We start from the raw sequence: 57,671 nt of genomic DNA, 5'->3' as shown, positions 1-57,671 counted from the left end.
TATGTTGTCTCGGTATTGTCCACGTATGGCAGATTGCCTACACGGAAGAATCCGCTCTCGTCGGTAGTGGCCTTCCAAGAGTTGTTGTCTGCCGAGGTGATGAGGATATCAATGCCTGGAATGCCAGTGCCGTCAGAAAAACGCAGGTAACCCTCGACGGTACCGGTCTGTGAGCAATGGGCTGTTACGGTCTTTGTGTCATCGTGCTTCAGACCCTCACAACTGTTTACACCCCTTACGAAGTACTCGTATTGCTGTGTGGGACTGGTGCTCTTGTCCTCAAACTGCATCTCGTTCAAATCTGAAATCAGACACTCGAAGTCTTTATCGTTGACATTGCGTCGCCAAACCTCGTAGTAGTCAACAGGCTCTTCGTCTACGTTTGCCCACATCAGTAGTACGGAGCTTTGTAGCTCGCGGACTGTCAGCGAATTTTGGTCGATGCGGCCCATGCTCTCGTGATAGAACTGGTCCTTAGGCAGCGCGGCGGCATAGGCAACTGTGTCGTGGCCCAATGGCGACTTGCTGCCGTCTATCAGCAGTTCTATCTGGTATTTGACGCATGAGCGGCTGACGGGTATCTCGATCTCGCCTGCCAGTAACTGGCTGGCACTGATGCTGGTTGTTGTGCTGTCGACTGCAGATTCGTCACGCTTGAAGGTCTTCACCTTCAGTGTCATGCTGGCACGGTTGTCCCACACATAACGATGCTGATCGTCGTTAGCCTTATAGCTCCACGTCACCTTGGCCTTGTATTCTTCCTTGTCGCTCCAGTCAGCCTTCACATCGGTAGGCTCTAGCAGAGTGAGCTTGTCCAGTTGTGGCTGTATGGTGACAAGGGTGGGGTTCTTGTCGGCTGCCATGCCCCACAGTTGCTGAGCCACACCGCGCACCACCCAGTAGGAGACTTGTGCGGTGCCTGTTGAGACGTCGATCTGTTGGGCCGTGAGAGTGCTCATCAGCGTGGAGTCTTTGAATTCGTAGTTGGAAACATCGCTTTCCAACGGTACCGAACCGATTGACGTCATATCTTCGGGCTTGCCTGTCAGTGAGCGCATCACCACGAACATGTCGCCATCCATAATATCGGTGTAGTCGGCATCTTTGATATCCCACTGTAGTCGCACGGCACCGGCGTCTGTCATGCTGGCTGTCGTAGAGCTCAGTACGTCGCATTTCAGATTGCGAGGATTGTGCATCACGGCATCGCTCTTAGGATCATAGGTGTAGTCGATGCTGTCAATCATGAGACGAACTTTCATTTTTAGGTCACGGTGTGCCTCAGTGGCTGGCAATAGCAAGAAGCCTGAATAGCCGTTGTCAGGCGGGGTCAGACGAGCTAAGTCTTTCCTGTTGCCGTTTTCATCGGTGTACCAAGCGTCAATCCACTTGATGGCCTGGTCGCAAGAGAATGGTATCTTTACCATGCCTTCTTCTCCACTGTCCGTGCCAGGAACTATGTCGTAGGCTTCGAAGGTGGGTTCGAGGCTATAGCTCTTGAGGACTGGACGAGCCTTACCGTCAACGAGTACCCAAGAATCGTGCTTTTCGCTATTCATCGCATTGACTACAGCCTGCTGGTCGGTGTAGTTAGCGTGGTCGCCACATTCTCCCCAGTTGTGCGAAGTGTAAACGGCAATATGGTCTCTACCACCCCAAGCATTGCCACCTCCCTTTTTGGCAATATAACCGATGCTGTAACGAGCGCCTTCGCAAGAACCATTCTCGTACAGACGTTTGGCATCCCATATGACACCATCTTCACCCCATCCGAAGAAGGCACCTGCAAAATTGTCGTATTTATCGTTGGCTATAGTGATCAGCTTGCCGTCGAACAAACAGTCGGTGATGGTGATATGACTTTGGCGGGTGTGGCCGGTGAAACCACCAACGAAATGACCATCGGAGTCTTCGGACTTGACAGTGACCGAAACCCAACACCGTTCAATGGTAACATCATCGCAGAAGCCACAAAGGCCACCGTTGTGCTTCGTACCATAAACATGGCCAGTGACGTGAAGGTCGGTAATCGTCGCATTCCTGACATAACGGAATGGAGCCACGTAGTAGTAAGGGGCTTCGATGGCAACGTTCAGCGTGTGGCCGTTACCGTTGAATATGCCACGGAAGGGTTTATTGTCAGGGATGCCAACGCTGCTGGTCACGGTGAAATCGGCATCCATGATGGCATTCACATCATACTCGGCCATAGATTCTTCCACCAACATTCGGAAGTGGTTCCAGTCGTTCTCGTTACGCAATACGTGGTAGCTGACTCCGTCAACGATAACTACATCGTCGTTAGGATCGGCTGCCCATGTCGATGACGGTGACACCCACATGATGGCGGACAACAAGGCTGCCAACAGGAAAGACAGGCGTCTTCCCTTCATGGTTTGGCGCAACTTGTTGCACATTTGTTCTTTTTGAAATTGTTTCATACTGATTGTTATTTATTAGGTTTTCTTTTCTCGTTTTAGCCAGCCAATCGTTGACCGGAGTGTTAATAGTTCTCTAGAAAGGTGTATTTTTTCTTTTTATAAGATTGCTTTTAATTTGCAAAGTTATATAAATAATGTGAATGTCGTAAATTGTTGTATAGGCATTTTTGCACATACGCGGTGTCTGTTTTGTCAACTTCCTGTGATGCGAAGAAATGCAGAACTTGCTCTGTTTCAGTAAAAAAAAGTGATGAGTTTGCTTGTTCGTATGGTATTTTTTTGTAATTTTGCGACGGAAAGTTATAGTGACAACTTCGCAGAAGTAAATAGAATGGAAATTTTGTTTTATACTTGGCTTTCTGTGTCTTTACCGTTAAAAGAAATTTGAAATGAAACAACGCTACCAACAGATATTAACTGCCGCCACCATTTTACTGACGACTACGGCTTGCAAGAATCAAATTGCCGATGGACAGATTGTCGTACGGCACAGTCATTTCGTCTTGCAATGGTTCGTACTGGTGTTGATTCTGTGTGTTATGGCATCCCTGTTCTTTTATTTTTCTCGCATACAAAGGAAAAACCGTCAACTGCACCATATCATCAAATCGTTGGAGCAGTTGCCGCCACTGTCAGATACAACGACTGCTTCGACAACACCATCACAGCAGAATACTGACGATGAGGAAATGAAGGAATACTTGAAGATGGAACGCTTGATCAACGAACAGAAGGTGTTCCTCAATCCGTCGGCAAACATCGATATGGTGATGGAGAAAGCGGGGTATAGCCGCAGGACGTCAACGAAACTGATTCAGCGGTATGCCAGTTCCAACACGCGTCTGGACTACCTGAACCAGAAACGCGTGGTTTATGCCGCTCAGCTACTGTTGAAGGATCCGTCGGTATCAACAAAGGATGTGGGTGCGCAATCGGGCTTCTATGACGACAGCACTTTCCGTCGTAACTTTAAGAAATACTATGGGGTGACGCCTGCCGCCTTTCGTGCTGTGCATGGCGCTGGCGGCATGGAAACTTCTCGCTGAAGAAAAAAAAAAGCTATCACCGTTGAGATGATAGCTTTTTTATGTTGTATCGAAACAATACTTATTTCTTGATTCTGTAGAGGCGGAACGACATGGCGGGCAGCTGGTCGTTCAGCACTACGGCCTTCTTGGCTGTCTGGCACTGCACAGTGCCTGCCACCGGAGTAATCTTGGTGGGGTTGTCCAGTGTGTTCTCATCGTCCATCGAACCATTGTAGCTCAGCGTCAGCGTGGTGGCTACGGGGGCGCCCGTCATGCCCTGCAGGTTGAGGGTGATGTCCTGCGCCTGCTTGGCGGTGTTGATGACCTTCACGATGACTTCGCCAGTGGTCTTGTCGAAGACAGATGAAGCAAACAGACCGTCCTGACCGTCAAGACCTGCCACGGGCTGTGACTTCTTGCCTTTGGTGTCGGCGGGATCTTTCATAGTGAGCTTCAGCACGTTGGTGCCTTTGTTCATGGCATACATCTGCTGCACGTAGTAGCTCACAGACTTGAACGAACGCAGGTTGTCGTACCAGATCATGTCGGGACGCCACTGCCAACCGTCAACGTGGGCGAAGAGGGGAGCGTAGGTGGCCATCTCTACGATGTCGGCATTGCGCTCGATGCCCGTCATGAAGGCTGCCTCGTAGAGCGATGTCTCGTAGTGGTTCCACTTCTTTCCCTTGCCGTGGCAGGCATATTCGCCAGCAAACACCTTGGGACCCTTGCGGTCGTAGCTGTCGTAGCGCATAGCACCACAGTTGCCGTAGCGCTTCTTGGCTTCGGGGGTGGCCAGGAACCACTCCTCGGGACGATAGAAGTGCTCATCGACCAGGTCGGCCTTCTGGGCTTTCATAGCCTCCCAGCCCTTCTCGAACATCTTGCCTTCGGAGTCGGGACCACTGGTGCCGATGATCTTGATATTGGGATATTTGGCTCGGATGGCCTCTACGAAGGGCTTCAGACGCTCGAAGTAGGGCGTGTCCCACTGTTCATTGCCCACACCAATATATTTCATATTGAAGGGAGCGGGGTGGCCCATCTCGGCGCGAATCTTTGCCCACTTAGAAGTGGCGGGGTCGCCATTGGCAAACTCGATGAGATCCAGACAGTCATCAATGAAAGGCTGCAGCTCGTCCATCTTGGCATGAGCCTCCATGCGATTCTGGAACTGACAAGCCAGACCTACGCTGAGCACGGGCAGTGGCTCAGCACCAATGTCCTCGCACAACTGGAAGAACTCGAAGAAGCCCAGGCCGTAGCTCTGGTAGTAGTCGGCATAATAACGGTAGTCGAAGGTGTCCTCCCAGCGGTTGCGGTTCAGCGGACGGTTCTCTACAGGGCCGATGGTGTTCTTCCACTGATAGCGACTATCCAGCGTGGTGCCCTCGACGATACAACCGCCAGGGAAGCGGAATACGCCGGGATGCATGTCCTGAAGTGCCTCGGCCAGGTCGCGGCGCATGCCGTTCGTACGACCTTTATAGGTGTCAACGGGGAAGAGCGAGATGTGCTCCAGCGCTACGGGGTTGCTGTTGCTCAGGAAGATGCGCAGCTGTGCCTTGGCATTGGTGCGCGTTGACTTTAAAACGATTTCGTATTTCTGCCACTCGGATGAGGTGATGTCCAGCTTCTGTTCAACAAACTGCTGGCGTTCCTCCATGGTGTTCTGGTCTATCAGCTGTACGCGAATCTGCGACTTGCCCTTGGGTGCCTTGGCCCACACGCTGAAACGGTATTCCTTGTCCTTCTCCACGCCGATGCCAAAGAAGCCTTCGTTCTGCAGACCGGTGCGGCGCTCGCGGTGACCAGGGTCAGAGAGTACGACGTAGTGTGGACAACGCTCGAAGGGACCATCGTCCTTCAGAGCCACATTGCCAAACACGCGCCAGCCCATGAACGACTGTGGAAATTCGAACGAACGGTTTTTCACCAGTTCGCCATACAGGCCACCATCGGCAGCAAAGTTGATGTCTTCAAAGAAGATGCCGTACATGGTCGGCGACACAGAAGCACCCATTTTCTTGGTGTTTACGTCCATCACATGGCCCGCATGGGCAGCCAGCGATGCAGCAAGCAGCATGGTGCAGGAGATTAGTTTTAGTTTCATATAAATAGTTAGTTGTATGAATAGTTCGATTGTCTTTTGGCCGTTTTAGGCCCTTTATCATGCAAAATTAGTTAAAAAAAGACAAAGAAACAAATCATTTACGGAAAAATGACTACTTTTGTAACACTTTAACGAACACACTAACGAATATGAAAACAATTCTCGTAGCTGAAGACAACGACAGTAACTACCTTCTGATGACTTATATCCTGAAAAGAGACTATCAAGTTGTACGTGCGGCCAACGGACTGGAGGCCGTAGAGAAGGTGAATGCTGGTGGCATCGATCTGGTGCTGATGGACATTAAGATGCCTGTGATGGATGGATTGGAGGCTACCAAGAAAATTAAGGAAACGCATCCAGAACTTCCTGTTATTGCACTGACGGCAAATGCTTTCGAAACCGATAAGCAGCTGGCACTTGACGCGGGAAGCAATGATTTCCTGACGAAGCCTGTCAACAGCAGGAAGTGTCTGGATACGATCGCAAAGTTTATTTAATCAGAAGAAGCACTCTTGACAAAGAATGCGCAGTAGGTGAGATAGAGCACGCAGCACAGTGTGACCATGATGCCACCTACGATACCTACTGTACCTATAGCAAAGCCTATGACTGGGGTGACAACGCCACCGCCTGCTACGGCTGTAATCATAAGGCCAGAGATCTGATTGGCCTTATCGGGCTTTGCTTGTAATGCCATGGAATAAATAATCGAGAAAACGGATGAGGCAAAGAAGCCTACTGCACCGATGCACACCATGTTGACCATGGCATTGTGCCAGATAATCATGACTAGTAGTGAGGCGATGCAGCAAAGGATGTTGACTCTGAAATAGCGGATGCTGGACATGCGCGCCAGGGCGAACACGCCAATGAAGGCACCAACGGTGCGACAGAAGAAGTAGATCTGGGGCGCAAACTTCACCTGACTCTCGCTCCAACCGAAACGCATGGCCATCAGTTTGGAACTGATGAAATTGGTGGCCACATCGACACCCACAATAAAGAAGATGCCAAGGAAGAGCAACAGGATGGTGTTGTCCTTTAGCAGCGCAAACGAGCTGGACAGTGAGACCTGCTGCTCGGTGCTTGGTGTCTCGCGCTGAATGGGCGTGAGCACCAGCCACAGGGCCGACAACAGTGTGATGAGTCCCAACAGGGGGAAACAGTAGTACCACTTGTCTTCGCCGCCATAGTTGACTGCAAGCAAAACAATCTCTGGACCTACCAACGACGAGAGGGCCTTGATAACCTGGCCAGCAGTCAGACTGCTGGTCAGGAGTCTGCCATCGCTCACCACATTGTTCAATAATGGATTTAAAGACACTTGAAGGATGGCATTACCAATGCCCAGCAGGGCGTAGGCCAGCATACAGGTGATGCTATTGTAGGTGAGCAGTGGCAACAGCATGCCTACCACGGTGATGCCCATACTGAGCAGTACGGTGTTCTTGCGGCCCCATTTGTTCATCTGATTGCCCACGGGAATGCCGAGGAACAGAAACCAGATGAATACCAGCGAGGGCACAAAGCCTGTCATGACGGGCGACCAGCCGAAGCTGCGCTGCACGTAGTCGGACGAGATGCCGACAATATCGCAGAAACCCATCACGAAGAAGGCAAATAATACGGGGAGGGATTTTTTCATCTTTTATTCTACTGAAAGTTAAAATGGGAGTTCTTGGACAAGCCAAGCAACTCCCAATTCTTTTTTTTGTTCTGTTATTTTAACTGAGGACAGGGCACGGGTGCTGCAGTGCCCCATGTCTGATTGGGCTTTGATCCCATTTGGAACTTCAGGGTGCCTCCCTTGTAGAGTTCGTCGCGGAACAGCCAGCACTGGTTCAGGGGCTTGCCGTTTAGTTGAGCCGACTGTACATAGTAGGCATCGCTGCCGTTGCCCTCGGTCTCGATGACGAAGGTCTTGCCCGAGGCATAGCGGTCGCTGAGCTGTATCTCGATGCGGTCGAACAGTGGACTGCCCAACTGATAGGTGGGACGCTGACAGGCACCGCCTTGCACGTCGAACAGGCCCATGGATGACATGACGAACCATGCACCCAACTGTCCCTGGTCTTCGTCCTGACCATAGCCATAGCCATGTTCGCCGGTGGTGCCGTAGAACTCCTCGCAGATGAGGCGCGTCCACTTCTGGGTGAGATAGGGCTTACCCGAGAAGTTGAACAACCAGGGGATGTGTAGGCTGGGCTGGTTGCCATGGTTGTAGGGACTCGATACGCCCGAGAAGGCGTTGGTCACCTTACCGCCACCAAAGACGGTCTTGCGGGCCACGGTGAAAATAGAGTCAAGACGATGGTTGAACATGTCCTTACCTACACGGGCTACGAGGCCTTCGGGATTCTGGGGTACAAAGAAGGTGTACTGGAAGGCGTTGCCCTCCTGGAAACCGCGCCATGACTCCAGCGGATTGAAGTTGTCGATAAAGTCGCCATTTGCCACGCGTGGACGAACCATCTTCAGTGTGTCGTCGAACACCTTGGCCCAACCGTCAGATAGTGACATCAGCTTCTGGTAGTCGGCCTCCTTGCCTAGTGCCTTGGCCAGTTGTGCCACGGCATAGGCGCTGAAACTATATTCAAGGGTATGAGATACGGAGAACTGTGAGCCACCGGTGTGGGTGCCATAGAAGACACTATCGTCGAAGGGCACATAGCCCTTGGCAACAAACTGACCTACGTCCATCTTGCCAGCACCCTCGATACGGTGGTCGGCACCCAACTCGTTTTTCAAGGCTGCCTCATAGGCTGTGGCAATGTCGAAGTCGCGGATGCCACTATTATAGGCACCAGCAATGGCAATGCTGGTCATGTTGGTTCCTACGCCAGAGACGTACTTGCTGTTGGCAACGCCGTCGCCCAACCAGCCGGCATCCTGATAGATGCGCAACTGACTGTTCACCCAGTCGTTGTAGTACTCGGGGAAGACCATCGCCCACAGTGGTGTGAGGTTCCAGTAGCCACCCCAGATGGCATCGGTATTATAAAAGTTGAAGGCAGGTTTGCCGTTCTTGTCCTTGGGAAGGCTGCCCACGGTGCCGTCGTTCTTGGGATAGGCACCATTGACGTCGTTGGCCAGACCGCGACCCAGCAATACGTGGTAGAGACCGGTATAGAACTTAACCTTGTTCTCCTCGCTGCCACCCGACACTTTGATGCGGTTCAGAGCCTGATGCCACTTCTTGGTGGTGGCGGCCAGCGCTTGGTCGAAGGTCAGCTGCTTTGCCTCGGTCTGCAGGTTCAGTTTGGCATTAGCGATAGAAGTATAGGAAAGACCTATCTTCACGGTCACCTGCTCGTTCTGCTTGGTGGCGTAGTTCAGGCTCATGATGGCACCTGGACCGTGTATTTCGGTGCCACTCTGAAGCTGACCTCCCTGGTGGAACACATCTACCGATGCGGGGGCTTTGTCGAGCACGGCATAGAAATACATCGATACGGTGGCACCAGCCTGATACTTCTTAACATATTCGGGCTCGGTGATGACAAAGCCCTCGATGGTCTTGTCGTCCACCTGACGGATATAGGCATCCTTGACGGCTCCACTCTCGCCTTGACGATTGCCGATGTTGAACAGGATGTGCGACTGCTCGGAAGCTGGGAACGTGTAGCGCTGGAAGCCCACACGGGCGGTGGCAGTGAGCTCTGCACGTACCTGATAGTCTTTCAGCACAACAGAGTAGTAGCCGGGATGGGCGCTCTCGTCAACCTTGTCGAAACGTGAACGGAAACCTTCGTCGGGCGTTTCCATCTTGCCTGGAATGGTCTTGACCGTACCCGTGACGGGCATCAGTGCGATGCCGCCCACCTGAAACTCGTGCAGACAGGGAAAACCGTCGATAGAGGTGTGCCCGTCCTCATAGCCCACGGCCTCCCAGCCCTGGTTGTTGCCGTAGGTGCCATTGGTTGAGGCACTCAGCTTGGCCAAGCCGAAGGGTTCGGCAGCGGGGGTGTAGAAGAACCAACGGCTGTGGACGGTGCCCAGGTTGGGTTTGACGTAGCCTAACAAGGTGGTGTCGAGTTGCGACTTCTGCTGTGTAGAACAGCCCGTCAGACAGGCAATCGACAGAATGCCAAAGATGAATCTGATTTTTCTCATTATTACTATACTATATATACTTATATCGGTTTTTCGATGTCTTTATTGTCCTACCACCTCACCTTTGTAGAGTGCGATGAGGCTCAGACCGTCGAGCGCAGCAGCCTGCATGAGCAGACTCTCAATGCGCTTGGGCGAACCGCCGGTCCAGTCTTCGTAGAAGAAGCCTGTCTGGTTGCGTGCCTTCTCGTAGGCATGGTCGGTGAAGTTGATAAAGGTGTCGATATAGTTCTGAGCGGTCTTGTAATAGGGACGGATATCGACGAATGCGTTGATGAGCTTGATGGTGAACCAAGGGTCGTTGGCAGGATAGGCCAGTGCCATACCATTGGCTGGACGTACGAAGTAATTATAGGCCCCCTCGGCCGATGCTTTGGCATGGTTGAGGTACTTCTCGTCGCCAGTGATCTGGTAGAGGCGCACGCCATTAGAGATCATGGCACCGGTGTTGTAGGTCCACTTGGTCTTGTTGATAGCCCCCGTGGCCTGTTTGTCGTTCCAGTAGTTGTTGTCCTCGGGGTCGCGCAGATTTGTGTAGAGCCAATTGTAGAGTCGTTTGGCAAAGCTCAAAACGTCGGCTTTCTCTTCTGACGTGCAAACACTGTAGTATTCCAACAAGAACAGTGTGCCGAAGCCATTGGCACAGGCCGGCTTGTTGGAGTCGCCCACACCAGCCTGGTTCTTCTGTGATTCGTTCCACCACATGGCACCTCCATGGACATTGTCCTCGCCCGACTTCAGGAAACTGACGATGCGCTTGGCGCGCTCCAGATAGATCTTGTCGCCCGTCAACTTGTAGGCATGTACCAAGTCGATACCCACAATAGAGTTGTCGTCGTAGTAGCGCGTGCCGCCACCGCTCACGCCATTGGTCTGAGAGCCGTAGCCGCCGATGTTGACATCGCCAGAGGTGCGCCAGTAGCATTCAAACTTGTCAACCATGCTCTTGTAGTCGATGTCGTAGCCCAAAGCATAGAGGTTGGCTGCAGCCGAAACCAGTCCGTCGTAGGGCCAGAGGAACGAGGCCGACAGGTCGCCAGCGGCCTTGGGATAGTTCTCGTTGTAGAGTCCACTGGTGGGACCGTTCTTCACCTGATAATACTGGTTGATGAGGTCGAACAGCTCTTTGGCACGTTCGTGATAGACAATCTTCTCTGCGGGCTCGTCGGGAACGGATGGAGAGGCGGGAGGAGTGAACTCCTCCACGCCTGATCCACCGCAGGAAACTAATACCATTGTTAAAGTCACTAACAGGACCTTGATTCTCAACATATTGCTGCGTGTTTAGATAGATGTGATGTTTGTAAATGTGTGCATAAACAGGTTATCCTTGTTGGTCTCGATGGTGATGGTGGCATGCTTGTAGTCCAGGCTGCCAGACATCTTCCACAGGTGATCCCACTGACTCCAGCCGAACTCATAGAGTGAGTAGAACGAGGGATCCTCGCCACCAACGGGACGCTCGGGGCTGACGCTGTCATGACGCCCCCAGCACATGTCGCCGCCATTGACGTTGGCAATGAAATAGTAGCGCTCTTCGGTCCAGCTCAACCAGCTTGGTGGGTTGGTGTCGGGGCGCGACTGGTCGATGAAGACAATGTCGCCCTCGCCCTGGAAACGACCGTTGCCGATGTAGTCGAGCACGGCGATGTTGTTGTACGTAGCACCCCAGATGCAGCGCACCTGCGAACCGATGGCGTCCACCTTCATGCTCATGGTGTTGAAGTCCACGGTGATGCGCGAAACCCCGGTAGAGGCATTGGCTGCGGTGGTAGAGGAACCTTCTTTCAGTTTGCCGGTGGTGTCGATGTAGTAGGCAAAGGCATCATCCGTAGTGCCCGACTTGAAGTAGATGGCACCATCCTTCAGTTGGGTGAAGATCTGGTAAACACCCTCTTCGACGGTGCGGAAAGCCTGACCCTCAGCCTCGGCAGCAGAGCCATAGAGGTACAGTTTGGTGGGGATGTTGTCGATGCCTTCACCACGTGTCACGGTGAGATGTCCCACCTGCTGACAGGTCTTGACGTTGCCACCCTTAGACGCTCTGACGGTCCAGAGCAGGGTGCCGGTGGCTTCAGGCTTGATGCCGGCGTTGCGTGCCATCGTGTTGATGGCAGCCTGTGTCAGCGTGAGGGTGGGCAGGGCGCCTTGGTCGCTCTTCATGACGGCCAAAGGATTGGTGAAGTCGCCTCCCTGCTTGTCGAAAAGCACCTCGTAGAGCACGATGCCGCCATCGGCAGCGCCGCCACCCGTCCACGACAGTTCGACAGGGGTGGGTGAGGTGACATCTAGTACGAGGTCGGAAGGACCACTGAGTTCGGTGGGAACCGTGAAGTCGGTGTTCAGCTCGTAGGTTTCCTGACAGCTCACCAAGGCAAGCAGGAGAGCGCCAGCAAGAAATATCTTTTTCATAGACTTTTTATTTTATTCTTCCTTTTAAAAATTCCAGTTAATTAATCACTACCAATTAGGATTCTGATCCAGGTTTTTGTTCAGGTCTCTCTCTTTCTGTGGGATGGGCCATAGGTAGTGCTTCTTGGCGTCGAACTTACGCTGTTCTACGCGGATGAAACCATTGTCGGCACCCACAATGTCGCCTGTCTGAAGACCGTGGCACCAGCCGTTGAGCACGTTCTCGGCAATCTTCCAGCGGATAATGTCCTTATAGCGGAGACCCTCCATGGCCAATTCAGAGCGACGCTCTTGGCGCACGATGTTGATCAGCTCGTCCTTGGAGGCAGTGGGGAAAGCTGTACCATCAGCAGTGAAACCAGCACGGCTGCGGATTGCACCGATGGTGTTGTTCCATACGGTCTCGTTGAGTGTGCCAAGTTCTGCGTGAGCCTCGGCATTCATCAACAGGATGTCGGCATAGCGAATCAGGATGGTGTTGAGGCTTGATGTGCCTACTGAAGAGCGATACTGGTTGTCCCAATACTTCTTGACGTAGAAACCAGTGGCAGAGCAGTCGGAACTGAAGCCGTAGCCGTCTTTGTCGGCTCCTTTCTCGCAATTGATGGTGACCTCTGAGCCATCGGCCATCTTGTAGCTGTTGCCAGTGTACATGACCGTGGCAGCCAGGCGGGGATCACGGTTCTCATAGGGTTTGGCGGGATTAAAGCCCGAGCCAGCCTCGTCGGTGGCCTTACCGTTGTTCATGAGGTAGCTGTCAACCAGTTCCTGCAGGGGCGAAAGCTGTGAGTATCCACCGAGGGTGGGAGGCAGAAAACTGTACTGCGTGCCCTGTTCGCGGGTAGAAGGAGCATATTGCACGTCGAGGATCACCTCGCAGTTGCCTTCGTTGGCTACCTCAAACAGACCTGCATAGCTGGGGAACAACTGGTAGGTCTTCGTATTGATGATGTCCTGAGTGAGTTGTTCCACCTTGTCCCACTGACCTTCGAACAGATATACCTTGGCCAGGATGGCTTTGGCAGCGCCGCTGGTGATGCGACCTTTGTTGTCGGCATCGTAGCTGGCGGGCAGGCTGTTGCTCTCGATAACCTCCTTGAGGTCAGTCACGATGTTGTTGACAACGGTCTCGCGTGGAGTGCGCTTCATGGTCTGACTCTCAGCGATACTGATGACGTGCTCAGGGTAAGGAATAGCGCCAAAACGCGTGTAGAGCTCGTAGAAGTGATAGGCACGGATGGTCTTGGCCTCGGCAATATAGCGCTGCTTCAGTTCGGGTGTCAAGGATGACACCTTGTCGATGTTGTCCAACAGTTGGTTGCAACTGCGGATGGCAGAGTAGCGCCCGTCCCAGATGGCAGCCACATAGCGGTCGGCGGTAGAGAACGAGCCATTGCCGATGTTCTGCGTGTAGTCGTTGGGCTGCTTGGTATAGGCATTATCCGACATGCACTCGGCGTAAAGTTGCTCATCCATGCTGGAAAGCTGCGTGTAGCAGGTGTTGAGCGCGGCGATGGCAGCGTTTTTGTTGTCTTTCCAGAAAGTCAGGTCTGTCTCTCTGTCGTATGGTGCAGTGTCCAAGTCAATGCACGAGGCATTAACCATGGCTATGGACGCCATGAACACGAAATGTTTGATGGTGTATTTCATTGTTTTACGGATTTTAGAATTTAACATTAAGACCAAATGAGTAAACGCGCGCAACGGGGTAAGCACGACCACTGCCGTCGGCATTGTATTCGGGGTCCCAACCGCCCTTCATCTTGGTGAAGGTCAATGGGTTCTGAACGGTGGCAAACACTCTGAGGTGGTTGATGAAGGTGCGTTTCAGCAGTTTGTCAGAGAAGGTATAGCCGATCTGCACGTTCTTCAGACGCAGGTACTTGGTGTCCTGAATCCAGAAGTCAGACTTAGCGGCGTTGTTGGCCGACTCGGCACCCATGGTCAGACGGGGATAAGAGGCGTTGGTGTTGGTGGGCGTCCAGCGGTCCAGATGGAAGTTCATCACAGGACCCTCGTTGTTGTTGTGGAAAGCCTCTACCGACTCACCGCGCATCCAGTGGTTGCGCTTGCCCACACCCTGCCACATCATAGAGAAGTCAAAACCTTTATACGTGGCACCATAGGTGAAGCCGAAGGTGTAGCGGGGGAAGCTGTTGCCTACCACGAAACGGTCATCATCTGGCTTGATGATATTGTCGCCATTCTTATCGACATAGCGAATATCGCCGGGCTTGGGTGTGATACCCTCCAAATGGGGACCTTTGGCACACTCTTCTTCGGTCTGGAAGAAACCGTCCGACTTGTAGGCATAGTAAGAATACAGGGGATAGCCCTCCTTGATGATGGTGTTTACATCATATCCGCCGATGATCTCTTCGCCATGGGTGTTGACCACCTCATTGTAGCTGTCGGAGATGTTGCCGGCGATGTGATGTTGCACGGGACCGGTAGCGAAGTGATAGTCCAGCGAGAGTTCCCAACCACGGGTCTCTACCTCGCCGGCATTCTGGATAGGAGCACCATTGCCAAACAATCCGGGCACGGGCAGGTTAACCAGGATATCCTTCGTGCGGTTGTTGAAGACGTCGAAGGTGAACTTCAGTTTGTCGTTGAGAATGCCCATCTCAATACCAAGGTTCAGCATGCGGGTGGTCTCCCACTTGATGTCGGGGTTGGCAGATGCGAAATAGGCCGTCTGTGCCAGTTTGTTGCCAAAAGAGATGCCGTTGGTCACCGACACGGTCTGCATGTACTGGTAGGCACCGATGCGGTTGTTACCCACCAGACCCCATGAGCCACGCACCTTCATAGACTGCACGTAGGGCTTGATGGCGTCCCAGAACTTCTCTTCAGACACACGCCAGCCAGCAGAGAATGAAGGGAAGAGACCCGAGCGGTTGCCCTTGGCAAAATATGAAGAATAGTCGTTACGCATATTGAACTCGAAGAGGTACTTCTCATCGTAGTTGTAGGTGGCACGTCCGAAGACAGAATAGATAGACCAGTCGCCGGCACCACCGCTGTTGCTGACGTCGTTGCCGCTCTGACCGCCTACGAAGATGTCGTACTTGCTGTCGGGCGTGATGCGGGCCGTGTTGAAGCTATGATCCGAAAAACCTTCATAGGTATAACCCAGCAGGGCACCGATGGCGTGCTTGCCAATCTGGGTGTTGTAGGTGCTCATCACGTTGGTGGTGATGTTCTTCGAGCGGTAGAAGTTCTCGGTGAGCTTGTTCTCAGCATCACCAGTGCCCTCGAAGGCCTTGCGGTTCTCGTGCATGTGGTTGTTCCACACACGTCCGCCCACGCTACCGATGAGTTTCAAGCCTTTGATAATCTCCCATTCGGCCTGCAGGGTGCCCAACAACTCCTCGTTGGCGTTCTTGCGATAGCCTCCTTCTTCCAGGCGCTGCAGAGAGTTAGAGTTACTGCCCGAGGGATAGGTGTAGGTGCCATCCTCGTTCTTGATATTATAGATTGGTGGCATACGGTTGGCCTGCTCAATGATCCAGTCTGTCCAGTAGGCGTGCTCTTTGATATCGTTGCGGGCATACTGTGAGGTGAGGTTCAGGGTGAAGTTGTTGCTCAGCTTATGGCTCACGTTCAGACGGGCGTTGTAGCGCTGGTAACCATAGTCAGGGCCCTTGAACATGCTTTCCTGGTCGGTATATCCCAGTGAAGCCAGATAAGATAACTGCGCATTGCCGCCAGTGACCGACAGGTTGTGAGAGCTCTGAGGAGCAGACTCCTTATACAGCTCGTCCATCCAGTTGACATTGGGACCCTCACTTCTGAATCTGGCGATGTCCTCGGCGGTGAACTTAGTAGAGCGGCCCGAGTTGACAGCAGCTTCGTTGTACATCTCAGCATACTTCCACGAGTCGGCAATGTCGGCCAACTGTGTGGGCTGCTGAACACCCATCAGGAAGTCGTAGGCCACCTCTACACGACCGGCCTTACCCTTCTTAGTGGTGACCAGCACAACACCATTAGAAGCACGCGAACCATAGATGGCGGTAGAAGAGGCGTCCTTCAGGATGGAGATCTGCTCGATGTCGTTAGGGTTGAGGTTGGCCAGCGAACCCTCGATACCATCGATGATGACCAGAGGGTCGTTGTTGTTCATGGTGTTCAGACCACGGATGTTGATAGAAGGTGCACTACCAGGAGTGGAAGAACCCTGCTGGATGATAAGACCGGCGGCGGTACCCTGCATAGCCTCCAGAACATTGGATACGGGCTTACCGGCCAAGTCATCGGTAGATACGGAAGAAACAGCACCGGTGAGGTTGATTTTCTTCTGGACGCCATAGCCCACAACCACAACATCCTTCAGCAGGATGCCCGACTGCATGGTGACGTCGATCTGGCGCTGGTTGCTGATCTTTACTTCCTGTGTCTCGTAGCCTACATACGAGAAAACGAGAGTACTGCCCGTTGGGGCTTGCAGAGAGTAGTTGCCGTCAAGATCGGTGACGGTACCGTTGCTGGTGCCCTTCACCAATACGGTGACACCAATCACGGGTTCGCCTTCGGCTGTCACATGGCCAGTCACAGTTCTCGTCTGTGCAAATGCCGTCATGCCAACCAGATTCATTACTACAATCATGATGGCTGCTAATAGATGTGATGCAAACGGGTGTTTGCCTACAAGCAAGTTACATAATTGTTCTTTTGTTTGCTTGGTCCTTTTCATAAAATAAGGTTTTTAAGTTATTAATAAGTTAATATCAAAGAGGTTATGCTAAAGCTTAGGGGGCATCTTGGAAAAAGATGCTGTGCGCGGGTTCTTCACCTTGGATGCAGAAAGAAGCGATCGGCCTCTCCTGCATCCTGGGTTACTTATAATTAGCTGTAATGATGAAACTATTTTTTAGGTGGAGAACGACATCACTAACAACGCACGTAGGCCTTGATAGTGACACACTGCTGGTGCTCGGCTAGTCCGTAGGGGCGAATGGTGTATTCACCTACGCAGGCCGGGATGATAAAGGTCTCAGCATAGTGCACCACGAAGGGCTCAAAGGCGTTGGTGGGACTCTCGATGATGGCTTCCTCGCCTTCCAGCAGGTTGAACACGTTGACACCGTTGTCGGTGTGGTGGGTAACGGGTTTGGTGAAGGTGTGACGGCGCGTCTCAATAAACTCGTTGCGGTGAAGGCCGGTGCGCTCTTCTACCCAACCGTCGCCTTCGGCTACCACCTCAAACTGGTTGCGCAGGTGTTCATAGACATACTTGGTGTCTCGCCCCCAGTCGATGACGTCCTTGCCGCGCTCCACGTTGATGGGGCGGGGCTTGCCGTCGAGACCCAGGCGCTGCCAGTCCCACAACTTAAAGGTAAAGATGTTGGGCGTGGAGCTGATCTCGAGTACCATGCTCTCGGAACCGGAACAATGGACGGTACCGCCGGGTATCAGGAAGTGATCGTGCTTCTTGGCGGGAATCTTGTTGACATACTTCTCGGCATCGAACACAAAACCGCCCTTTTGGGCTTTGCGCAGGTCGGCAATCATGGCATCCTTGTCGATGCCCTCTTTCAGTCCCAGGTAAACAACGGCCTTTTCGCCTGCATCCAGCAGGTAGTAGCTCTCGTCCTGGGTGTAGTACATACCAAAGTTCTCGCGGATGAACTGTGTGGTGGGGTGTACCTGCAGACTGAGGTTGCCGCCGCCCATCGTGTCGAGGAAGTCGAAACGGATGGGGAAGTCCTTGCCAAAACGGGCTTCAACGGGTTCGCCCAGCAACTGGCGACTCTTCAGCAATACCAGGTCAACAGAGGGAAGTTCGAAGCGGATGCCGTTGACCTCGAACAACAGGCTGTTTTCCTCGGGCACACAGTCGAAACACCAACCGAAGTTGGCCTTGCTGCGGTCGAGGTCGCAGACTTCTTTCATCCACTGACCACCCCAGGGGGCTGGGTCGAAGAAAGGCACCACGCGGAAGGGTGTCTGCGATGTGCGCTCAATACCGTCGAAGAACGTGGCCTTGTCTATCATCTTCGGTTCGCCGGCCACGTTAGTGTCTATCCACCAGTCGATGCGGTCGAAGAGCTTGTCCTTGTACTTGTCGAGCACGCGCCAGTCGATAAACAGACCTCGCTTGTACTGGATAGAGACGGCATCATCGCGATTGTCAACACCCAGTGCCATCACTTCATGGCGACGGAAGCGCTGCTGTATCTCCCAGCGAGCCATATCTACATAGACCTTCAGGGCATCGGCAGTGGCCAACTGACATGCGCCAACACCTATTATTATAATGATATCGGTTGTTGTACTCAGTTGCTCGCTGACTGCCTGCAACTTCTCCTGACAGAAGAAGTCGGCCATCTTGAGGTTGGTGACATAGCCGAAGAGCACATCGTCGGTCATGAAAGAGTCGGTCATCTGTCTGATCTCCGACTCGGACTTCATCAGGTCACGCGTGTTGATGACGGTGCCCATGCCAGAAAAGGCATTGATAATCTCGGTTTCATAAACGCCGGTGTATGTGTCAATGCACAACACATGACCTTGCATCGAACGCTTTAGTTGGGCCAAAATGGCGTTCCACCCTTGTATGATAGTTCCGCTGAATTTGGTAGAGGGGAACTTATCATAATTTGCTTTTCTCATTATTACTACTATTAGTGTATATGTATGAACATATTGATTTATGTGCAAAAGTATGATGATGAGCTGAATTAACAAAATAAATTTGCATTTTTTAAAATAAAAGTGATGTTTATTTGTGTTTTTCGGAAAAATGGCTACCTTTGCAGTGTAAAAAGGACTGTAGAAAGATGAAATTAGATCCAAAAAGCACCAAGCCGCTTCATGTGCAGGCAGAGGAACTGCTTCGTGAACTGATAGAGGATGAGGCTTATCAGAATGGTAAGCTATTGCCCAGTGAGGTTGAATTGTCTGAACAATTGCATATCTCAAGGAATACGCTGCGTCAGGCCATCAATAAGCTTGTCTTTGAAGGAAGACTGGTGCGAAAGAAGGGCTTTGGCACACGTGTAGTGAAAAAGGCTATTGTGGGCGGCGTGAAAAACTGGTTGAGTTTTTCGCAGGAGATGAAGATGCTGGGCATTCAGATCCGCAACTTCGAACTTCATATTTCCTTGAAACTGCCCAATACTGAGATTGCCAACTTCTTCGAGTTGGAAGATGAGAATCCCCGTCGCTGCGTGGTATTGGAGCGCTTGAGGGGCAACAAGGAGTATCCCTTTGTCTATTTTGTGTCTTATTTCAATCCTGATATCCCGTTGACGGGCGAGGAGGACTTTACCAAACCGCTTTACGAACTGCTCGAGACGCAATTTGGTATCGAGGTGAAGACCAGTAAAGAGGAAATCTCTGCACGTCTGGCAGGCGATGCACTGGCTGAGAAACTTGAAATAGATGCCACGGATCCTATCCTGGTGCGCAAGCGTTTTGTGTATGATGTGGATGGGAAACCCGTAGAATATAATATAGGTTATTATAGGGCTGATAGCTTTACTTATAGGATAGAGGCAGAGAGATAATGTTCATACATAATGTGGGGACCCCCTCCTGACCTCCCCAAGGGGGAGGAAATAATGGGCGGAGTCGTGCGTTTCTTTTTGTGGTTTGGGCTGAATGGATGGGGTATTCTTTCTGTTTGGAAAGATAAGAGTATAGCTTTTGACTTCCAATAGTTACTGTTTTGGTCTGAATCTAGACTCTAGAATTGTGAGTTCTAGACTCTAGATTGCTCGTATCTAGACTCTAGAATGGTGGAATCTAGACTTTAGATTTTGTGTTTCTAGAGTCTAGTTCAGGTGCAATACTTACTGAATTGCTTGGTAAAACGGCCACTATTGTGGAGCGAAAGGGTTGCTTTTAGCTTGCAAAACCGTTACTTCAGGGTTGTAATACCACTGCTTTTTGTTTGTAAACCGTTCTTTTTTCAAAGCGTTGTCCCTAGTTTCTGTGCTCTATGTATAGATGACGTAAGCGATGATGAGGGCAATGGCAATGAGGGCGATGAAGACGATGATGGTGATGACTGCCGCTGCGAGAACTTTTGCGGTGGTGCGAGCGGCGGTGCAACCAGAGAACTGCTTGAGGGTGATGACGAACATCACGAGGGCAAAAAACTGGATGAGGGACTCGTGCGTGATGTCTCCGACAATAGAAAAGATGGTGTATGCATTTGCGGTATAAACAAGGGCAACGGCAAATTCGGCATATCTCAGGTCGGTCAGGCGTGGAGAATGGCGGAATAATAAATATAAAGGTATAGAGAAGAAGGCGAGCATCGTCAGCGCAAAGATGGCGGGGTTGGCTTCGCTGAGCCTGTAAAGAAAGTCTGATGCTTCCGCTGCTTTCTGTATTATGATCTCATTGACGTCGGAAGTGTTGGCGGAGACCTTGACGGGGGCTGACGGAGCAGAAGGGGTGGCGGTGAGGTGGATGCCGTGCTCTACGACGAAAGAGAGTGCTGTGAGCAGGAAGAACATCTTGAAAGGTGGGAAGTAGGCCGACTGCATGCCGTGCAGGTAGTCGTGGATCATGTGACCAGGGCGCAGTATCAGGTCGCGGATGGTGCGGAACATGCTGCGATTGCCGATGCCCCACACATCGAGAAACAGCAGGAAGGCGTTCTTGAAAGAGAAACGGCCGATGCTGGCCGACTGTCCACAGCGCGGACAGTAGTTGCCTTGATAGGAGGTGCCGCATGAGCAACACTGGTGGATGTCGGCTGTGATAGGTCTTACCTGGTGTGGACGACGCTGCCAGATGCGAAAGGTGCGAAGCAGGATGGGGCGCTTCTTGCTGTCAGATAAGTATGTCCACGTTCTCTTGATGTCAATCATGTTAGCTTGTTTTAGGGTTGTAAAAACAAAAACGAGACTGATAGGATGACCTATAGTCTCGTTGCTTGTAGCGGGAGCCGGGATTGAACCGGCGACCTCATGATTATGAATCATGCGCTCTAACCAGCTGAGCTATCCCGCCATCATCTTTCGTTAAGCGGGTGCAAAGGTACAAACTTTATTTCAAAATAATGAAAGGAATGTGAATATTTTCGCTCTGCTTAACATTTTTTATTAAAATAAGAAAAAAATGAGTGATATCTTCGTCGAAATCTAATCTTTTTAGTAACTTTGCGGCTGTAAAACGGAACCTGAAACCGATAGTAAACTAACCATAATTTATGCGTAAAAAGAAACTGGCTCTTGAATACCCTTTGCGTGCTGGCAAGCAAGAACTGCTCTGGCAATTATTGAGCACGGATCACGGCTTGGAGCGATGGCTGGCAGATAAGGTTGAAGAAGAAGATGGCGTGATGCACCTCACATGGGGTGATCCTTGGGGAGAGCATCACACAATGCATGCCAACATACTTGAGAAAAATAGAAATAACAATATACGTCTGAGGTGGAGCGACGAAGATGATCCCGATGCCTTTTGGGAAATGCGTATCGTGAGGAGCGAACTGACAAATGAGTTGTGTCTGTGTGTGGTTGATTATGCTTATGCCGACGATATAGACGACCTCCAAGAACTTTGGGACGGCAACTTGGAACGACTGCATCAGTCAAGCGGTTTTTAGCTGCTTTATAATATATAATGTGTAATTGAGAATTGATAATTTATGTAAAAAGTATAGGTAATTATTAATTCTCAATTACTTATTATCGATTTTTATCACTACCTTTGCAGCCAAATTTGTATGTTTCGGATTAGAAAATTAGATATATTCGTAGCAAAACAGTTTGGTGTGCTGTTCGCTGGCGCTTTCTTCATTTGCCTTTTTGTGCTGATGATGCAATTCTTGTGGCGCTATGTGGACGAGCTGATCGGAAAAGGTTTGTCGGTGGATATATTGGCACAGTTCTTCTGGTATATGGGACTGATGCTGATACCACAGGCATTGCCTCTGGCCATCCTGTTGTCTTCGCTGATCACCTACGGCAACTTGGGTGAGAGCAGCGAGCTGACTGCTATTAAGGCTGCGGGTATCTCTCTGATGCAATCGATGCGTTCTCTGATTGTTATTACGCTGATGATTGCAGGCATCTCATTCTATTTTCAAGATGTGATAGGCCCCTCTACGAACAGAGCTTTCGCACAACTGCTCGTCTCGATGAAGCAGAAAAGTCCGGAACTGGAGATTCCTGAAGGTGTTTTCTATGATGGTATTCCCAATGCGAATATTTATGTGCATAGGAAAAACCTGGATACGGGCAAGCTTTACGGTATCATGATCTACCGTCAGACGGGCTCTTACGAGGATCAGGCCATCATCCTGGCCGATTCGGGCATGATGCAGACCACCGCCGAGAAGAAACATCTGCTGCTCACGTTGTGGAGTGGCGAGTGGTTCGAGAACATGCGTTCGCAGGAGCTGGGCGGGTCGGCAGAGGTGCCTTATCGCCGCGAGACATTTGGTAACAAGCGCATTCTGCTGGATTTCGATAGTGGCTTTAACCTGGCCGATGCTGCCGAGATCGGTGGTCGTGCTGTAGAGAAGTCGGAGCGACAGATCCTGCACGACATTGACTCTATCCGTCAGTATAACGATTCTGTAGGTCGGCAGTTCTATGAAGAGGCCAAAACCTATATTCTCAATATTCCTCGTCTGGCCCCCAAAGACTCTGTTCGCTTAAAGAGACTGGCGGCTCAGCCGATGCCACAGCCTGACAGTATCTATGAGAAGTTGAGCGATGAGAAGAAGTTGGAGGTGGTGAAGCATGCCGCTCGAGCTGCTCAGAATGTGACCAGCGATCTGGCGATGAAAAGCGATTATGCCCGTTGGATGAACAGACAGGTGAGAAGTCACCAGATTGAAGCCATCAACAAGTTCACCTTGTCGCTGTCGTGCGTCATCTTCTTCTTTATTGGCGCTCCCTTGGGTGCTATCATCCGTAAGGGCGGCTTGGGTGTGCCGGTCATTATCTCGGTAGTCGTCTTCATCGTCTATTACATCTTTGAGAACTCTGGCATGCGTATGGCGCGCGATGGCAACTGGACCATCTGGTTTGGTAAGTTGATCTCCACAGCCGTGCTGTCGCCCCTGGCTGTGTTCTTTACGTATAAGGCCAACGGCGATTCTACGGTGTTCAACATGGATGCCTATCGCATGGTGGCCATGCGTATGTTGGGACTGCGCCTGAAACGAAACATCACGCGTAAGGAAGTGATTATCGAGGATCCTAACTATACCGAGGATGCTCAGATGTTGACACGCGTCTCGCAAGAGATTCAGCAATATACAGAGCAACATAAGCTGCTGCGCTGGCCTTCACCCATCCGGGTGTTCTTCAGACGTGGAGATGACCATGCTATTGCGCATATCAACGACGAACTCGAGGCAGTCATAGAAAACCTGTCTTATACGCGTGATAAAGTCATTCTGCACCAATTGAATAACTATCCCATCATGGCTACACATGCTCACACCCGACCCTTCGAACGTCGCTGGCTGAACATCGTAGTCGGTTTGTTCCTGCCGCTGGGCATCTTCTTCTATGTCAGAATGTTGCGCTTCAGAGTGCGCCTCTATCGCGACTTGAAGGCCGTGGAGCAGACCAATGTGAAAATTTTAAAACAGATTAAAACTAAGTATTATGGAATATAAGCTGTCAAGTATAGAAGAAGCCATTGCCGATTTTCGTGATGGTAAGTTTGTGATTGTGGTCGATGATGAAGACCGTGAGAACGAAGGTGACCTGATCTGCGCTGCCGAGAAGATAACGCCAGAGATGGTGAACTTCATGTTGAAGGAAGCCCGCGGCGTGCTTTGCGCACCTATCACCATCAGTCGCAGTGAAGAGCTGGATTTGCCTCGTCAGGTGAGTGATAATACCTCCATGCTTGGCACACCCTTTACGGTGACTGTTGATAAGTTGGAAGGTTGCACAACAGGTGTGAGTGCCCATGATCGTGCTGCCACTATTAATGCGCTGGCCGATCCCAACTCAAAGCCCGAGACCTTTGGTCGTCCCGGCCATATCAATCCTCTCTATGCGCAGGACAACGGTGTGCTGCGTCGTAGTGGTCATACCGAGGCCGCTGTCGATCTGTGTAAGTTGGCAGGACTCTATCCTGCAGGTGCACTGATGGAGATTATGAATGACGACGGTACGATGGCGCGTATGCCCGAGCTCCACGCGTTCTCAGTAAAGCATGGCCTGAAGATTATCACTATCAAGGATCTGATCAGCTATCGCTTGCGTCAGGAATCGCTTATTGAAGTTGGTGTCGAGGCCGATATGCCCACTGAATACGGTCATTTCCGTATCATTCCTTTCCGTCAGAAGAGCAATGGACAGGAGCATTTCGCGCTTATCAAGGGTGAGTGGAAGGAAGACGAGCCAATCCTCGTACGAGTACATTCCTCTTGCATGACGGGAGATATCCTCGGTTCGCGCCGTTGTGACTGTGGCGAACAGCTGCATCGCGCCATGCAGAAAATCGATGAAGAAGGAAAGGGCGTTATCGTCTATATGCAGCAAGAGGGTAGGGGTATCGGCTTGATGAACAAGCTGGCAGCCTATAAGTTGCAGGAAGAAGGCTACGACACCGTAGATGCCAACCTTTGTCTTGGTTTTAAAGCCGACGAGCGCGATTATGGTTGTGGCGCTCAGATGCTTCGCCATCTCGGTGTACACAAGATGCGCTTGATGACTAACAATCCCGTGAAGCGTGTTGGCCTCGAGGCTTACGGCCTTGAAATTGTCGAGAATGTACCTATCGAGATTACCCCCAACGAGTATAATCTTCGCTATCTCAGAACCAAGCAACAGCGTATGGGACACACCCTTCACCTTTGATGGTAATCCGCAACTATCAAAATAATGTGAAAATCCATGGATTTTATGAAAAAGTGAAGTGATTTTTTTCGCTGTCACGAAATAAATGATTAATTTTGCACGTTGATACAAACAAACTGACAAAATTTATGGCACAATTATCCAACCGTTTGCAACGCCTTGCTCCATCAGCAACTCTGGCTATGTCGCAGAAAAGCTCTGAGATGAAAGCGCAAGGCATTGACGTTATTAACTTGAGTGTGGGCGAACCAGACTTCAATACTCCCGACCACATCAAAGAAGCAGCTAAAAAGGCTATTGACGAGAATTTCTCTCGTTATTCACCTGTAGCAGGCTATGCAGACCTGCGTCAGGCTATTGTTGATAAACTCAAGCGCGAGAATCAACTCGATTATACCGTCAATGAAATCTGTGTTTCTAATGGTGCGAAACAGAGCGTTTGCAATACTGTGATGGCATTGGTCAACCCCGGTGAGGAGGTGATTATCCCCACGCCTTATTGGGTCAGCTATCCTCAAATGGCACTGTTGGCTGGTGGTGTGCCTGTCTTTGTGCAGGCTGGCTTCGAGCAGAACTTCAAAATGACGGCCGAGCAGTTGGAAGCTGCTATCACGCCCAAGACCCGTCTGCTGATCCTCTGTTCACCCAGCAACCCCACAGGTTCTGTCTATAGCAAGGAGGAACTCAAGGCGCTTGCCGAGGTGATTCTTCGTCACGAAGACCTCTATGTGCTGGCCGACGAGATCTACGAGCACATCAACTATACGGGTCGTCATGAGTCTATCGCTCAGTTCCCCGGCATGAAAGAGCGCGCCATCGTTGTCAATGGCGTTTCTAAGGCTTACGCCATGACCGGCTGGCGTATCGGTTATATCGCTGCTCCCGAGTGGATTGTCAAAGGTTGCAATAAGCTCCAGGGTCAGTACACCAGCGGTCCTTGCTCAGTGAGCCAAAAGGCTGCCGAGTTCGCTTACACCGAGAGTCAGGCTTGTGTAGAGGAAATGCGTCAGGCCTTCGAGCGTCGTCGCAATCTGATTGTTGACTTGGCTCGTCAGATTCCAGGCCTGGAGGTTAACGTGCCTGAGGGTGCTTTCTACCTCTTCCCCAAGTGCAGCTCGTTCTACGGCAAGAAGGTGGGCAACCGCGTGATCAACAACTCCACCGACCTGGCAATGTACCTGCTTGAGGAGGGTCATGTGGCTACTGTAGGCGGCGATGCATTCGGCGATCCAGAGTGTTTCCGCATGAGTTATGCCACCAGCGATGACAACATTCGCGAGTCGATGAAACGCATTGCTGAGGCGTTAGGAAAACTGAAATAAAAACGCATATAGTTACGTTAAAAGTAGTTAATCGATATTGAAATATACAATTATTTGCTACCTTTGCGAGTTGAACGGCCTGGCGAGTTCTGCTCGTTTTGCAGTGTTCTGTTCGCTAAGTAAGCATTAAATGGGAATAAAATCAACTTAATTTATAACTTAAAACTAAATTTTAAAATTATGGCAACAACAACAAATGCTGCTACAGCAGCTAAGAAAAATTCAGGCTTCAAAGGCGTAAAGGATGCATGGATCATTCTCGTACTCTGCTGCGCAATCGCTTATTGCTTCTACTTCTTTGTACTCGGTGATCCCAGTCACTTCCAGGGTGGCGACCGCACTGGTCATCCCGCTGACCTGATGGGTACCGTATATAAAGGTGGTTTCGTAGTAGGTTTGATCCTCACCCTGCTGCTCACCGTTATCGTACTCGGTGTAGAGCGTTTCTTCGCTATCAAGAGCGCTTCTGGTAAGATGAACCTGGCTAAGTTCACCGCTCAGGTTAAGGAGGCTATCAAGGCTCAGAAGTTCGACGAGGCTAAGGCTCTCTGCGACAAGATGCAGGGTTCTGTAGCTAACGTAGTATTGGCTTCTATCAATATGTATCAGACTGTTGAGAGCGACTCTACTCTGAAGAAGGCTCAGAAGATCTCTAAGATCCAGCAGGCTCACGAGGAGGCTACTCAGCTGGAGATGCCTACTCTGACCATGAACCTTCCTATGGTTGCAACTATCGTATCTCTGGGTACTCTGACCGCTCTGTTCGGTACTGTGCTCGGTATGATCGGATCATTCCAGGCTCTGTCTGCTGGTGGTGGTGCTGACTCTATGGCTCTGTCTGCAGGTATTTCTGAGGCCCTGGTTAACACCGCATCAGGTATCTTGACTTCTTGGGTTGCTACTGTTGTTTACAACTACTTCTCAAACAAGATCGATAAGCTGACTTTTGCTCTTGACGAGGTAGGTTACACAATCGCTGCTACATACGATTCTAATCACGTCGAGGCATAATTTGTTTTACCTTTTAATTCCTTAAACGATTATGGGTAAAATAAAAATTGAGAAAAAAGACATCTGGATTGACATGACACCAATGTCAGACGTGATGACTTTGTTGCTCTGCTTCTTTATGTTGACATCAACATTCTTGACGCCAGAGCCTATCAAAGTCAATACGCCTAGTTCGGTGTCCGAGGTCAAGATTCCCGAGAATGTCCTCAATATCCTTGTCAGCCCTGAAGGCAAGATATTTGTGGGCACCGAGAATAAGAACACCATGGTGGCCATGATGCAGGAAGTTACCTCTAAGTTTGACATCGCGCTTACTGCTAAGCAGATGAAGAACTTCAAGGAGGAAGCCATGATTGGCGCTGCATTGAGCCAGTTTGATGCTTATTACAATCTTGATCCCGAGAAAATGTCTGAAGCTATCCAGAAGCTCGGTATCCCCACCGATAGTATCGATGGCGGTATGAGCGAGTTCCAGGAGTGGATCAAGGCTGCACATCAGGTTGATCCCGATATGAAGCTGGCTATCAAATGTGATGCCACAACTCCATACCGTGTGATCAGAACCATGATGTCTGAGCTCCAGGATATGAACGAGAACCGTTACCAACTGATTACCAATCTTAAAACATCATCGGAGGATTAGTATATGGCTAAAAAGAAAGCTAGCAAGCAGAAAAAAATGGATACCCGCGTGAACTTCACGCCGATGGTAGATATGATGATGCTTCTGATCACCTTCTTCATGCTCTGTACTACACTGAGTAAGCCTCAGGCTATGCAGTTGACTATGCCTAGCAACGATGAGAACATGCAAGATCAGGATAAGTCGGTAACGAAAGCTGACCAGACTATCACCGTTTATCTGGCTGCCGACAACAAGCTTTATTATATTGAGGGCATGCCCAAATATGATGATCCTACTTGTCTGAAGGAGACCAACTACGGCCGTGATGGCTTCCGCAACGTGCTGATTCACCACACCACTGGTGCTGGTATCGCTCCTGTTGCTCGCGTCATGAAGGCTAAGCAGGCTCTTGACGAGAAGAAGACGGCTTATGGTAGCACGATGACGGAAGAAGAGTATCAGAAACAACTGAGCGAAATCCGTAATGGTGTGATTGACGGTGAGAAGATTCCTACTGTCACCGTTATTATCAAGCCACTTGACACTGCTACCTACGACAACATGGTAGGTGCTCTGGACGAGATGCAGATTTGTACTATTGGTAAGTATGTCATCGACAAGATTAATCCCGACGACGAGAAGCTTCTCGCTTTGAAGGGTGTTAAGTAATGATGACTAACAATTTAAAAACAGAAAAAGAACTATGTCAAAAGTAGATCTAATAGACAATAGCTGGGTCGACCTCGTCTTTGAAGGTAAAAACCAGTCTTACGGTGCCTACAAGCTCCGCAAACAAACTGGTGCACGAAATGTAAAGGCTCTGGTGACGGTGATCACCGTTATCGCCCTGATTTTTGTGATTGCCATTGCCAAGGTTGCTATCGAGAACGCCCTGCCTAAAGCCTCTGTCAACACTGCCGATGTAGAGCTCTCTAAGATCGAGCAGAAGAAGGAGACCAAGGTTGAGCGTAAGGAGCAAGTTAAGGTTGAGCAACAGCAGGTTGTTGAGAAAGTAAAAAGCTCTGTGAAGTTTACAGCTCCTGTCATTAAGGAGGAGGTTGAACCTGAGGAAGAGATGAAATCGCAAGAGGAACTCGCTCAGAATAACACCGCCATCGGTGTGTTCGACGTTCAAGGTAATGACGATGCAGATGGTGAGGTGCTGAAGGCTAACCAGCAGACTGTGGAAGAGGCCAAGGTTGAGGACACCAAGGTGTTCACCGTGGTTGAGCAGATGCCATCATTCCCTGGTGGTGATGCAGCTCTGATGGCTTACCTGAGCAAGAATATCCAGTATCCTCCTATTGCTGAGGAGAATGGTATTCAGGGTCGTGTAGTTGCTACCTTCGTAGTAGAGCGCGACGGTTCTATCACCGATGTACAGGTGATGCGTGGTGTTGACCCCTCACTGGACCGTGAGGCTATCCGCGTGCTGAAGGGAATGCCCCGTTGGATTCCTGGTAAGCAGAATGGTTCTGCCGTACGTGTGAAGTACACCGTACCTGTAACCTTCAAACTTCAGTAAGCTAAAACACTAAGTATGAACAGAACTCAATTCAATATAATTGGATTATCTCTTATTTTAGGCTTGTTCCTCGCTTGTGGGAACAAGCCTAAAACTGATTATAACTATGAATCGGCTGCCATGGTCTTTGCGGCCGACGAAAGCTTCTTCCCCATTCTGGATGAAGAACTGGAGATTTTCGAAGCCCTCCATTCACAAGGCGTGCTGAAACCCATCTACACCAATCAGGAGGAAGCGATCACAAAATTGATGAAGAACGAGACTTGGCTTGCTTTCACCACGCGTCGCCTGAGCGATCGTGAGATGGAGAACTTGAAAGCACGTAAGTTTGTTCCCCGCATCATCCCCATTGCTTACGATGGTCTGGCGATTATCGTCAACAACAGCAATCCTGACACATGTATCACCGTGAAGGACTTTGCACGTATTCTCACGGGCGAGGTCTCTCAGTGGAAAGACATCTATCCCACCTCTAAGTTGGGCGAGATTGATGTTGTGTTCGATCATGCCAAGTCGAGCACAGTGACTTGGTGTGTGGACTCTATCTTGGGTGGAAAACCCATTAACAGCAAGAACATCGGTGCCGTGAAGAAGAGCAGCGAGGTAATTGACTGGGTAGAGAAACACCAAAACGCTATTGGCATCATCGGGTCTAACTGGCTCAATGACAAACGCGACACTACCAATGTGACATTCAATAAGAACGTCACTGTCATGAAGGTATCACGTATGGACACTGCCACACCGCAAAACAGCTGGCGTCCTTATCAATACTACCTATATAACGGCAACTATCCCCTCATTCGTACAATCTATGCACTGCTCAACGAGCCACGCAATGGTGTGCCATCCGGCTTTGCTCATTTCTGCCGTTTGCCCAAGGGCCAGCTGGTCATTCTGAAGGCCGGTCTTCTGCCCATTCAGGCCAATATGAATGTACGTGAGGTATCGGTGAAATAAACCAATAGCCGTTTGATGCGTCAAATAGATTAAAAACAGGATATTCATTATATAAATTAAGAAGATTATGATGACAATTAAATATTTAGCAATGAGCCTTGTGCTGGCAGGTTTCAGCACAACGGCAATGGCACAGGACGGCACTAAGGCCGACGTTGCTGCCGTGAAGGAGATTATCAAGAGCAACCCCGCAGACCTCGACAAGCAGTTGAAGGCCTATCTGGGTAAGAACAAGAAGAATGCAGACAATCTGGTTGACTTCGGTCGTGCATTCTACGAGGTGAAGGACTATGATCATGCTGCCAGCATGGCTGCCATGGCACTGTCTGCCAAGAAGAATGCTTTCGGTCCTGCCTACCTGTTGTTAGGTGATATCGCTGCCATGAAGGATGATCCAGGTGCAGCAGCTCAGAACTACGAGCAGGCCATCCTCTTCAATCGCGAGGATCCAGAGCCCTACCGTCGTTATGCTTCTGTTTATCGTGTTGTTGACCCCGTTGGTGCTGTCAACAAGCTCGAGGAGCTCCGCAGCGTGCGTCCCGACTTCCCTGTTGATGCCCTCATCGCTCACATCAACTACCTGTCTAATCGTTACCCCGAGGCTATCGAGGCTTTCGAGAAGGTGCCTGCTGACCAGATGACAAAGATGGACATCATCGAGTATGGTTTCTCTGCTTATGTATCTCAGAAGTATGCTCAGGGTATCAACATGTTGAACCGCGGTTTGCAGCTGGAGCCCAAGAATGCCACACTGAACCGTCTGGCTATGTACTGCTACACCGAGAGTGGCCAGTTTGACCAGGCTCTCGAGCGTGCCGATATGATGTTCAATCAGATTGATAAGGACAGCGTGAAGTTGAACTATCGTGACTATGTTTATTATGGTAACGCCCTGAATGGTGCCAAGAAGCACCAGGAGGCTATCGACGTTTATAAGCTCGCTCTCGATCAGGAGTTCGACTCACAGGACAAGCGTGCCGGTGTGATCAAGCAGTTGGCCGATGCTTACAAAGGCATTGGTGACTTTGAGAATGCGTTGAAGTACTACGATGATTATCTGACTGCCGTTTCATCTCCTTCTTTAAATGATTTCGCAGACCTCGGTCGTCTTTATGTACAGTATGCTTCTAAGCTCCAGGGTGATGCTAAGACTACCAACCTGCAGAAGGCCGACAAGATCTATGCAGAGCTGGCCGAGAAGAACCCCGATGCCCTTGAATATTCACTCTTCTGGCGTGGTCGCGTAGGCACCATGCTCGACCCCGATGCTTCTCAGGGTTTGGCACAGCCTTACTATGAGCAGTTGTGGGACATCATCGTTGCCAAGGCTGAGCAGGACAAGAGCGATGTTGCTCGTCTGAAGGAGTCTGGTAACTTCCTGATGGTTTACTACCTGAAGATTAAGGACGATGTAGAGAAATCTAAGGTCTTTGCAACCAAACTCGTGGAGGTTGATCCTACCAACGAGACTGCTGCACAGATCGTCGCAATTTGATTTTTATATTTTTAGGTTTATGGTTGAGGCTGCAGTGATGCAGTTAAAAACACTTTGAGAAATATCTCTGTTGAGTATGCGCAGTGATTGCGCGTACTCTTTTTTTGTTTTGTTGTCACCTTTCTTTTTCCATTAGCAAAACAAATTGTTCAACAGAGGAAAAATACTAGTCAAATATTATAGTTGCGTTATCAAAAAACACAGAATTGACATTTCTGTTGCTCCTTTTTTAATAACTTTGCATGCGTTGATAATAACAAAAACCTAACTCATGCTTAAACGGCTATTCATTATTTTATTATCTTTTTCCTCTTGTGGCATGATCCTGTCACAGGATTATAGTTCTTTTCACGAAGGACTTATCCGCAACATCTCGCCCAAGGGTTGGTTGCAGGAGTTCCTGTTGCGCCAGAAGGACGGTCTCACAGGTCATCCCGAAGCCATGGCCTATCCTTATAACTCCTGTCTTTGGGCTGGCGATATTCCTCGTATCAATGAGAATCCCGATGCCAAAGACTGGTGGCGCTACGAGCAGACGGCCTATTATACCGATGGCTTGTTGCGTCTGGGCTACCTTATTGACGACCCCACTTTCATCGAGAAAGGTGAGAGTGGAATCAGTTATACCATAGAACATGCCCAGTCTAATGGACGTCTTGGCAACAGTAAGATAGAGTCCCTTTGGCCTATGGCCGTTTTCTTCCGTGCCATGCAGGCCGACTATTGGGCCACGGGCAATCAGGATATTATCACGGCCCTCGAGCGCAACTACCTCAGTTTGAGCACCGACCTGCTCGTCAATGGCCGTCGCCACATCTGTAATGTCGAGGGTATGCTTTGGGTCTATGGCCACACTGGCAATAGTCAGTTGCTGCAGATGGCAGAAGACGCCTATAACCGCGGCGGTTTCGAGCTCGATGCCCCTGTAGCATCTTCGGCCGATGTCATCACCATGCACGGCGTCACCTATGCCGAAATGCTCAAGATCCCCTTGCTTCTCTATGCCTATACCGGTAAACAGCAATACCTGGATATCGCTATGAATGCAGAGCGCAAGTTGGAGCGCGACCATCTTTTACCCGATGGACTTTATTCCAGTTCCGAGTTCACCGCCGGCCTCGATGTCGATAATGCACACGAAACCTGCGACATCACCGACTACACCTGGTCGCTGGGCTACTTCCTGCAGGTCACTGGTCAGGCCGAGTGGGCCGATCGCATCGAGCGTGCCGTCTTTAATGCCGGTCTGGGTGCTATCACCAAGGACTTCAAGGCCCTGCAGTATTTCTCTTCCGTGAACCAGCTCATCTGCACCGGCACGTCAGACAATAATGCCTTCAAGCGCGGCAGCACCTGGATGGCTTATCGCCCTGTCCACGAGACCGAGTGCTGCGTGGGTAATGTCAACCGCCTGATGCCCAACTTCGCGTCGCGTCTGTGGATGCGTGGTAAAGACGATGCCGTTGTCGCTGCCCTCTATTCGCCCAGCGACATCACCGTCGAGGTCAATGGCCAGTCTGTCACCATCAGCGAGCAGACCGCCTATCCCTTCTCCGATGTCATTCGTTTTGTCATCACTTCCCAGTCGGCTGTCACCTTCCCCTTGTCACTCCGCATCCCCGGCTGGTGCCAGCAGGCCAGTCTCAAGATCAATGGCGCTGCTATCGATATGCCTTTGACCCCATCCACCTTCGTCACCCTGAATCGCACCTTCCACAATGGCGATGTCATCGAACTGCGCCTGCCCATGGAGGTGCAGGTTTGTCAGGCCGCCAATCAGCAAGGATGGTACGTAGAGCGCGGTCCGCTGCTATTCACCTATGCCATCCCGCAGACCAAAGTCGAGGATACCCAGGTCTATGGCAACATGAATGGCAAGCATTCCGACAATGCCGACTTCAAGTGCTGGAGTATCACCCCCAGTGGTCCCTATAACTACGGTTTCGACCCCACACTGCTCACCGATGAGTCCTCGCTCACCGTCACCACCAAAACGATCCCCGAAGGCGCCTATCCTTTCGATCTTCAGGATGCCCCCGTCACCATCAGTATGCCCGTGCGCCAGATCCACTGGTCCATTCAGAATGGTCGCAACCCCTTCCTGCCCGGTGCTGGCAATGTGATTGCTACCGACAAGACCACTACCATCACCTTGGTGCCCTATGGATGCACCGAACTGCGCCTCACCGTGTTTCCCGAGGCACATGCCGACGACATTCCCGATGAGACGCTGCTTGTGAATCCCGACTTCGAAATGGTCGATGCCGAGACCTATAATGCCGGTGGTTCTGAGAAGAAGAAATGGGTGCCCTATGGCTGGAGCGTGCAAGGACAGATAAATGGCGAGTCGTATGGCATCAACAGCGATGCCCAGAATCCTCATGGCGATAACATCTGCTGGTTTCGCATGCTGCCATTCTCACAGAACTTCGAACTCTATCAGGTGGTGCCAGCCTCGAAACTGGGTGCTGGCACCTATCGTGTGAGGTGTAAGTTGTGGAATAACCACAACCAGAAAGGCAACTGCCGACTGTTTGCCAATCAGAATGTCCAGTATTTCGGTTGTAAAGACGAATATGCCAACAATCAGGTAGACGGCGAATCGGCTACCTATGCAGGCTATGGCGGAACACCCGATGGCATGTTTCTTCTTAAGGATATGCAGGTTTATGTCACCCTTGCCGATGGAGAGGATCTGCGTTTAGGCATTCGCTCCGACGGGCGTAAGTCAAATGGTACGCGTGCCAGCGATGGAACCGGTTGGTTCAAGGTAGATTATTTCCGCCTTGACAAGGTCGATGGTATTCCTGCCGACAATGGCGATGATGACCTGTCGCTGACCGAGTCACTGATCATCAATCCCGATTTCGAACTGGCAGTCGATGGCACCCCGAACCCTCAGGGCTCTACCTCTCGCGGTTGTCCTTACGGTTGGCAACTGGCCACCGAATTCAAAGGCACGTCGTTTGGTGTCAACAGTGATGCCGTCAATCGCCATCAGAATAATGTTTGTTGGTTTAACAACCAGCAGGGCCCCATGCCCAACAACTTCGAACTCTATCAGGAGATACCTGCCGAGAAGCTTGTTCCCGGTTGCTATCAGATTCGTTGTCAGCTATGGAACGAGAGTGGATTGTTTGGCAAGTGTCGTCTCTTTGCCAATCAGTCGGTACAGTATTTCGGCACTGCCGCCGACTATCTTTCCAATCAGACCGAAGGTGAGACGGCCACCTTTGCCGGTTATAGCGGTACGGGAACCAACAATCTGGTGATGCACGACATGGTGGTCTATGTCGATGTGGCCAAAGACGAGAACCTGCGTTTCGGCATTCGTTCGGGCAATCAGCGCGGCAATGGCACTTCCGATGACAGCAATTCTGGGTGGTTCAAGTGCGATAACTTCCGCATCAAGCGTGTCAGTGAGTCGGCCGATGTCCCTATGGCCGTCATCCCGAGTTCCATTTTGCATCCTTGTGCAGCGGCCTCTCCGGCCTATTCCTTGTCGGGTCGCGGTGAAGTCTCCCGTCAGGGCATCCGCATCCTTCGCTTCTCCGATGGCACCTATCGCAAAGTAGTGGTGAAGTAACACTACTTTTTTTATCAATAACCAAAGACTAACGGCAACATAGAAACATAACCTAACAATCATTATAATTTATGTCAAAACCAATTATTACTTTTTTAGCGGCATTGTTGTTGTCAGCAACGATGTCTGCACAGAACGTCACGCTCAGTAAAACCGTTGTTGACGATGGCTTCCCCATCGTGACAGCTGATGCAGCCGCCCCTATCGTGGTGTCCGACAATGATGCTGAGGTCGTGAAGACCGTGGCCCAGTGTCTCTCCGACGATGCGAAGGCTGTCACCGGAAAGTCACTTCCAGTCAAGAACCAGTTGGATGCTGGCGACCTGCCTATCATCGCTGGCACCCTGGGACAGTCCACCATTATCGATCAGTTGGCTGCCAGTGGCAAGATCAGCGCTACCGAGGTAGCTGGCCAGTGGGAGGTCTATGGACTCCAGTTGGTAGAGCAACCCGCCGAGGGCATCGCCCGTGCACTGGTGGTCTATGGCTCTACGCCTCGTGGCACCGCCTACGGTCTGTTTGAACTCTCTCGCCAGATGGGCGTGTCGCCCTATATCTGGTGGGCCGATGTGTCGCCAGCAAAGGCCGACGTGCTCTATGCCACTGGCCTGCAGACCATCTCGAAGGAACCCTCGGTGAAGTACCGCGGCATCTTCATCAACGACGAAGACTTCGCCCTGTTTCCCTGGGCCGCCAAGGGTATCGACAAGAAGTACAACAACATCGGTCCTAACACCTATGCCCGCGTCATGGAACTGCTGTTGCGCCTGCGTGCCAACACGCTATGGCCAGCCATGCACCTGTGTTCGGAAGCCTTCTGGGCCAACAAGGACAACCTGCCCGTGGCCAAGAAGTACGACATCATGTTGGGTTCCAGCCACTGCGAACAGATGCTGCGCGACAACGAGTGGGAGTGGCGTCATGCCCCCTGGAACGGCAACAACGAAGACTGGAACTACGTCACCAACAAAGCCAAAATCCAACAGTACTGGGAAGAGCGCGTAGCAGAGAGTGCCGACTACGACGGCATGTACACCCTCGGCATGCGCGGTGTGCACGACTGGGGCATCTCGGGCTATCCCTCAACCGAAGACAAGGTGCGCGGACTCACCGACATCATCGGCTATCAGCGCAACCTGCTGGGCAAGTATTTCGACGATGTGACCAAGGTGCCACAGCTGTTCATCCCTTACAAAGAGGTGCTCGACGCCTATAATGCCGGCCTGCAGGTGCCTGAGGATGTGACCCTCTGCTGGGTGGACGACAACCACGGCTACATCCGCCAGTTGCCCAAACCTGCCGAACAGGCTCGCTCGGGCGGTAATGGTGTCTATTACCACCTCAGCTATTGGGGTTCGCCTCACGACTACCTGTGGATTGCTTCTCACTCACCCTCGCTCATCAGCTACGAGTTGTCGCGTGCCTACGACCAGGGCATCCGCACATTGTGGGTCATCAACGTGGGCGACATCAAGCCCGCCGAGGCCGAACTGGAGTTCTGCATGGACCTGGCATGGGACATCAATGCATGGAAACCAGCCGAAGCCTACCGCTACAATCGCCATTGGGCTGCTGAGACCTTCGGAGAAGAACTGGCCGACCGCATTGCCGATATCAAGTTGGAGTACTACCGACTGGCTGCCGGTGGTAAGCCCGAACATGTGTTCGACGTGTCGTTCACCAATGCCGAGAAAGACCAGCGTATAGCCGATTATCAGGCCCTCATGGCCCGTGTCGATGAGGTGAAGGGTGCTGTGCCTGCTGCCTTGCAGGATGCCTACTTCCAACTGATAGAATATCCCGTGAAGGGCGCTGGAAATATGAACATCAAGACCTTCCGCGCTGCCCAGAGTCTGCAGTTGGCCAAGCAGGGCAACCGCGACAAGGCGCTGGCTTATGCCGCCGAAGCCCGTCAGGCTTTCCGCCAGATAGTGGATCTCACCACCTATTATAATAAGTCACTGGCTGGTGGCAAGTGGAACGGCATGATGAGCTATAAGCCCCGTGACCTGATGCAGTTCGGTATGCCCGAGACGGCCACACTGTCAAACATCAACAGTGTGGAGGTCAGCGCTAAGCCCGAAGCCCCCGTCACGGTGATTCCCGCCACGCAATACACCGCCAGCAACGGCACCTTCACCACCCTGAAAGGTGTGGGCGTCAGCGATGAGGGCATCACCGTGTGGCCCCTCGATATGAACAAGTACAGTGCTGCTCAGGCACCCTATTTAGAGTATGAGGTCCCCGTGAAGGCCGGCAAGAACAGCATCTCGGTGCGCTGCCTGCCTACGTTCCCCATCAACACCACCTACGACCTGCGTGTGGCTTTGAGCATCGATGGCGGTTCAGCACAGGTCAAGTCGCTGAAGACCACTGCCATGGAAGGTAAGTGGAACCAGACGGTGCTGCAAGGTTATAACGATGCCACCCAGGAGTATGTGGCCGATGCCGACAAAACCGTCAAGGTGCGTGTGTCGCTGCTCGATCCCGGTGTGGTGGTCAGCGATATCTATGTCACACTGCCCGTGGTGGAGGACAACAGCCTGACTGAATCACTGATAGCCAACTATGACTTCGAGTATAATCACGACTGTCAGCAGAATGCCGCAGGCCAGATCGGTCGTGGTGTGCCCTGTGGCTGGAACCAGAAAGGCACACTGAAGAAGGGTGCCAACGGTCTCGACTCGTTCGGCGTCAACCAAGATGCCACCAATTATCATGGCAACAACGTCTGCTGGTTTAACTCGGTGCCCATGCCCGAGGATTTCGAACTCTCACAGACCATTCCTGCCGAGAAACTGGAGCCCGGCGTCTATCGTGTCACCTGCATGCTGTGGGTTGAGAATTCGAAGAAGACCACCTGCAGGTTGTTTGCCAATCAGAATGTGCAGTACTACGGCAGCGAGAGCGACTATACCAACCTGCTCGTGCCTGGCGAGATCAATACCTATGCGGGCTATGCCGGTGGCACCACCGAGAATATCGTGCTGCGCGACATGGAGGTCTATGTCACCGTGGGACAGGGCGAGTCGCTCACCCTCGGCATCAAGACCAGCAATCGCAAGAATGATGGCACCCATGCCAGCGATAATGCCGGCTGGTTCAAGGTGGATTACTTCCACATTGAGCGCGTCAGTCAGGCACCCAGTCCATCGGCTGAAGACCTGACGCTCACCAAGTCGCTCATTGAGAACTACGACTTCGAACTCTATCGCGATGGTGGCACCGTGAAGCAGAACACCACGGGCGACACCCGTCGCTATACGCCCTACGGCTGGAACATCGTAGGACAGTTTCCCGGCCAGAGCTATGGCATCAATAAGGATGCTGCCAATGCCCATGGCACCAACATCTCCTGGTGTCTGCCTCAGGGCGGTCATTTCCCCGCAGACTTCGAACTCTATCAGGAGATTCCCGCCGAGAAACTTACCCCTGGCCGCTATTTGGTAGCGTGCAAACTGTGGGTAGAGGAGGGTTATCTGGGCACCACCCGCCTCTTTGCCAACAACCAGGTGCAGTACTACGGCATGGAACAGGACTACAGCAACAACCTCACCGCTGGCGAAAACAACACCTTTGCCGGCTATGTCGGTGGCATCAACGGCAACTTCCTGTTGCAAGACATGTTTGTGTATGTCGATGTGGCCGAGGGTCAGAGCCTGCGTCTGGGCATCCGTGCCGACGGGCGTCAGGGCGACGGCACCATGCATCCCGAACAAAAGAACGGCTGGTTCAAGGTCGATTATTTCCGCATTCATCAAGTTGACAAAGACAATAACATCATCAATACCATTCATCATACAAAGTCTGCCGTGATGGCCGACACCAAAAGCTATACCCTTGGCGGACGCTGTGTTCAGCGTCTGCAAAAGGGTATTTTTATTCAGAGAGGACGTAAAGTCTTGAAATAATTCCTAATCTACATATATATAATCAGAGGGCAGTATGTGCGGCATTCGTGCATACTGCTTTTTGTTTGCTCATTCGGGCACTTTTACGAGGTCAAAGTGCTCCTATGACGGCCTTATAGTGGCGCTATTGCTTGCCAATACTTATCCTTTTGTCTCAATTCTAGACTCTAGAAACGATAATTCTAGACTCTAGAAGTGGTAAATCTAGACTCTAGAACCGACAAATCTAGACTCTAGAAAAGGTATTTCTAGACTCTAGATGAGCACCAAAACGGTTACTCTTGCATCACAAAACCTCTTTTCTTGGTTGTTTAAAGTTCCACTCTTCTGTGGTTAAAGTTCAGCTTTTGCAGCATGCCTCTTTGACCCTTATTCTACAAATTATGCGCAAATTGTTTGCTTGTTTAATCAAAAATATATACTTTTGTGGAACAATAATTAATCAAACTAACTAATCATCTTATGAAAAAAACAGATTTTAGAACGTGGGGCTTGTTGGCTCTAGTAGGTGTCGTGGTATTGTCTTTGTCTTCGTGTGCTACAATCGTTTCTGGTGGTAGTCCTAAAATCATCCTGGACGGCGATGTCGATGAACATGTAACCATTGTAACAGAAAAGCAAGTCTATAATGATGTAACCCTGCCTTATCAGGTGAAGGTTAATCGACATGCTATTGACGGACAACGTATTACGATTAAGTCTGATAACTATGAGTACAAAGATGTCATGCTCGAAAAGAAAGTCAACGAGTGGGCCTTTGGCAACATTATCTTTGGTGGTCTGATAGGATGGGGTGTTGACCTGTTGACCAACTGTGTCAGCAAACCCTCACATACAAGATATTCGGTGATAAAGACTGAAAAACAAAAATAGTCAGCGAGTATCATCAAATATAATGTTGTAAAGACGCCCATTCTCACCGGAGAAGGGCGTCTTTTGTTTATATAGAATTCATTCCGCTTAATTCTGATTTTTTTAACTCAATGCAGGCTTTCCCATGCCCCGTGCTACCTTTATGGGTGGCGTGAACATTCAGCTTTAACTGCCAGGTCAGCACCTGTAGTATGCAGGAGGAGTCTTCGGACGTATGGTTTGACGACTCCTCCTTTTTCTTTTTGTGATCTTCTACGGCGTACTGTTACGCCCTTCTGCGAGTCGTAAAGACCATTAAGATTGTAAGATTTGTTAATTCCTTTTCGAATTACAGCAGTAATTTGTAACTTTGCAGTCCCACAGTATGCGAACTGCGGGCACGTGCGTAAATAATAATGATTATACAATATCAAGAATGAAGAACAATTACCTTAACTGCTGTGTGACATTGCTGTTGGCTTGTCTCACAGGTGCCGCTATGGCACAAAAACCAAAAACGTCTGCTGTGCAGAAGACCAAGGCAGATTATGTAAACCCGTTCATTGGAACTGAAGGCATGGGACACACATTCCCAGGTGCCTGTGCTCCCTTCGGTATTGTGCAATTGTCGCCAGAGACTGACACGATTCCTCACAATGTGAACGGACGCTATCAGGGAAAAGTGTATGACTACTGTGCCGGTTATCAGCATACCGACAATACCATCGTAGGTTTCAGCCATACCCATCTCAGTGGTACGGGTCATTCCGACCTGGGCGATGTGCTCTTGATGCCGCAAACGGGCGCCTTGCAGTTGAACCCAGGTACAAAAGAAAATCCCGATGGTGGCTACCGCCAGCGATTCAGTCACGCTACAGAACAGGCACGAGCAGGCTATTACGAGGTAACACTCGCCGATAATGGCGTGCGTGCCCAACTGACAGCCACACCACGTGTGGGCGTTCATCGCTATACCTTCCCTGAGAAGGCCGACCACCAGCGACTCATCGTGGACTTGCTGCACGGCATCTATAACTACGACGGCAAGGTGCTGTGGTCGCAGTTGCGCGTGGAGAACGACACGCTGGTGACGGGCTATCGCCTCACCAACGGTTGGGCGCGCGCCAACTATACCTACTTCGCTATCTCGTTCAGCAAGCGTATCAAGGACTATGGCTATCGCGACCGCAAGGCAGAGCGCTATCAGGGCTTCTGGGGTAAGTTTGACAAGCATCACCGTTTTCCCGATATGGGCGGTCGTTCGATGGTGGCCTACTTCGAGTTTGACACCGACGACAACCAGCTGGAGGTGCAGGTGGCCCTCTCGGCCGTCTCTACCGAGGGCGCCAAGGCCAACTTGAAGGCTGAGGCCAGCGGCCGCAACTTCGACGAGATTGCTGCTGCTACCCGTCAGCAGTGGGAGAAAGAGCTGTCGGTCATCGACTGTCAGGGCACCGAGGCCCAGAAGACCATGGTCTATACCTCGCTCTATCACACCATGATCAACCCCTCTATCTATATGGATGTGGACCGCAAGTACCGCGGACTGGACGGCAATATCCACGTGGCCAGCGATTTCGATAACTATACCGTGTTCTCCGTATGGGACACCTATCGTGCTGAACACCCACTGCTGGGACTGTTGAAACCCTCGCGCAACACCAACATGATTCGCTCGATGATCAAACATCAGCAACAGAACATCGTGGGCATGTTGCCCGTGTGGAGCCTGATGGGCAACGAGGGTTGGTGCATGACGGGCTATCACGCCGTCAGCGTGCTGGCCGACGCCCTGGCCAAAGGTGCCAATGTGGATGGTGAAGAGGCCCTGAAAGCCATGGTGGCTACGGCCAACAATAAGTACTTCCCTAGCATCAGCGACTACCGTCGTTATGGCTATGCCTTGTATGATAAGGATGGCACAGCGGCCTCTAACACCCTGGAGTATGCCTACGACGACTGGACCATCTATCATGCTGCCCAGCAGTTGGGCCGCGATGATATCGCCATCCAGTTCCAAACCCGTGCCACCAACTACCAGAACGTGTTCGATCCCACCCGTGGCTTTGCCTCTCCACGCTATCGCAATGGCAAGTTCAAGGCCGACCTGGACCCCTATCAGACCTATGGTGAGGGCTTCATCGAGGGTAACAGCTGGAACTTCTCGTTCCATGTGCCTCATGATGTGCGCGGACTGATGAAGAGCATGGGCGGCGAGAAGGCCTTTGTGGAGAAACTGGATGCCCTGTTCGGCATGAACCTGCCCGAGAAATACTATGCTGACAATGAGGATATCACTGCCGAGTGTCTGGTGGGTGGCTATGTGCATGGCAACGAGCCCAGTCACCACGTGCCTTATCTCTATGCGTGGACCTCACAGCCCTGGAAGACCCAGCAATGGCTGCGCACCATCATGAACAAGATGTACCGCAGCGAGATTCGCGGTTTGGGCGGTAACGACGACTGCGGACAGATGTCGGCATGGTATCTGTTCTCTGCCATGGGCTTCTATCCCGTATGTCCTGGTTCCGACCAGTATGTGTTTGGCGCTCCCTACCTGCCTGAGATGAAGGTGACACTGGAGAACGGACGTACCATCGAGATTCGTGCGCCCAAGGTGAGCGACAAGAACCGCTACGTGAAGTCGGTGCGCGTGAATGGAAAACCTTACAGCAAGTTGTATATCACCCACGATCAGCTGGTCAATGGCTGTGTCATCGAGTTTGAGATGACCTCGAAACCCAACAAGAGTCGTGGGCTATCGGCTTCCGACAAACCTTACTCGCTGACCGATGAGATGCAGTCGGCCAGCTCTTCAATTGCCAGTCGCATGAGCAATAAACTGACGGAGGAGGATAAGCGCTGGAACAGTCACCTGCGTGATATCACCTTCGTGGATATGAACCCCGAGACCAAGGGCTCGAAGATTTACCATGCCCTGATTTCGAAGCCAGACCCCTACATACGTAGTGTGGCCCGCGAGGTGATGAAGTGCCTATACTTCACCCCCGAAGACAGCATCCCTATGCTGAAACGTCTGGACTACATCGTCCGCAAAGCCGATGGCGTGTCGTGGAAAGGTGGCGGCAATGGTTTTGTGAACATCACCTATACAACTGGACACATAGAACGCTCGTTTGAGAATAACGACACAGCATGTGTGGACTTTGAGACACGTGGCGTACTGCTTCACGAGTTGACCCACGCCTTCCAGCTGGAGCCTCAGGGCATTGGCCCTTATGGCGGTCCAAACAAGGCTGTCTGGGAGATGGTGGAAGGTACGGCCGATGCCGTTCGCGTGGCCTGTGGCGGTTTCCACGGCGAGAAAGACCGTCCGAAGGGTGGCAGCTATCACGATGGCTATCGCTACATTGGCTATTTCTTCAACTGGGTGCGCGAGACGAAGGATGCCGACTTTATCCGCAAGATGAATCGCTCGTGTCTGGAGGTAGTGCCCTGGTCGTGGAACGGCGCGGTGACGTATGCCCTGGGTAAGGGTTACACCATCGACTCGCTCTGGGATGAGTACATGCGAGCCATGGGCGATAAGTAAGAAACAGTGAGAAAAAGTTTGGCGGCGCTATTCCTTGAGAATAACGCCGCCAAACGCATAGAATGGGACCGCCAAACGTGGCGTTTAGTGCCACCAAACGTGACGGATGAAATGGCTTATTTTGGTTGCTCGGCATCCAGGCGCTCAACGGCACCAGTCAGGCGGTTCAGCCAGAGGTGTGTGGTGTAGCGCTTGTTGAACAGTTCGCCGCTGAGCAGTTCTACGTTGCCAAACTGCGGTGCGGGGTGCTCCTCGGTCTGAATAGGGGTGATGCCATCGAAGAGTGTGACGCGCATGCGACCAGGCACGTTCACGTAGATGCCTGCTTCGAAAGGCTTTTTCTTGGCCTTGGCAGCGGCCTCTTCGTCAACAGGAGGCACGGTGTTGAGGTCTTCAACGCTTAGATAGAATGGAGCGCCAGAGAGATCGTCCTTCTCCACCACGCCATTGAGGTCGGAAAGGCGAAACAGCAGTTGACGGGTGAAAGGACCATCGGGGGTGGCGGTGACCACATACTCGGTGGTGTCCTTGCAGGTGGTGCCCACAAACAGAGAACTGAGCGCACGATCTTGTTCCTCCAGCTGGTTGAGCATCAGTCGGAGCTGGACACCGTCTTTCGGCATGAAGTCGGCCTGACCCTTGATGAGCAGGTTGCGATTCTCGCGCAGGTCGTAGATCTCGCGGGCGGTGAGCTCGGCCATCTTTGATGTGCTTCCTGCTGCCAGAATCTCTTCGTTGAGCAGCGTGCGGGCATTGATGGGCGCCTGACGGGGAGCAGCCTCGAAGGGCACAAAGTCGTTTTCTGGCTTGGCTGGAGCTGCGTTGATGGCCAGCAGACAACCGTCTTGCGAGAGGGCTACATTGGCTGCCACGGTCTTGGCGTTGAACTTAACGGCATAGGCCTTGGTGGTGTCGGCAATAGCCACGGCTTCCTGGCGCACGCTGAGCAGGCGACTGCTGACGCTGGGCTCCTGAGCCACATCGACCAAGCGCAGGTAACGATGGGCATAAGCCGCGAAATCGCCTGGCTGGAAGGTGGTCTTCTCTACTAAGATATGAAATTTAATAGCAGTCTTAGGGAGAAAATAAACGGCTCCCTCGGGCGTGACGCCTGGCTGATAGCTGCTCAGTTGTGTCTGTGCCAAAGCTGCTACCACGCAACAGTGGAGCAGGGCAAGAAAGAAGTATCTTTTCATGTGCGAGATATGTTTTCGTTAACCTTTTAGTCTTAAGAATGCTTTGGGCAGATACTGGATGATGTCGCTGGCAATGAGACTCTCTTCACCCAGGTCCTTAGCGGCCAAATCGCCGGCCAGTCCGTGGAGATAGACACCCAGCACGGTGGCCTCCTGTGGCGTATAGCCGCGAGCCAGCAGACCGGTCAGGATGCCCGTGAGCACGTCGCCGCTGCCTGCGGTGGCCATGCCGGCATTGCCAGTGGGGTTGAACACCACATGACCGTCGGGCATGCAGATGGCTGTGTAGTGACCTTTCAGCACGACATAGCCTCCGATACGCTCTGCCAACTGGCGAGCCTTGCTCAGTCGTTCGTAGCTATCTACGCACTGTCCCTCCAGTCGTTCCAGTTCTTTGGGGTGGGGCGTCAGGATGGCTCCCTTGGGCAACTGCTGCAACCAGGCACGGCGCGTGGACAGGATGTTGAGTGCATCAGCATCAATCACGACGGGACATTGCGCACGGCGCAACTGAGCTATCATGGCAATGCTGGTCTGTTCGGTGGTGCCTATGCCGGGACCGATGCCCAGAGCCTGGAAATCCTCGGTGGCAACCGCCTCCGAGAAGATGGTCTCCTCGCGGTCCATATGCAGGATGGCTTCGGGAACGGCCGTCTGCAGAATCATGGCGTTGCGCTTGGGTGTGTGAATGGTCACCTTGCCAGCACCACTTCGCATACAGGCTCTTGAGGTCAGCACGGCTGCACCTGCCATGCCATAGCTGCCAGCTATGACCAGGGCGTGGCCCATGGTGCCTTTGTGTACGAAGGCATCGCGGTTGTGCAACAGTTGGCGCACGTCGTTCTCCTCAACGATGCGATAGGGGGCATCGGTCTTGCTGATGGCCTCCTGACTGAGGCGGATGTCCAGGATGCGAACCTCGCCCAGGAACTGCTGGTGCTCGGCGAAGAGAAACGATAGTTTGGTCTGCTGGAGTGTCAACGTCATGGTGGCACGAATGATGTTGGCACGGACGTTATAGGTGTTGTCCTCGGTCATCAGTCCTGAAGGGACGTCGAGGCTGACAATATCTGCTTGAGAGGCGTTGATATACTTCACCAATGATGCAAAACCGCCTGCAAGGGGCCTGTTGAGACCAGCTCCGAAGAGACCGTCGATGACCAGCATGCCCTTCTCCAGCTTAGGCGGGTCAAATTCTTGAGTGACCTCGGTGAACAGCGAAAAGCCCTTCTTGGAAATCAGACGCTGCTTGTTCTCGGCACAATCGGCCGAAAGGCTGCCAGTGATGTTAAACAGGTAAGTCTGTACCTGATAGCCCATGTCGGTCAGCATGCGTGCAACAGCCAGCGCATCGCCACCATTGTTGCCCGGTCCGGCAAAGACCACGACGGGATAGATGGTGGGCCATTTCTCGGCGATGACACGTGTGAAAGTATGTGCAGCGCGTTCCATCAAATCAATAGATTTAATGGGCTCGTGTTCGATAGTATATTTGTCAAGTTCGCGAATTTGCGCGCTAGTGAATATTTTCATAACGCTGCAAAAATACTAATTTATTGTTAATAAGTGGTCGGTTTTCCCAAATTTTTTGTATTTTTGCATCAAAATTCAAATAAATCATTCGAATGAGTAGAGTAACTATCAAGGATAAGACGTTCGAAACGTCTATTCCTGAGGCAGAAATCCACGAGCGCGTGAAGGCTGTTGCTGCCCAAATCAACAAAGATATGGCTGGTAAGAACCCTTTGTTCCTGGCCGTATTGAACGGGGCTTTTGTCTTTGCAGCCGACCTGCTGCGTGAGATTACAATTCCTTGTGAGATATCGTTCGTGAAGCTGGCTTCCTATCAGGGAACCACTTCCACTGGTAAGGTGCATGAGGTGCTGGGCGTCAACGAAGACCTGGCAGGACGTACCATCGTGATTGTCGAGGATATCGTGGACACGGGCTTGACCATGAAGCAGATGGTGGAGTCGCTGGGCACACGTAATCCCGCCTCTATTCATATCTGCACGCTGCTGCTGAAGCCCGATAAACTGAAGGAGAATCTGAACGTGGAATATGTGGCACTGCGCATTCCTAACGACTTTATCGTGGGCTATGGATTGGACTACGACCAGCAGGGACGCAATCTGCGTGATATCTACACCGTGGTAGAAGATTAATCAATTATACAATAAGCCAGAAAAATTATTCAGGAAAATGAAGAACATTGTAATTTTTGGAGCCCCTGGCTCAGGTAAAGGAACACAGAGTGACAAACTGATTGAGAAGTACGGACTGGAGCATATCTCTACAGGTGACGTACTGCGTGCTGAGATTAAGAACGGCACCGAGCTGGGCAACACTGCCAAGCAGTTTATTGACAACGGACAGCTGATTCCCGACGAGCTGATGATCAGCATCCTGGCATCGGTATATGACTCATTCGGTCGTGAGCATAAGGGTGTAATCTTTGATGGTTTCCCTCGCACCATTCCACAGGCTGACGCCCTGAAGAAGATGTTGGCTGAGCGTGGCGACAAGGTGGCTGCCATGATCGAGCTGGACGTTCCCGAGGACGAACTGATGAAGCGTCTGATTCTGCGTGGACAGCAGAGCGGTCGCGCTGATGATAATGAAGAGACAATCAAGAAGCGCCTGGTGGTTTATCACAACCAGACACAGCCACTGATCGAGTGGTACAAGCAGGAAGGTCTGCACCACCACATCAATGGTCTGGGCGAGCTGGATCGTATCTTCGCAGATATTTGTGATGTGATAGATGGAATCTAATTTTGTAGACTACGTAAAAATCATGTGCCGCTCGGGTAAGGGCGGCAAAGGGTCGATGCACCTGCGCCACGTGAAGTACAACCCTAACGGGGGACCTGACGGTGGCGACGGGGGCAAAGGCGGCAGCATTATCCTGCGCGGTAATCATAACTACTGGACACTGTTGCACCTGAAGTACGAGAGACATATCTTCGCAGAACATGGTGGCAACGGTGGTCGTGACAAGTGTCATGGCACCGACGGAAAGGACATCTATATCGATGTGCCTTGCGGTACGGTGGTGTATAATGCCGAAACAGGAAAATATATTTGCGACGTGACCTACGACGGACAGGAGGTCATGTTGCTGAAAGGTGGTCGCGGCGGACTGGGTAACTTCCAGTTCCGCACGGCGACGAACCAGGCACCGCGCTATGCGCAACCTGGTGAACCCATGCAGGAGATGACCATCATCCTGGAACTGAAGCTGCTGGCTGACGTGGGATTGGTGGGATTCCCCAATGCGGGTAAATCAACGCTGGTGTCTGCCTTGTCGAATGCCAAGCCGAAGATTGCTAACTATCCGTTTACGACGATGGAGCCTTCGTTGGGCATTGTGGGCTATCGCGACGGCAAGTCGTTTGTGATGGCCGATATTCCCGGTATTATCGAGGGCGCCTCCGAGGGTAAAGGACTGGGACTGCGCTTCCTGCGCCATATTGAGCGCAACTCGTTGTTGCTCTTCATGGTGCCTGGCGATACCGACGACATCAAGCGCGAGTACGAGATTCTGCTCAACGAGTTGCAGCAGTTCAACCCCGAGATGCTGGACAAGCACCGTGTGCTGGCAGTGACCAAGTCCGACCTGCTGGATGAGGAACTGATAGAGATGTTGCGCGAGACGCTGCCTCAGGATCTGCCCGTGGTGTTTATCTCGGCCGTGACAGGATACGGACTCGATGAATTGAAAGACGTGCTCTGGCGTGAACTGAATGCTGAAAGCAACAAGATTCAGGGCATCATGGCAGAGGATTCGTTGGTGCACCGCGACAAGGATATGTCGATGTTTGCACAAGAGCTGGCCGATGAAGGCGAGGATGAAGACATCGAATACATTGACGTAGAGGATGTCGAAGACTTGGAAGATTTTGAATACGAAGACGACGAAGAAGTTTAGTTGATCAGTTTTCTACTAACATGAATAAGAGATTTTTGATGATGCTTGCAACGCTGCTCACCTTTACGGTGGCAGTTGTTGCTCAGATTACCAATTCAACTTTAGCAGGTACAGTGACGTATGTGGGCAGTACGGAGACGGTCATTGGTGCCACGGTGCAGGCTGTGCACGAACCTTCGGGAACGCGCTACACGGCCATCACCAACGTCAACGGATTGTTTACCATCCAGGGCATGCGCCCCGGTGGGCCGTATGTGGTGACGGTCAGCTACATCGGGTGTAAACCTTCGGTGTCAAAAGACATTACCCTGGTGCTGGGCGAGACAACCAAGCTGGACACCAAGCTCGCTGAGAGCACTACCGAGTTGAGCGAGGTGCTGGTGAGCGGCAAGGCTACGAAGTTTACGACGCAGAAGACGGGACCTTCTACGAACGTCTCTGCCCGGCAGATAGAGCATATGCCTACAACGAACCGTTTGATTACGGACATCGTCAGACTGTCGCCCTATGGTGGTAGTGGTATGATACTGGCAGGACGTGACGGTCGTACGGCCAACTTTACCATTGATGGTGCCAACTTCAATAATGACTTCGGTTTAAATATGAGCTTGCCTGGTGGCGGTAATCCCATTTCTATCGATGCCATAGAGGAGATGCAGATAGTTATATCACCTTTTGATGTGCGTCAGACGGATTTCATTGGCGGTGGAGTGAACGCTATCACAAAGTCGGGTACTAATACGTTTAAGGGAACGGCCTATGTCTATCACAGAAATGAGAACATGCATGGCGATGCTGTGGACCGTGAACAAATAGCTGGTACACGAGCAAAGGACCAAAATACCATATATGGTTTCACAATGGGTGGTCCCATCATTAAGAACAAACTCTTCTTCTTTGTTAATGGAGAGATGGAGAAAACGCCTACTGTGGTAAACCGTTGGCGTGGTTCGGAGGACGGCGTGGCTGATCCGACGGGCTATATTTCCCGAGTTAAACTGAGCGATCTGCAGCAGGTTTCGGAGTTCGTGGCTAACAAGTATGGTTATAACACTGGCTCTTGGTCTAATTATCCTGCTTCAGATAGCAACTATAAGTTCTTGGCACGCTTGGATTGGAATATCAATGATTTCCATCATCTGGCGCTGCGCTACAACTTCACGGATAATACAATATGGAAGGCCGTGAGTGGTAACTCTATGGATGGCGGTAAGCGTTCTTCATATCAGCGCATGTCCCAGTATGCAATGACCTATGCTAACTCGATGTATAAGCAGAAGAATAAGGTTTATTCATTCTCTTTCGATTTGAATAGCCGTTTGACAGATAAATTGTCGAATCAGCTGTTGGTAACCTATGCAAAGAAGGACGATCTACGTGAGACAGACTCTTCGAATTTCCCCTTTATTGATATTCTTGATGGTAATGGCGGAAACTATATTTCGTTGGGTCATGAGTTGTTCTCATGGAACAATGGTGTTCACAACGATGTGTGGAACATCAAGGATGATATAACCTATTATCTGGGCGAACATAAGATTATGGCTGGTGTGAGCTTTGAGCACAAAATGGCCGATAATATGTTCCTTCGTAATGGTACCGGTTACTATCGCTATAGTTCTCTGAGTGACTTCTATGCTGGTGCTACCCCTGAAATCGTGGCGCTGTCTTATGGCTATAATGGTGTGTCGGATCCTGCCGTTCGTGTTCGTACCAATCGCTTGGGCATTTATGTGCAGGATGAATGGCAGATACGCTCAAACCTGAAACTGACTTATGGTATACGTCTCGATGAGTTGATGTATGACAATGCTGACCTTATGACGAACGATGCCATTGCTGCCGTCAGTTATAATGGTCGTTCGATTGATACAGGAAAGTGGCCGAAGAACTCTTTGACACCCTCTCCTCGCTTAGGAGTGGTTTGGGATGTGTTTGGCGATAAGAGTCTGAAGGTACGTGGCGGTACAGGTCTGTTCCAGGGACGTCTGCCTTTGGTGTTCTTTACCAATATGCCTCTTAACTCAAATATGCTGCAGAACAATGCCGTTTGGAATTCTACTGGATTGAATAAGGGTAAGGCTGTGGACATGAGTCAGTTTGCTGGTGATATTATGACACGTCAGCAACTGATGGAATTTGTTGCAGCAAAATTTGGTGAACCTCTGACAATGACACCTTCACAAGGTGCGCCAAGTTCGTCGTTCTGTGGTGTGGCTAATGACTTTAAGCTGCCTCAGGTGTGGAAGACCTCTCTGGCAGTTGACTATCAGGTGCCTGTTTCGTTCCCCATGACGGTGACCGTGGAAGGTATCTTTAATAAGAGCATTAACGATGTGTGCATCAAGGATTGGAGCTATTGTGACATCGAGAGCCTGCCTTTGTTTAAGGGCGCAGACAACCGTCCTGAATTCACAACGGTGAAGAAGGTCGATACGCAGGGCAATCCCCTTCCCAATGCTTTTGTTTTGGAGAATACGAGCAAGGGCTATGGATGGACTGCTAATGTTAGCTTGACTGCTCAGCCTTTCAAGTGGCTCGACATGATGGCTGCCTATACGCATACTGTTAATAAGGAAATATCTGGTATGCCAGGTAGTGATGCAGCTTCGGCCTATACTAGTATTCCTTCGTATAAGGGACCAAATGGTGTAGGTGTTCATAACTCTATGTTCGTTATCCCCAATCGCTTGGTGGCTAGTGCAACGCTTCACGATAAGTCGGGCAACCACTATAGCTTTATCTATGAGGGTTATAATGGAGGTGTGCGTATAGATGCTAATGGTTATTCTACTTCCAATAACTATTCTTATATGTTGACTGAAGATAAGGATATTAATAAGGATATTAACCGCGATGGATGTAGTTATGATCTGCTTTATATCCCAACAGATAAGGAAGTGGCTGATAATGAATTCCGATTTGTCTCGACAGACGATCGTGATCGTTTCATGGCTTATGTACACAACAATGACTATCTGAAGAAGCATCAAGGTGAATACGCTGAGGCTTATAGCGCTCCTTCACCTTGGGTTCATCGTATTGACTTCAGTTATAAGCATGACTTTGATTTCAGTGTTAAGAACACAAAGCATAAGTTGCAGTTGAGCTTTGATATGAAGAACGTAATGAACTTCTTTGACTCAACATGGGGCGTAGCTAAGTATCTGAACCCTGCTATTGGCTCGGAGGCCCGTATCCTGACCTATGCAGGAAAGGATGCAGAGGGGTATCCGCTCTTCTCTACACCCGCTAGTATTAATGGCAAGACAGAGACGTGGACGTACAGCTATGACGTAGGACAGTGCTGGTACGCAAGCATCGGAATAAAATACTTCTTCAACTAAGAGATAGGAACCCGTCAAACCGGCGGGTTCTTTTTTTGCAACTTGGTTGCAAACGAAAGTTCTTACCTTTGCAACCAGAAAAGATAACATATATAATATAATAAGGTAAGAACAATGGCACACAATCATCATCATGAACAAACGTGTTGTTCGCACGAACACCATCATGAACACCATCATGAACACCATCATGATTCGCATGAGCATCATCATGAACATCATCACAGTTTGAAAGCGCAGCTGACGCTGATTGTCGCTACAGCCGTATTGCTGGTTGTCGCTTATGTAATGGAACAGCACTTGGCATGGCCGCAGTGGCAGTTGTTGCTGGTCTATCTAGTCCCTTACTTGCTCGTAGGCTATGGCACTTTGCGTGAAGCGGTAGAAGGACTGGCACATGGCGATGCTTTCAACGAGCACTTCCTGATGTCGATAGCCACCATTGGTGCACTTTGTATTGGTGAATATCCTGAGGCCGTCTTCGTGATGCTCTTCTTCCAGGTAGGCGAGCTGTTTGAGGGCTATGCCGAAGGGAAGAGTAGAGAGAGCATAGCACACCTGATGGATATACGTCCTGACGTGGCCCATGTGGAGCGCGATGGTGCAGTGCTTGATGTGATGCCCGATGAAGTGGGGGTAGGTGAGATCATCTTGGTGCGCCCCGGTGAGAAGGTACCCTTGGATGGCGTCGTCGTAGAAGGCTCTTCTGCCTTGAATACCGTGGCACTGACAGGCGAGAGCGTGCCTCGTGATGTAGCTGTGCAGGATGAGGTGATATCTGGTTGTATCAACCTGCAGGGAGTGATTCGAGTGCGTACCACTAAGGCCTTTGGCGAGAGTACGGTCTCGAAGATTATCAATCTGGTGGAGAATGCGGGTGAGAGCAAGTCGAAGAGCGAGACCTTTATCACGCGTTTTGCGCGTATCTATACGCCGGTAGTTGTGTTCCTTGCCATAGGTATTGCTGTCTTGCCACCACTGTTGGGCGCAGGCAGCTTTACGACATGGCTCTATCGCGCCCTGATGTTCTTGGTAGTCTCTTGTCCTTGTGCCTTGGTCATCAGCGTCCCATTGACGTTCTTTGGCGGTCTTGGTGGCGCTTCGCGTCGAGGAATTTTGATTAAGGGAGCCAACTATATCGATGTGTTGTCGCGACTGGACACGGTGGTCTTCGATAAGACTGGCACACTGACCCATGGCCAGTTTGCTGTCACGGCTGTTCATCCCGAGCAATACGATGCCCAACAGTTGCTGCATCTAGCTGCTCATGTGGAGCACTTCTCAACGCATCCTATTGGAGCGGCTCTGCGTGATGCCTTCCCCGATGAGGCTACTGATGGCTGCAGCGTCAGCGATGTGCAGGAGATATCGGGCCACGGTGTGAAGGCTAAGATTGGTGAACTGGAGGTATCTGTTGGTAACACGAAGATGATGGATAGCGTAGGTGCACACTGGCACGACTGTCATCATGTGGGTACGATTATTCACGTGGCTATCAACGGTCAGTATGCAGGCCACATTGTGATCAACGACCAGGTGAAGGCAGATAGCGCTGAGGCGATTGTACGATTGCGTGAGTTAGGCATCAAACAACTGGTGATGCTCACTGGCGATAGAGAAGAGGTGGCTGCAGATGTAGCTGAGAAACTTGGGCTGACAACATATCACGCCGAACTTCTTCCAGAAGATAAAGTGAAGATTGTTGAGGCTTTGGCACCCGGTCACCAACTGGCTTTCGTAGGCGATGGTATCAATGATGCACCAGTGCTGGCACGTGCAGATGTCGGTATTGCGATGGGAGGACTGGGTAGCGATGCGGCTATCGAGGCAGCCGATGTGGTGTTGATGGATGATCAACCTTCAAAGATTGCTCTGGCCATACGCATTGCTCGCCGAACCATTGGCATCGCTCGTCAGAATGTGCTGTTTGCCATTGGCGTAAAGACGCTCGTACTGATATTGGCAACCTTTGGTTTTGCTACGATGTGGATGGCTGTCTTCGCTGATGTGGGTGTGACGGTATTAGCTGTTCTCAATGCGATGCGCGCATTGAGACAGCATTAATTTCCGTGATGCTTGATTAGTTATCGTGATATTCGAAGACACCTCCGAAGTCGGGGTTCTCTCCAAATACCTCACCCTCAATCGTGCTGTCTCCTACGGTAGCACCATCCTGATTGTTGGCAGCATTGTTCTCGATGATAGGCTGATTATAGTCTTTACGGAGTGAGCCTACCACAAGCAGGAAGTCGTTGTAGTGGATGGTGGGAATAACAACGCCGAGGATGCCGATGCCACAACGAACACCGTCAGGACGGAAGTTGTTGCACAGACTCATGGTGGCAAAGATGGTGTGGTCGTTGTATTCCAAGCGGTTGTTTTTCTTAAACAGCTTGTACATCTCTACCTCACTGATGGTGTCGGCAGTGGTGAACATATAGCTGAAGTTGTTGAGCGCATTGTCCATCCAGTCGCCATTGATACTGTCATGAGCGTTGATACACTGACGGATGTCGTCTTCCATGACAGCGCGCATGCGTTCTTCCGACGGGCAGAAGATGGCCAGAATGATAGACAAGACACCAAGGATGGCACCTAAGATGACGAGTCGACCGAAACAGCTGTGGGTGAACTCGTAACTGAGTGATTCTCGCTTGCGGAATGAACCGCCACCTGACTGATACATATGCGTTGTTTGTTAATTGGTTTGTCTTAATGATGAATCAGGTTCATGAACTCCTGACGAGTCTTTGCCTGTTCGAAAGCACCGCTGAACTCGCTGGTGGTAGTCACCGAGTTCTGCTTCTCTACGCCACGCATCTGCATGCACATATGCTTGGCTTCCACCACTACCATGACACCTAAGGGGTGCAGTGTCTCTTCGATACATTTACGAATCTGCAGCGTCATGCGCTCTTGCACTTGAAGGCGGTGACTGTAGATATCTACCACACGGGCAATCTTTGAGAGGCCGGTGATGTAGCCATTGGGGATGTAAGCCACGTGTACCTTGCCGTACATGGGCAGCATGTGATGCTCGCACAGTGAGAAGAAGTCGATGTCCTTGACAATGACCATCTGACTGTAGTCCTCCTTGAAGAGGGCATCTGTCAGCACCTTGTGCGCATCCATTTCATAACCGCGTGTCAACACCTGCATAGCCTTGGCTACTCGGGTGGGCGTCTTCAGCAGACCTTCGCGCTCTGTGTTCTCGCCCAGCAGTTCTATGATACTTTTATAGTGTGATGCAAGTTCTTCTGTTTTCTTTTCTAGTTCCATGATAACATGTTTAATCTGCAACGCTGATTTTGCCTTTCACGATAGTGGCAGACTCATATCCCAGTTTGCGTACTTCTTCTACTTTTGCTTTGGCATCCTCGTAGTTGCGATAGTTGCCCATACGGCAGATCCATCTGGGAGAGTAGAAGTGCACATACACCTCTTCTCCAGGGAACAACTGTTTGAGCGCGTTGCCTGTTTTCTCTGCTTTCTGGCGATCACTGCGTGTGTTGCCTCCAGCAAATACCTGAATACGATAGCCTATGGCTTTGTGATAATGTTTGGGTGCAGCAACGGTATCGGCTGATGGCGTTGCTGAGTTGTTACCGACCTCGTTTTGTGTGCCATTGCTGGCTGAAGTCGTCTTTGTGGCGGCTGTAGCCGTCTTGGTTGTTGCAGCCGGTTTGGTGGCTGGCTTAGTGGCAGGCTTGGTTATAGTCTTTGTCGGTTTGGCCGACGAATGCGTGCCGTTCACCAGGTCTTCAATCTCTTTGTCCTGATGGATGGTCACGGTACCTCCACCCGCTGTGGTCTGCTGAACACGTTGGGTAAAAGTCTGTGCGTCGGCATTGATAGCAATGCCGGCACACAGACTTAGTATAGTGATGAATAGCTTCATCATATATTCATTTCTTATTTGAAGGCGTCGATGATGCCCTTGAAGTCTGCGCACTTCAGTGAAGCACCGCCAATCAGACCACCGTCGATGTCGGGCTTAGCGAACAGCTCAGGAGCGTTAGAAGCCTTGCATGAACCGCCATAGAGGATGGTGGTGTCGTCGGCAACAGCCTGACCATACTTCTCAGCGATGATAGAACGGATGTAAGCGTGGATCTCCTCAGCCTGCTCAGCAGTAGCGGTCTTACCAGTACCGATAGCCCAGATTGGCTCGTAGGCGATCACGATCTTGCGGAAGTCCTCCTCAGAGAGGTTGAATACGCTGCCCTCGAGCTCGGCCTTAACCACCTCGTTCTGCTTGCCAGCCTCGCGCTCCTCGAGTGACTCACCGATACAGAAGATCACCTTCAGATCGTTCTTCTGTGCCAGCAGCACCTTCTCCTTCAGGATCTCGGGAGTCTCCTTATAGTACTCACGACGCTCTGAGTGACCCAGGATCACGTACTGAGCACCAGTGCTCTTTACCATCTCGGCAGAAACCTCACCAGTGAAAGCGCCCTTCTCCTTGTCTGCGCAGTTCTCTGCACCCAGACCGATGATAGACTGATCGAGGAACTGGGCGATAGAAGCCAAGTGAATGAATGGGGTGCAAATCACTACACCGCAGTTGGGCTTCTCTGCCTTCAGTGTCTCGTTCAGCTCTTTTGCAAGAGCAATACCATCCTGGAGATTCATGTTCATCTTCCAGTTACCTGCTACAATTTTCTTTCTCATTTTCTTTTCTTTTTTTATTGTTGGTGTTAAACGATTGGTTTTAATTCTAATCCATTTTGTCCACATCCACATGCGGTCGGCCAGGCTGAGCAGCGTCAGTGGCAACACGAACCATAACATGAGCATGGCGATGCGGCGTGCCACCGAGTCTTCCTGTATACTGCCTTCCTGCAGCTCATGCAGTGGCTTGCTGCTGTCCAGTTCAGGCAGGCGGTTGTGGCTCCATTTCTGTATGATGACGCCATCGTGCAGCAGCAGTAGTCCTGGGTTGCTGCGTATGACGGTCTTCAGCAGCACATCGTCGGTCTGGTAGAATGCATATTCCGCACCAGTTCTGTCTCTCCACTGGTTCACGGCTTTCTCGCCGCTTGCTGTGAGTCCATAGAAAGCATAGCCGTTGTCTTTGGTGTACTCATAGAGCTCGTTGATGACGTCCAGCTGTGAGTCGTCGGCCTGCTCCAGGTGGGGCGAGATGAGCAACATGGTGTAGCTACTGTCGTTCAGTACCTGTTCGGTGATGTCTTCGCCGTCGCGCTCCATGAACAAGTCGGCGTAGGGCGAGTCCTCACCTTCCATCATCCGTTGCCAGCCCGCTCTCAGGTCTGTGCCTATGCGATAGGGTCGGAAGTCGAACAGCGGTTTGTCATAAAGACACCATGTCGAGGTGATGAGTATGAACAGCGCCGTGTAGTTGATCACCAGCCACTGGTTGGGCTCGCTGATGAAGCGAAACATCCGTGTGGGCTTGTGGGCCACGATGATGGCAGCCGACAGCAGTACCACGT

General features: G+C 51.1%; 38 protein-coding genes, 1 tRNA gene and 1 pseudogene (2 of these 40 running past the window's edge). 23 read left to right on the top strand and 17 right to left on the bottom strand.

The genetic code is table 11. The features are described from left to right. On the bottom strand, nucleotides 1-2,441 hold the start of the coding sequence (locus T496_RS0106075) for a LamG-like jellyroll fold domain-containing protein (protein WP_081783570.1). 7,099 nt of this gene lie to the left of the window's left edge; only the first 2,441 of its 9,540 coding nucleotides appear in the window; its start codon is at nucleotides 2,439-2,441; the stop codon falls past the left edge of the window. Nucleotides 2,442-2,830: 389 nt separating this feature from the next. Here T496_RS0106075 and T496_RS0106070 point away from each other — a divergent pair, with 389 nt between their 5' ends. Beyond that, nucleotides 2,831-3,487, top strand: a complete 657-nt coding sequence (locus T496_RS0106070) for an AraC family transcriptional regulator (RefSeq protein ID WP_027449954.1) — start codon at nucleotides 2,831-2,833, stop codon at nucleotides 3,485-3,487. A 61-nt stretch (nucleotides 3,488-3,548) separates the two neighbouring features. On the opposite strand, the gene T496_RS0106065 is transcribed toward T496_RS0106070, so the two are convergent. Further along, the gene (locus T496_RS0106065) at nucleotides 3,549-5,582 is read right to left on the bottom strand and encodes an alpha-L-arabinofuranosidase C-terminal domain-containing protein (protein ID WP_027449953.1); all 2,034 of its coding nucleotides are present in this window, start codon (nucleotides 5,580-5,582) and stop codon (nucleotides 3,549-3,551) included. Nucleotides 5,583-5,731: 149 nt separating this feature from the next. Here T496_RS0106065 and T496_RS0106060 point away from each other — a divergent pair, with 149 nt between their 5' ends. Beyond that, nucleotides 5,732-6,082 carry a response regulator gene (locus tag T496_RS0106060; protein WP_027449952.1) on the top strand — a complete coding sequence of 117 codons (351 nt, stop codon included), beginning with the start codon at nucleotides 5,732-5,734 and terminating at the stop codon, nucleotides 6,080-6,082. On the opposite strand, the gene T496_RS0106055 is transcribed toward T496_RS0106060, so the two are convergent. The 7 genes from T496_RS0106055 to T496_RS0106025 all read right to left on the bottom strand — a co-directional run bounded on the left by T496_RS0106055 (nucleotide 6,079) and on the right by T496_RS0106025 (nucleotide 18,728). Then, nucleotides 6,079-7,230: an MFS transporter gene (locus tag T496_RS0106055; RefSeq protein ID WP_027449951.1), complete on the bottom strand. Its 1,152-nt coding sequence runs from the start codon at nucleotides 7,228-7,230 to the stop codon at nucleotides 6,079-6,081. The two genes, T496_RS0106060 and T496_RS0106055, sit on opposite strands and share 4 nt — an antisense overlap. A gap of 74 nt (nucleotides 7,231-7,304) precedes the next feature. Then, the gene (locus tag T496_RS13615) at nucleotides 7,305-9,698 is read right to left on the bottom strand and encodes a GH92 family glycosyl hydrolase (RefSeq protein WP_044110730.1); all 2,394 of its coding nucleotides are present in this window, start codon (nucleotides 9,696-9,698) and stop codon (nucleotides 7,305-7,307) included. A gap of 42 nt (nucleotides 9,699-9,740) precedes the next feature. Continuing rightward, nucleotides 9,741-10,934, bottom strand: a complete 1,194-nt coding sequence (locus tag T496_RS0106045; protein ID WP_231478014.1) for a glycoside hydrolase family 76 protein — start codon at nucleotides 10,932-10,934, stop codon at nucleotides 9,741-9,743. 48 nt (nucleotides 10,935-10,982) lie between these two features. Then, complete coding sequence (locus T496_RS0106040) at nucleotides 10,983-12,110, bottom strand: SusE domain-containing protein (RefSeq protein ID WP_027449949.1); 1,128 nt, start codon at nucleotides 12,108-12,110, stop codon at nucleotides 10,983-10,985. Nucleotides 12,111-12,158: 48 nt separating this feature from the next. Then, nucleotides 12,159-13,760: a RagB/SusD family nutrient uptake outer membrane protein gene (locus T496_RS0106035; protein ID WP_027449948.1), complete on the bottom strand. Its 1,602-nt coding sequence runs from the start codon at nucleotides 13,758-13,760 to the stop codon at nucleotides 12,159-12,161. 13 nt (nucleotides 13,761-13,773) lie between these two features. Further along, the gene (locus tag T496_RS0106030; RefSeq protein ID WP_394331342.1) at nucleotides 13,774-16,722 is read right to left on the bottom strand and encodes a SusC/RagA family TonB-linked outer membrane protein; all 2,949 of its coding nucleotides are present in this window, start codon (nucleotides 16,720-16,722) and stop codon (nucleotides 13,774-13,776) included. Nucleotides 16,723-17,006: 284 nt separating this feature from the next. After that, entirely contained in the window at nucleotides 17,007-18,728 is a 1,722-nt protein-coding gene (locus T496_RS0106025) for a class I mannose-6-phosphate isomerase (RefSeq protein WP_027449946.1), read from the bottom strand. Between the two features lie 167 nt (nucleotides 18,729-18,895). Here T496_RS0106025 and T496_RS0106020 point away from each other — a divergent pair, with 167 nt between their 5' ends. Then, nucleotides 18,896-19,624 (top strand): GntR family transcriptional regulator, encoded by a 729-nt coding sequence (locus T496_RS0106020; protein ID WP_027449945.1) that lies wholly within the window; start codon nucleotides 18,896-18,898, stop codon nucleotides 19,622-19,624. A 432-nt stretch (nucleotides 19,625-20,056) separates the two neighbouring features. Here T496_RS0106020 and T496_RS0106015 read toward each other — a convergent pair whose 3' ends face one another. Together T496_RS0106015 and T496_RS0106010 are read right to left on the bottom strand one after the other, a co-directional pair. Continuing rightward, complete coding sequence (locus tag T496_RS0106015) at nucleotides 20,057-20,938, bottom strand: DUF3667 domain-containing protein (protein WP_027449944.1); 882 nt, start codon at nucleotides 20,936-20,938, stop codon at nucleotides 20,057-20,059. Nucleotides 20,939-21,006: 68 nt separating this feature from the next. After that, nucleotides 21,007-21,080 (bottom strand) — tRNA-Met (locus T496_RS0106010). Nucleotides 21,081-21,279: 199 nt separating this feature from the next. On the opposite strand from T496_RS0106010, the gene T496_RS0106005 reads away from it, so the two are divergent. The 15 genes and pseudogenes from T496_RS0106005 (at nucleotide 21,280) to T496_RS15220 (ending at nucleotide 43,741) form a co-directional block, all read left to right on the top strand. Further along, entirely contained in the window at nucleotides 21,280-21,678 is a 399-nt protein-coding gene (locus T496_RS0106005) for an START-like domain-containing protein (protein ID WP_027449943.1), read from the top strand. A 120-nt stretch (nucleotides 21,679-21,798) separates the two neighbouring features. Further along, nucleotides 21,799-23,706, top strand: coding sequence for an LptF/LptG family permease (locus tag T496_RS0106000; RefSeq protein ID WP_027449942.1), 1,908 nt, complete (start codon nucleotides 21,799-21,801; stop codon nucleotides 23,704-23,706). After that, nucleotides 23,693-24,901: a bifunctional 3,4-dihydroxy-2-butanone-4-phosphate synthase/GTP cyclohydrolase II gene (locus T496_RS0105995; RefSeq protein WP_027449941.1), complete on the top strand. Its 1,209-nt coding sequence runs from the start codon at nucleotides 23,693-23,695 to the stop codon at nucleotides 24,899-24,901. The genes T496_RS0106000 and T496_RS0105995 overlap by 14 nt, the downstream gene beginning before the upstream one ends. A 128-nt stretch (nucleotides 24,902-25,029) precedes the next feature. Continuing rightward, entirely contained in the window at nucleotides 25,030-26,223 is a 1,194-nt protein-coding gene (locus T496_RS0105990) for a pyridoxal phosphate-dependent aminotransferase (protein WP_027449940.1), read from the top strand. A gap of 180 nt (nucleotides 26,224-26,403) precedes the next feature. Continuing rightward, nucleotides 26,404-27,234: a MotA/TolQ/ExbB proton channel family protein gene (locus T496_RS0105985; protein ID WP_027449939.1), complete on the top strand. Its 831-nt coding sequence runs from the start codon at nucleotides 26,404-26,406 to the stop codon at nucleotides 27,232-27,234. A gap of 31 nt (nucleotides 27,235-27,265) precedes the next feature. Beyond that, nucleotides 27,266-27,877: an ExbD/TolR family protein gene (locus T496_RS0105980; RefSeq protein WP_027449938.1), complete on the top strand. Its 612-nt coding sequence runs from the start codon at nucleotides 27,266-27,268 to the stop codon at nucleotides 27,875-27,877. A gap of 3 nt (nucleotides 27,878-27,880) precedes the next feature. After that, nucleotides 27,881-28,528: an ExbD/TolR family protein gene (locus T496_RS0105975; RefSeq protein WP_027449937.1), complete on the top strand. Its 648-nt coding sequence runs from the start codon at nucleotides 27,881-27,883 to the stop codon at nucleotides 28,526-28,528. Nucleotides 28,529-28,562: 34 nt separating this feature from the next. Then, complete coding sequence (locus tag T496_RS0105970) at nucleotides 28,563-29,384, top strand: energy transducer TonB (RefSeq protein ID WP_027449936.1); 822 nt, start codon at nucleotides 28,563-28,565, stop codon at nucleotides 29,382-29,384. 15 nt (nucleotides 29,385-29,399) lie between these two features. Continuing rightward, on the top strand, nucleotides 29,400-30,344 hold the full coding sequence (locus T496_RS0105965) for a PstS family phosphate ABC transporter substrate-binding protein (protein ID WP_027449935.1): 945 nt from the start codon (nucleotides 29,400-29,402) through the stop codon (nucleotides 30,342-30,344). 67 nt (nucleotides 30,345-30,411) lie between these two features. Continuing rightward, entirely contained in the window at nucleotides 30,412-31,839 is a 1,428-nt protein-coding gene (locus T496_RS0105960; RefSeq protein WP_027449934.1) for a tetratricopeptide repeat protein, read from the top strand. Nucleotides 31,840-32,158: 319 nt separating this feature from the next. Next, nucleotides 32,159-35,425 (top strand): beta-L-arabinofuranosidase domain-containing protein, encoded by a 3,267-nt coding sequence (locus tag T496_RS14395; RefSeq protein WP_052342105.1) that lies wholly within the window; start codon nucleotides 32,159-32,161, stop codon nucleotides 35,423-35,425. A gap of 71 nt (nucleotides 35,426-35,496) precedes the next feature. Beyond that, the gene (locus T496_RS14390; protein ID WP_081783567.1) at nucleotides 35,497-39,336 is read left to right on the top strand and encodes a glycosyl hydrolase 115 family protein; all 3,840 of its coding nucleotides are present in this window, start codon (nucleotides 35,497-35,499) and stop codon (nucleotides 39,334-39,336) included. A gap of 462 nt (nucleotides 39,337-39,798) precedes the next feature. Further along, nucleotides 39,799-40,209, top strand: a complete 411-nt coding sequence (locus tag T496_RS0105945) for a hypothetical protein (protein WP_027454981.1) — start codon at nucleotides 39,799-39,801, stop codon at nucleotides 40,207-40,209. Nucleotides 40,210-40,624: 415 nt separating this feature from the next. After that, a pseudogene (locus T496_RS13600) lies at nucleotides 40,625-42,982 on the top strand (GH92 family glycosyl hydrolase); the annotation flags it as partial. Nucleotides 42,983-42,985: 3 nt separating this feature from the next. After that, nucleotides 42,986-43,741 (top strand): basic secretory protein-like protein, encoded by a 756-nt coding sequence (locus T496_RS15220; protein WP_316928894.1) that lies wholly within the window; start codon nucleotides 42,986-42,988, stop codon nucleotides 43,739-43,741. 116 nt (nucleotides 43,742-43,857) lie between these two features. On the opposite strand, the gene T496_RS0105935 is transcribed toward T496_RS15220, so the two are convergent. Further along, nucleotides 43,858-44,937 (bottom strand): DUF4831 family protein, encoded by a 1,080-nt coding sequence (locus T496_RS0105935; RefSeq protein ID WP_044110726.1) that lies wholly within the window; start codon nucleotides 44,935-44,937, stop codon nucleotides 43,858-43,860. A gap of 18 nt (nucleotides 44,938-44,955) precedes the next feature. Further along, complete coding sequence (locus T496_RS0105930; RefSeq protein WP_027449931.1) at nucleotides 44,956-46,470, bottom strand: bifunctional ADP-dependent NAD(P)H-hydrate dehydratase/NAD(P)H-hydrate epimerase; 1,515 nt, start codon at nucleotides 46,468-46,470, stop codon at nucleotides 44,956-44,958. A gap of 92 nt (nucleotides 46,471-46,562) precedes the next feature. Between T496_RS0105930 and hpt the strand changes: the two genes are divergently transcribed. The 5 genes from hpt (at nucleotide 46,563) to T496_RS0105900 (ending at nucleotide 54,279) form a co-directional block, all read left to right on the top strand. After that, nucleotides 46,563-47,102 (top strand): hypoxanthine phosphoribosyltransferase, encoded by a 540-nt coding sequence (hpt, locus tag T496_RS0105925; protein WP_027449930.1) that lies wholly within the window; start codon nucleotides 46,563-46,565, stop codon nucleotides 47,100-47,102. Nucleotides 47,103-47,139: 37 nt separating this feature from the next. Next, on the top strand, nucleotides 47,140-47,712 hold the full coding sequence (locus T496_RS0105920) for an adenylate kinase (RefSeq protein WP_027449929.1): 573 nt from the start codon (nucleotides 47,140-47,142) through the stop codon (nucleotides 47,710-47,712). Further along, nucleotides 47,702-48,868, top strand: a complete 1,167-nt coding sequence (obgE, locus tag T496_RS0105915) for a GTPase ObgE (protein ID WP_027449928.1) — start codon at nucleotides 47,702-47,704, stop codon at nucleotides 48,866-48,868. The genes T496_RS0105920 and obgE overlap by 11 nt, the downstream gene beginning before the upstream one ends. Before the next feature lie 20 nt (nucleotides 48,869-48,888). Further along, nucleotides 48,889-52,215 carry a TonB-dependent receptor gene (locus tag T496_RS0105910; protein ID WP_027449927.1) on the top strand — a complete coding sequence of 1,109 codons (3,327 nt, stop codon included), beginning with the start codon at nucleotides 48,889-48,891 and terminating at the stop codon, nucleotides 52,213-52,215. Between the two features lie 228 nt (nucleotides 52,216-52,443). Continuing rightward, the gene (locus tag T496_RS0105900; protein ID WP_027449926.1) at nucleotides 52,444-54,279 is read left to right on the top strand and encodes a heavy metal translocating P-type ATPase; all 1,836 of its coding nucleotides are present in this window, start codon (nucleotides 52,444-52,446) and stop codon (nucleotides 54,277-54,279) included. 16 nt (nucleotides 54,280-54,295) lie between these two features. Here the strand turns inward: T496_RS0105900 and T496_RS0105895 are convergent, their stop codons facing one another. The 4 genes in view from T496_RS0105895 to tpiA are tightly spaced (at most 26 nt apart) and all read right to left on the bottom strand, a layout consistent with a single transcriptional unit that may run on beyond the window. After that, nucleotides 54,296-54,901: a hypothetical protein gene (locus T496_RS0105895; protein ID WP_027449925.1), complete on the bottom strand. Its 606-nt coding sequence runs from the start codon at nucleotides 54,899-54,901 to the stop codon at nucleotides 54,296-54,298. Nucleotides 54,902-54,927: 26 nt separating this feature from the next. After that, nucleotides 54,928-55,494, bottom strand: coding sequence for a GTP cyclohydrolase I FolE (gene folE, locus T496_RS0105890; RefSeq protein WP_044109203.1), 567 nt, complete (start codon nucleotides 55,492-55,494; stop codon nucleotides 54,928-54,930). Nucleotides 55,495-55,504: 10 nt separating this feature from the next. Continuing rightward, nucleotides 55,505-56,116, bottom strand: coding sequence for an SPOR domain-containing protein (locus T496_RS0105885; RefSeq protein ID WP_052342102.1), 612 nt, complete (start codon nucleotides 56,114-56,116; stop codon nucleotides 55,505-55,507). Between the two features lie 11 nt (nucleotides 56,117-56,127). Further along, on the bottom strand, nucleotides 56,128-57,671 hold the 3' portion of the coding sequence (gene tpiA, locus T496_RS14675) for a triose-phosphate isomerase (protein ID WP_394331341.1). The gene runs 373 nt beyond the window's last position; the window shows 1,544 of its 1,917 coding nt (coding positions 374-1,917); its start codon lies beyond the right edge, outside the window; its stop codon occupies nucleotides 56,128-56,130.

The organism is Xylanibacter brevis P6B11, from assembly GCF_000621825.1.
In the GTDB taxonomy this organism is placed as follows: Bacteria; Bacteroidota; Bacteroidia; order Bacteroidales; family Bacteroidaceae; genus Prevotella; species Prevotella brevis.
Note: the sequence above shows the minus strand (reverse complement) of the source record. Positions and strands in the feature narration are given on the sequence as shown.

Excerpts from the sequence above, each read along its gene's own strand:
- T496_RS0106070 (WP_027449954.1), top strand. The coding sequence starts at position 2,831 with ATGAAACAACGCTACCAACAGATATTAACTGCCGCCACCATTTTACTG.
- T496_RS0106065 (WP_027449953.1), bottom strand. The coding sequence starts at position 5,582 with ATGAAACTAAAACTAATCTCCTGCACCATGCTGCTTGCTGCATCGCTG.
- T496_RS0106060 (WP_027449952.1), top strand. The coding sequence starts at position 5,732 with ATGAAAACAATTCTCGTAGCTGAAGACAACGACAGTAACTACCTTCTG.
- T496_RS0106055 (WP_027449951.1), bottom strand. The coding sequence starts at position 7,230 with ATGAAAAAATCCCTCCCCGTATTATTTGCCTTCTTCGTGATGGGTTTC.
- T496_RS13615 (WP_044110730.1), bottom strand. The coding sequence starts at position 9,698 with ATGAGAAAAATCAGATTCATCTTTGGCATTCTGTCGATTGCCTGTCTG.
- T496_RS0106045 (WP_231478014.1), bottom strand. The coding sequence starts at position 10,934 with ATGGTATTAGTTTCCTGCGGTGGATCAGGCGTGGAGGAGTTCACTCCT.
- T496_RS0106040 (WP_027449949.1), bottom strand. The coding sequence starts at position 12,110 with ATGAAAAAGATATTTCTTGCTGGCGCTCTCCTGCTTGCCTTGGTGAGC.
- T496_RS0106035 (WP_027449948.1), bottom strand. The coding sequence starts at position 13,760 with ATGAAATACACCATCAAACATTTCGTGTTCATGGCGTCCATAGCCATG.
- T496_RS0106030 (WP_394331342.1), bottom strand. The coding sequence starts at position 16,722 with ATGATTGTAGTAATGAATCTGGTTGGCATGACGGCATTTGCACAGACG.
- T496_RS0106025 (WP_027449946.1), bottom strand. The coding sequence starts at position 18,728 with ATGAGAAAAGCAAATTATGATAAGTTCCCCTCTACCAAATTCAGCGGA.
- T496_RS0106020 (WP_027449945.1), top strand. The coding sequence starts at position 18,896 with ATGAAATTAGATCCAAAAAGCACCAAGCCGCTTCATGTGCAGGCAGAG.
- T496_RS0106015 (WP_027449944.1), bottom strand. The coding sequence starts at position 20,938 with ATGATTGACATCAAGAGAACGTGGACATACTTATCTGACAGCAAGAAG.
- T496_RS0106005 (WP_027449943.1), top strand. The coding sequence starts at position 21,280 with ATGCGTAAAAAGAAACTGGCTCTTGAATACCCTTTGCGTGCTGGCAAG.
- T496_RS0106000 (WP_027449942.1), top strand. The coding sequence starts at position 21,799 with ATGTTTCGGATTAGAAAATTAGATATATTCGTAGCAAAACAGTTTGGT.
- T496_RS0105990 (WP_027449940.1), top strand. The coding sequence starts at position 25,030 with ATGGCACAATTATCCAACCGTTTGCAACGCCTTGCTCCATCAGCAACT.
- T496_RS0105985 (WP_027449939.1), top strand. The coding sequence starts at position 26,404 with ATGGCAACAACAACAAATGCTGCTACAGCAGCTAAGAAAAATTCAGGC.
- T496_RS0105980 (WP_027449938.1), top strand. The coding sequence starts at position 27,266 with ATGGGTAAAATAAAAATTGAGAAAAAAGACATCTGGATTGACATGACA.
- T496_RS0105975 (WP_027449937.1), top strand. The coding sequence starts at position 27,881 with ATGGCTAAAAAGAAAGCTAGCAAGCAGAAAAAAATGGATACCCGCGTG.
- T496_RS0105970 (WP_027449936.1), top strand. The coding sequence starts at position 28,563 with ATGTCAAAAGTAGATCTAATAGACAATAGCTGGGTCGACCTCGTCTTT.
- T496_RS0105965 (WP_027449935.1), top strand. The coding sequence starts at position 29,400 with ATGAACAGAACTCAATTCAATATAATTGGATTATCTCTTATTTTAGGC.
- T496_RS0105960 (WP_027449934.1), top strand. The coding sequence starts at position 30,412 with ATGATGACAATTAAATATTTAGCAATGAGCCTTGTGCTGGCAGGTTTC.
- T496_RS14395 (WP_052342105.1), top strand. The coding sequence starts at position 32,159 with ATGATCCTGTCACAGGATTATAGTTCTTTTCACGAAGGACTTATCCGC.
- T496_RS14390 (WP_081783567.1), top strand. The coding sequence starts at position 35,497 with ATGTCAAAACCAATTATTACTTTTTTAGCGGCATTGTTGTTGTCAGCA.
- T496_RS0105945 (WP_027454981.1), top strand. The coding sequence starts at position 39,799 with ATGAAAAAAACAGATTTTAGAACGTGGGGCTTGTTGGCTCTAGTAGGT.
- T496_RS15220 (WP_316928894.1), top strand. The coding sequence starts at position 42,986 with ATGCAGTCGGCCAGCTCTTCAATTGCCAGTCGCATGAGCAATAAACTG.
- T496_RS0105935 (WP_044110726.1), bottom strand. The coding sequence starts at position 44,937 with ATGAAAAGATACTTCTTTCTTGCCCTGCTCCACTGTTGCGTGGTAGCA.
- T496_RS0105930 (WP_027449931.1), bottom strand. The coding sequence starts at position 46,470 with ATGAAAATATTCACTAGCGCGCAAATTCGCGAACTTGACAAATATACT.
- hpt (WP_027449930.1), top strand. The coding sequence starts at position 46,563 with ATGAGTAGAGTAACTATCAAGGATAAGACGTTCGAAACGTCTATTCCT.
- T496_RS0105920 (WP_027449929.1), top strand. The coding sequence starts at position 47,140 with ATGAAGAACATTGTAATTTTTGGAGCCCCTGGCTCAGGTAAAGGAACA.
- obgE (WP_027449928.1), top strand. The coding sequence starts at position 47,702 with ATGGAATCTAATTTTGTAGACTACGTAAAAATCATGTGCCGCTCGGGT.
- T496_RS0105910 (WP_027449927.1), top strand. The coding sequence starts at position 48,889 with ATGAATAAGAGATTTTTGATGATGCTTGCAACGCTGCTCACCTTTACG.
- T496_RS0105895 (WP_027449925.1), bottom strand. The coding sequence starts at position 54,901 with ATGTATCAGTCAGGTGGCGGTTCATTCCGCAAGCGAGAATCACTCAGT.
- folE (WP_044109203.1), bottom strand. The coding sequence starts at position 55,494 with ATGGAACTAGAAAAGAAAACAGAAGAACTTGCATCACACTATAAAAGT.
- T496_RS0105885 (WP_052342102.1), bottom strand. The coding sequence starts at position 56,116 with ATGATGAAGCTATTCATCACTATACTAAGTCTGTGTGCCGGCATTGCT.